The organism is Streptomyces millisiae (assembly GCF_031845425.1).
Classification (GTDB): domain Bacteria; phylum Actinomycetota; class Actinomycetes; order Streptomycetales; family Streptomycetaceae; genus Streptomyces; species Streptomyces millisiae.
The window spans coordinates 1-52,620 of record NZ_JAVREM010000044.1 but is presented as its reverse complement, the minus strand read 5'-3'; the positions used below and the strand labels follow the sequence as shown (position 1 = coordinate 52,620).

At 74.8% G+C, this 52,620-nt stretch carries 46 protein-coding genes and 1 pseudogene; 25 read left to right on the top strand and 22 right to left on the bottom strand.

What is annotated here, in order from left to right; all coding sequences use genetic code 11:
- A partial coding sequence (locus RNC47_RS25380) for a hypothetical protein (protein ID WP_311601899.1) occupies window positions 1–1,378 on the bottom strand: 1,378 nt, incomplete at its 3' end.
- A gap of 29 nt (window positions 1,379–1,407) precedes the next feature.
- Entirely contained in the window at window positions 1,408–1,602 is a 195-nt protein-coding gene (locus RNC47_RS25375) for a hypothetical protein (RefSeq protein WP_311601898.1), read from the bottom strand.
- Window positions 1,603–1,814: 212 nt separating this feature from the next.
- Here RNC47_RS25375 and RNC47_RS25370 point away from each other — a divergent pair, with 212 nt between their 5' ends.
- The 3 genes from RNC47_RS25370 to RNC47_RS25360 all read left to right on the top strand — a co-directional run bounded on the left by RNC47_RS25370 (window position 1,815) and on the right by RNC47_RS25360 (window position 4,862).
- Complete coding sequence (locus RNC47_RS25370; RefSeq protein WP_311601897.1) at window positions 1,815–3,053, top strand: MurT ligase domain-containing protein; 1,239 nt, start codon at window positions 1,815–1,817, stop codon at window positions 3,051–3,053.
- A 51-nt stretch (window positions 3,054–3,104) separates the two neighbouring features.
- The gene (locus RNC47_RS25365; protein WP_311601896.1) at window positions 3,105–3,833 is read left to right on the top strand and encodes a type 1 glutamine amidotransferase; all 729 of its coding nucleotides are present in this window, start codon (window positions 3,105–3,107) and stop codon (window positions 3,831–3,833) included.
- Window positions 3,834–3,914: 81 nt separating this feature from the next.
- Window positions 3,915–4,862 carry a cytochrome c oxidase assembly protein gene (locus tag RNC47_RS25360; protein ID WP_311601895.1) on the top strand — a complete coding sequence of 316 codons (948 nt, stop codon included), beginning with the start codon at window positions 3,915–3,917 and terminating at the stop codon, window positions 4,860–4,862.
- 19 nt (window positions 4,863–4,881) lie between these two features.
- Here RNC47_RS25360 and RNC47_RS25355 read toward each other — a convergent pair whose 3' ends face one another.
- A complete protein-coding gene (locus tag RNC47_RS25355; RefSeq protein ID WP_311601894.1) occupies window positions 4,882–6,036 on the bottom strand; it encodes a dienelactone hydrolase family protein in 1,155 nt (384 codons plus the stop codon).
- A 118-nt stretch (window positions 6,037–6,154) separates the two neighbouring features.
- On the opposite strand from RNC47_RS25355, the gene RNC47_RS25350 reads away from it, so the two are divergent.
- Entirely contained in the window at window positions 6,155–8,275 is a 2,121-nt protein-coding gene (locus RNC47_RS25350) for a SpoIIE family protein phosphatase (RefSeq protein ID WP_311601893.1), read from the top strand.
- A 39-nt stretch (window positions 8,276–8,314) separates the two neighbouring features.
- Here the strand turns inward: RNC47_RS25350 and RNC47_RS25345 are convergent, their stop codons facing one another.
- Both RNC47_RS25345 and RNC47_RS25340 read right to left on the bottom strand, forming a co-directional pair.
- Window positions 8,315–9,067, bottom strand: coding sequence for an ABC transporter ATP-binding protein (locus RNC47_RS25345; RefSeq protein WP_311601892.1), 753 nt, complete (start codon window positions 9,065–9,067; stop codon window positions 8,315–8,317).
- Complete coding sequence (locus RNC47_RS25340) at window positions 9,054–11,603, bottom strand: ABC transporter permease (RefSeq protein ID WP_311601891.1); 2,550 nt, start codon at window positions 11,601–11,603, stop codon at window positions 9,054–9,056. Before RNC47_RS25340 ends, RNC47_RS25345 begins: the two co-directional genes overlap by 14 nt.
- A 159-nt stretch (window positions 11,604–11,762) precedes the next feature.
- Between RNC47_RS25340 and RNC47_RS25335 the strand changes: the two genes are divergently transcribed.
- The 5 genes from RNC47_RS25335 to sigJ all read left to right on the top strand — a co-directional run bounded on the left by RNC47_RS25335 (window position 11,763) and on the right by sigJ (window position 19,014).
- A complete protein-coding gene (locus RNC47_RS25335; RefSeq protein ID WP_311601889.1) occupies window positions 11,763–14,741 on the top strand; it encodes an ATP-binding protein in 2,979 nt (992 codons plus the stop codon).
- 77 nt (window positions 14,742–14,818) lie between these two features.
- Entirely contained in the window at window positions 14,819–16,303 is a 1,485-nt protein-coding gene (locus RNC47_RS25330; protein WP_311601888.1) for a bifunctional phosphatase PAP2/diacylglycerol kinase family protein, read from the top strand.
- A gap of 82 nt (window positions 16,304–16,385) precedes the next feature.
- Window positions 16,386–16,742, top strand: a complete 357-nt coding sequence (locus tag RNC47_RS25325) for a DUF427 domain-containing protein (protein ID WP_311601887.1) — start codon at window positions 16,386–16,388, stop codon at window positions 16,740–16,742.
- Between the two features lie 188 nt (window positions 16,743–16,930).
- Window positions 16,931–18,118, top strand: a complete 1,188-nt coding sequence (locus RNC47_RS25320; protein WP_311601886.1) for an NAD(P)/FAD-dependent oxidoreductase — start codon at window positions 16,931–16,933, stop codon at window positions 18,116–18,118.
- Window positions 18,115–19,014, top strand: a complete 900-nt coding sequence (gene sigJ / locus RNC47_RS25315; protein ID WP_311601885.1) for an RNA polymerase sigma factor SigJ — start codon at window positions 18,115–18,117, stop codon at window positions 19,012–19,014. Before RNC47_RS25320 ends, sigJ begins: the two co-directional genes overlap by 4 nt.
- Window positions 19,015–19,038: 24 nt before the next feature.
- Here sigJ and RNC47_RS25310 read toward each other — a convergent pair whose 3' ends face one another.
- Complete coding sequence (locus RNC47_RS25310; RefSeq protein ID WP_311601884.1) at window positions 19,039–19,929, bottom strand: LysR family transcriptional regulator; 891 nt, start codon at window positions 19,927–19,929, stop codon at window positions 19,039–19,041.
- Between the two features lie 121 nt (window positions 19,930–20,050).
- On the opposite strand from RNC47_RS25310, the gene RNC47_RS25305 reads away from it, so the two are divergent.
- Both RNC47_RS25305 and RNC47_RS25300 read left to right on the top strand, forming a co-directional pair.
- Window positions 20,051–20,440 (top strand): VOC family protein, encoded by a 390-nt coding sequence (locus RNC47_RS25305; RefSeq protein ID WP_311601882.1) that lies wholly within the window; start codon window positions 20,051–20,053, stop codon window positions 20,438–20,440.
- Between the two features lie 11 nt (window positions 20,441–20,451).
- A complete protein-coding gene (locus RNC47_RS25300) occupies window positions 20,452–20,667 on the top strand; it encodes a DUF4287 domain-containing protein (RefSeq protein ID WP_311601881.1) in 216 nt (71 codons plus the stop codon).
- On the opposite strand, the gene RNC47_RS25295 is transcribed toward RNC47_RS25300, so the two are convergent.
- On the bottom strand, window positions 20,664–21,029 hold the full coding sequence (locus RNC47_RS25295; protein ID WP_311601880.1) for an arsenate reductase family protein: 366 nt from the start codon (window positions 21,027–21,029) through the stop codon (window positions 20,664–20,666). The two genes, RNC47_RS25300 and RNC47_RS25295, sit on opposite strands and share 4 nt — an antisense overlap.
- Before the next feature lie 206 nt (window positions 21,030–21,235).
- The gene (locus tag RNC47_RS25290) at window positions 21,236–22,207 is read right to left on the bottom strand and encodes a TIGR03557 family F420-dependent LLM class oxidoreductase (RefSeq protein WP_311601879.1); all 972 of its coding nucleotides are present in this window, start codon (window positions 22,205–22,207) and stop codon (window positions 21,236–21,238) included.
- Window positions 22,208–22,503: 296 nt separating this feature from the next.
- Between RNC47_RS25290 and RNC47_RS25285 the strand changes: the two genes are divergently transcribed.
- On the top strand, window positions 22,504–22,839 hold the full coding sequence (locus tag RNC47_RS25285) for a YnfA family protein (RefSeq protein ID WP_311601903.1): 336 nt from the start codon (window positions 22,504–22,506) through the stop codon (window positions 22,837–22,839).
- 33 nt (window positions 22,840–22,872) lie between these two features.
- Here RNC47_RS25285 and RNC47_RS25280 read toward each other — a convergent pair whose 3' ends face one another.
- From RNC47_RS25280 to RNC47_RS25260, 5 genes are all read right to left on the bottom strand, one after another.
- Window positions 22,873–23,340 carry a hypothetical protein gene (locus RNC47_RS25280; protein WP_311601878.1) on the bottom strand — a complete coding sequence of 156 codons (468 nt, stop codon included), beginning with the start codon at window positions 23,338–23,340 and terminating at the stop codon, window positions 22,873–22,875.
- 49 nt (window positions 23,341–23,389) lie between these two features.
- Window positions 23,390–24,661 (bottom strand): MFS transporter, encoded by a 1,272-nt coding sequence (locus RNC47_RS25275; RefSeq protein WP_394814869.1) that lies wholly within the window; start codon window positions 24,659–24,661, stop codon window positions 23,390–23,392.
- A gap of 80 nt (window positions 24,662–24,741) precedes the next feature.
- Window positions 24,742–25,986: a serine hydrolase domain-containing protein gene (locus RNC47_RS25270; RefSeq protein WP_311601877.1), complete on the bottom strand. Its 1,245-nt coding sequence runs from the start codon at window positions 25,984–25,986 to the stop codon at window positions 24,742–24,744.
- A 196-nt stretch (window positions 25,987–26,182) separates the two neighbouring features.
- The gene (locus tag RNC47_RS25265) at window positions 26,183–29,335 is read right to left on the bottom strand and encodes an amidohydrolase family protein (RefSeq protein ID WP_311601901.1); all 3,153 of its coding nucleotides are present in this window, start codon (window positions 29,333–29,335) and stop codon (window positions 26,183–26,185) included.
- A 111-nt stretch (window positions 29,336–29,446) separates the two neighbouring features.
- On the bottom strand, window positions 29,447–30,073 hold the full coding sequence (locus RNC47_RS25260; RefSeq protein ID WP_311601875.1) for a TetR/AcrR family transcriptional regulator: 627 nt from the start codon (window positions 30,071–30,073) through the stop codon (window positions 29,447–29,449).
- A gap of 41 nt (window positions 30,074–30,114) precedes the next feature.
- Here RNC47_RS25260 and RNC47_RS25255 point away from each other — a divergent pair, with 41 nt between their 5' ends.
- Complete coding sequence (locus tag RNC47_RS25255) at window positions 30,115–30,831, top strand: 2-oxoglutarate/malate transporter (protein ID WP_311601874.1); 717 nt, start codon at window positions 30,115–30,117, stop codon at window positions 30,829–30,831.
- On the opposite strand, the gene RNC47_RS25250 is transcribed toward RNC47_RS25255, so the two are convergent.
- The 3 genes from RNC47_RS25250 to RNC47_RS37660 form a co-directional block, all read right to left on the bottom strand.
- A complete protein-coding gene (locus RNC47_RS25250; protein ID WP_311601873.1) occupies window positions 30,820–31,002 on the bottom strand; it encodes a hypothetical protein in 183 nt (60 codons plus the stop codon). The genes RNC47_RS25255 and RNC47_RS25250 overlap by 12 nt on opposite strands.
- A 17-nt stretch (window positions 31,003–31,019) precedes the next feature.
- Window positions 31,020–31,577 carry a dihydrofolate reductase family protein gene (locus tag RNC47_RS25245; protein WP_311601872.1) on the bottom strand — a complete coding sequence of 186 codons (558 nt, stop codon included), beginning with the start codon at window positions 31,575–31,577 and terminating at the stop codon, window positions 31,020–31,022.
- 211 nt (window positions 31,578–31,788) lie between these two features.
- Window positions 31,789–32,166 (bottom strand): protein kinase domain-containing protein, encoded by a 378-nt coding sequence (locus tag RNC47_RS37660; protein ID WP_394814871.1) that lies wholly within the window; start codon window positions 32,164–32,166, stop codon window positions 31,789–31,791.
- Between the two features lie 308 nt (window positions 32,167–32,474).
- Between RNC47_RS37660 and RNC47_RS25235 the strand changes: the two genes are divergently transcribed.
- Window positions 32,475–33,704 (top strand): serine hydrolase domain-containing protein, encoded by a 1,230-nt coding sequence (locus tag RNC47_RS25235; protein WP_311601871.1) that lies wholly within the window; start codon window positions 32,475–32,477, stop codon window positions 33,702–33,704.
- A gap of 40 nt (window positions 33,705–33,744) precedes the next feature.
- On the opposite strand, the gene RNC47_RS25230 is transcribed toward RNC47_RS25235, so the two are convergent.
- Window positions 33,745–34,764: a YeiH family protein gene (locus RNC47_RS25230; protein ID WP_311601870.1), complete on the bottom strand. Its 1,020-nt coding sequence runs from the start codon at window positions 34,762–34,764 to the stop codon at window positions 33,745–33,747.
- A 96-nt stretch (window positions 34,765–34,860) separates the two neighbouring features.
- On the opposite strand from RNC47_RS25230, the gene RNC47_RS25225 reads away from it, so the two are divergent.
- Window positions 34,861–35,781, top strand: coding sequence for a LysR family transcriptional regulator (locus tag RNC47_RS25225; RefSeq protein WP_311601869.1), 921 nt, complete (start codon window positions 34,861–34,863; stop codon window positions 35,779–35,781).
- A gap of 148 nt (window positions 35,782–35,929) precedes the next feature.
- Here the strand turns inward: RNC47_RS25225 and RNC47_RS25220 are convergent, their stop codons facing one another.
- Window positions 35,930–36,823, bottom strand: coding sequence for a glycoside hydrolase family 19 protein (locus tag RNC47_RS25220; protein WP_394814870.1), 894 nt, complete (start codon window positions 36,821–36,823; stop codon window positions 35,930–35,932).
- Between the two features lie 166 nt (window positions 36,824–36,989).
- Window positions 36,990–37,976, bottom strand: a complete 987-nt coding sequence (locus RNC47_RS25215) for a DMT family transporter (RefSeq protein ID WP_311601868.1) — start codon at window positions 37,974–37,976, stop codon at window positions 36,990–36,992.
- Between the two features lie 132 nt (window positions 37,977–38,108).
- Between RNC47_RS25215 and RNC47_RS25210 the strand changes: the two genes are divergently transcribed.
- The 3 genes from RNC47_RS25210 to RNC47_RS25200 all read left to right on the top strand — a co-directional run bounded on the left by RNC47_RS25210 (window position 38,109) and on the right by RNC47_RS25200 (window position 41,113).
- Window positions 38,109–38,561 carry an Lrp/AsnC family transcriptional regulator gene (locus RNC47_RS25210; protein ID WP_311601867.1) on the top strand — a complete coding sequence of 151 codons (453 nt, stop codon included), beginning with the start codon at window positions 38,109–38,111 and terminating at the stop codon, window positions 38,559–38,561.
- Window positions 38,562–38,585: 24 nt separating this feature from the next.
- Entirely contained in the window at window positions 38,586–38,861 is a 276-nt protein-coding gene (locus RNC47_RS25205; protein WP_311601866.1) for a hypothetical protein, read from the top strand.
- A 482-nt stretch (window positions 38,862–39,343) separates the two neighbouring features.
- Window positions 39,344–41,113, top strand: coding sequence for an ankyrin repeat domain-containing protein (locus RNC47_RS25200; protein WP_311601865.1), 1,770 nt, complete (start codon window positions 39,344–39,346; stop codon window positions 41,111–41,113).
- An 88-nt stretch (window positions 41,114–41,201) separates the two neighbouring features.
- Here the strand turns inward: RNC47_RS25200 and RNC47_RS25195 are convergent, their stop codons facing one another.
- On the bottom strand, window positions 41,202–42,164 hold the full coding sequence (locus RNC47_RS25195; RefSeq protein WP_311601864.1) for a phosphotransferase family protein: 963 nt from the start codon (window positions 42,162–42,164) through the stop codon (window positions 41,202–41,204).
- Window positions 42,165–42,234: 70 nt separating this feature from the next.
- Window positions 42,235–43,599, bottom strand: coding sequence for a tetratricopeptide repeat protein (locus RNC47_RS25190; RefSeq protein WP_311601863.1), 1,365 nt, complete (start codon window positions 43,597–43,599; stop codon window positions 42,235–42,237).
- 449 nt (window positions 43,600–44,048) lie between these two features.
- Between RNC47_RS25190 and RNC47_RS25185 the strand changes: the two genes are divergently transcribed.
- Genes RNC47_RS25185 through RNC47_RS25155 form a run of 7 tightly spaced genes read left to right on the top strand, consistent with a single transcriptional unit; the run spans window position 44,049 to window position 51,548 of the window.
- Entirely contained in the window at window positions 44,049–45,083 is a 1,035-nt protein-coding gene (locus tag RNC47_RS25185; RefSeq protein WP_311601862.1) for an acyltransferase domain-containing protein, read from the top strand.
- Entirely contained in the window at window positions 45,083–46,963 is a 1,881-nt protein-coding gene (locus tag RNC47_RS25180; RefSeq protein ID WP_311601861.1) for an acyl-CoA dehydrogenase family protein, read from the top strand. Before RNC47_RS25185 ends, RNC47_RS25180 begins: the two co-directional genes overlap by 1 nt.
- Window positions 46,960–48,009 (top strand): 3-oxoacyl-ACP synthase III family protein, encoded by a 1,050-nt coding sequence (locus RNC47_RS25175; protein ID WP_311601860.1) that lies wholly within the window; start codon window positions 46,960–46,962, stop codon window positions 48,007–48,009. The genes RNC47_RS25180 and RNC47_RS25175 overlap by 4 nt, the downstream gene beginning before the upstream one ends.
- A gap of 25 nt (window positions 48,010–48,034) precedes the next feature.
- Entirely contained in the window at window positions 48,035–48,895 is an 861-nt protein-coding gene (locus RNC47_RS25170) for an SDR family NAD(P)-dependent oxidoreductase (protein WP_311601859.1), read from the top strand.
- 6 nt (window positions 48,896–48,901) lie between these two features.
- Complete coding sequence (locus RNC47_RS25165) at window positions 48,902–50,014, top strand: beta-ketoacyl-ACP synthase III (RefSeq protein ID WP_311601858.1); 1,113 nt, start codon at window positions 48,902–48,904, stop codon at window positions 50,012–50,014.
- Window positions 49,990–50,259, top strand: a complete 270-nt coding sequence (locus RNC47_RS25160; protein WP_311601857.1) for an acyl carrier protein — start codon at window positions 49,990–49,992, stop codon at window positions 50,257–50,259. The genes RNC47_RS25165 and RNC47_RS25160 overlap by 25 nt, the downstream gene beginning before the upstream one ends.
- Complete coding sequence (locus tag RNC47_RS25155) at window positions 50,256–51,548, top strand: beta-ketoacyl-[acyl-carrier-protein] synthase family protein (protein ID WP_311601856.1); 1,293 nt, start codon at window positions 50,256–50,258, stop codon at window positions 51,546–51,548. Before RNC47_RS25160 ends, RNC47_RS25155 begins: the two co-directional genes overlap by 4 nt.
- Before the next feature lie 28 nt (window positions 51,549–51,576).
- Here the strand turns inward: RNC47_RS25155 and RNC47_RS25150 are convergent.
- A pseudogene (locus RNC47_RS25150) lies at window positions 51,577–52,488 on the bottom strand (MFS transporter); the annotation flags it as partial.
- Window positions 52,489–52,620: the final 132 nt, after the last annotated feature.

Sequence of the window (52,620 nt, the reverse complement as noted above, 5' to 3'; positions counted from 1 at the left end):
GCATCGGCGGCAACAGCGCCGACACCGCCCGCCGCCACGGCTCGTCCGCCGCCAGGTCGTACGGATCCGGCGTCACCGGCACCTGCAACCTGACCACCGGGCCCGCGCCCAACCGCGCGAAGCCACGCCCCGGCGGCACCCACCCCACCGGCGAGCCGCACGGCGGCGCCCCCAGCACCGCCGCCGCCTGGTCCGCCGCCACCGCGCCCAACACCACCCGCGCCCGGGTGCACGCGAACACCGCGCCACCCAGCGCGCCGAGACCCTCCAGATGCTCCCCGAGCACCACCGTCACCCCCACCGCCCGGCCGTACCGCAACGGCACCTCCAACAGCGCCGAGGGGTCGGGGCCGCCAGCCAGCCGCGCCAGATGACCGAGCAGCGCCGGCCGGTCGACCACCACCCACAGCGCCCCACCCACCGCCGCCGACCGCCCCCGCCCCGCCGCCGACAGCCGCCGCTCCGTCTCCCGCGCCACCCACCGGAGCGCGTCGACCCCGCCACCGGGGCCCGACTCCACCCCCGCCACCCCGACCCGCCCCGCGAAACACCCGAACTCCGCCCCGCCGCCGCCGTCCACCAGCAGCACCTCGTCGCGCTCGAGCGCCTGCAACACCACGGAACGCAGCAAGGACGTCACCCCGGACCCGGGCGCCCCCGCCACCAACAGATGCGGCTCACCGGCGCGCGGCCCCGTCCGCCACACCACCGGCGGCGCCGCCACCAACTCCGCGTACTCGGCGCCCCCGCGCACCGGCACCCGGCGGTCCACCACCGCCTCGTCCGTGAAGCCGAGCACCGTCTCGCCGGCGCCCACCACGAACCGCTGGGCCCCGATCCCCGCCGGCAGCGGGGGCAGCGCCACCACCTCCAGCTCGTTGCGCTCCTCGTCCCACCGGAAGTGGTACTCGCGGTCCCGCCCCGCCTTGCCGACCAGCACCCCCTCCACCCGCTCCCGCGCCGCCGGATCCCCGTCGGGGAAGAACGCCGGGTACGCCAGCCGCAGCATCTCCAGCCGGCCGTCCGCGCCGAAGCCGGACGCGAGGAAGCAGCCCCGCCACGACCCGCCGGGCGCGTAGAGCCCGGGCCCCGCGGGGTCGGGCGCGGTTCCGAAGTACGGCACCAGCGCCTCGTAGATCAAGGTGAGCCGGGCCCCGGCCGCCGCCCGCTCCGCCTCGGCGCGCTCCCCGTCCCGCACCCCGAGCACCACGACCGCCGCCAGCAGCCCGCCGCCCGCCAGCCAGGCGCCGTAGGGCAGCAACGGCACCACCAGCGCGCCCGCCACCACCACCAGACCCACCGGGGCCCGCCGCTCCCGGGGGACCCGGGCCCACCGCTCGCGCGCCGCCGTCACCAGCCGCCGCAGACCGCGCGTCACCACCCGCAGCGGGCGACTCGACCCGCCCACTACAGCGTGATCCCGCCCAGCAGGTTGGCGATGCTGGCGCCGCCCGCCGCGATGCTGGGCGCCACCGCCGTCCCCGACAGGTAGAAGCCGAACAGCGCGCACACCACCGCGTGCGAGACCTTCAACCCGTCCTTGCGGGAGAAGAGGAAGACGATGACTCCCAGCAGGACGACACCCGAGATGGAAAGGATCATGAGCACTCCACACGCGACCGAGCGGCCTTCACGGTAAGCACTCTAAGGATCACAAAGGGTGATCATTGCTCGACAGGCGCATAAGGGTGAAAGTGTCGGATGTCCGTCCGCGCCCCCCTCAACGACCCGGTCACGAGGGGCGATGCGGTGCGGGACCGCTCGCGGACCTCGGTAGGCTTGCCTTCGGTCGAGGGCAAGAAGGAGCAAGGACGATGGCAGAGAGTGCGCAGCCGTTGTCGCCGCGGGCCAGGCTGGCCGTGACGGCGGGAAAGGCGGCGGCGGCGGTGTCGCGGGCCGCGGGCCGCGGCAGCGGATCGGTGATCGGCGGCAAGGTCGCCCTCAGAGTGGATCCGGATCTGCTGGGCCGGCTCGCCGGCCATCTCGACGTGGTGCTGGTCTCGGCGACCAACGGCAAGACCACCACGACCCGGCTCATCGCCGAGGCCCTGCGCGCCGCAGGTGAGGTCGTCTCCAACGCGCTGGGCGCCAACATGCCGGCCGGCATCACCTCCGCCCTGTCGGCCGGCGCCCACGCCAGGTTCGGCGTCATCGAGGTCGACGAGAAGTACCTCGCGGGCGTCGCCAGGGACGTGTCACCCAAGGCCATCGCCCTGCTGAACCTCTCGCGCGACCAGCTGGACCGCGCGGCCGAGACCCGAATGCTCGCCGAGCGCTGGCGGGAGGGCCTCCAGGGCCTCAAGACCACCGTGATCGCCAACGCCGACGACCCCCTGGTCGTCTGGGCCGCCTCGTCGTCCGGCCAGGTCGTCTGGGTCGCGGCCGGCCAGGAGTGGAAGGACGACGCCTGGTCGTGCCCCGCCTGCGGCGGTGTGCTCCAGCACCACGGCGACGACTGGCGCTGCGGCGAGTGCGGCTTCGGCCGCCCCACCCCCACCTGGGTCCTCTCCGGGGACCACGTGCTCGACCCCAACGGCTCCGCCTGGCCCATCCAGCTCCAGCTGCCGGGCCGGGCCAACAAGGCCAACGCCACCAGCGCCGCCGCCGTCGCCGCCACCTTCGGCGTCGCCCCGCAGGTCGCCCTGCAGCGCATGCAGGCCGTCACCGCGGTCGCCGGCCGCTACGACGTCGTCTCCTTCCAGGGGCGTGACATCCGGCTGCTGCTCGCCAAGAACCCGGCCGGCTGGCTCGAGACGTTCTCGCTGATCGACCCGCCGCCCGCCCCGGTGGTCCTCTCGGTCAACGCCCGCAGCGCGGACGGCACCGACACCTCCTGGCTGTGGGACGTCGACTACACCCGGCTCGCCGGCCACCCCGTCGTCGTCATCGGCGACCGGCGCCTGGACCTCGCCGTCCGCCTCGAGGTCGCCGCTGTCGACTTCCGGGTCTGCGAGACCTTCCAGGAGGCGCTCCAGCAGCTCCCGCCGGGGCGCGTCGAGGCCATCGCCAACTACACGGCCTTCCAGGACCTGCGCCGCATCGTCGGCAACTGACCCACCAGCAACCCCGTACAGCCACCTCATCAGGCAGAAGGAACGGCACGCATGAGCTCATCGACCCTGCGGGTGGTCTGGGTCTACCCCGACCTGCTCAGCACCTACGGCGACCAGGGCAACGTCCTGGTGGTCGAGCGCCGGGCCAGGCAGCGCGGACTCGCCGTGGAGCGCCTCGACGTCCGCTCCGACCAGCAGATCCCCACCTCCGGCGACATCTACCTCATCGGCGGCGGCGAGGACCGCCCCCAGCGCCTCGCCGCCGAGCGGCTGCGCCGGGACGGAGGCCTCCACCGCGCCGCGGAGAACGGCGCCATCATCTTCTCCGTCTGCGCCGGCTACCAGATCCTCGGCCACGAGTTCATCAACGACCTCGGCCAGCGTGAGCCCGGCCTCGGCCTCCTCGACGTGGTCAGCACCCGCGGCGAGGGCGAGCGCTGCGTCGGGGACGTCCTCGCCGACATCGACGACGGGCTCGGCCTGCCCCAGCTCACCGGCTTCGAGAACCACCAGGGCATCACCCACCTCGGCCCCGGCGTCCGCCCCTTCGCCCGCGTCCGCGTCGGCAAGGGCAACGGCACGGGGGACGGCACCGAGGGCGCCTGGCGCGACACGGTGTTCGGCACCTACATGCACGGCCCGGTCCTCGCCCGCAACCCCGGGATCGCCGACCTGCTGCTGCGGCTCACCCTGGACGTCCGCGCCCTGCCCCCGGTCGACGACCGCTGGTACGAGGCGCTGCGCGCGGAGCGCATCGCCGCCGCCACCCAGGCGGCCTGACGGACACCCTGGCCGTCGCCCCGGCCAGGGCGTTCCCTATCGTTGTCTCGCGGGGGCGCTGCGAGCGGGAGTACACCGGAGATGGAACACGACGGCCACGGATCGGGCATGGACCTGCCGCCGTTCACGCTCTCACGAGCGCTGGAACTCGGCGGCGACCCGGTCTTCCTCATCGGCTGCCTGGCCGCCCTCGCCCTCTACGGCTGGGGCGTGCTGCGGCTCGCGCGCCGGGGCGACCGCTGGTCGCACGGCCGCACCGTCTCCTTCGCGCTCGGCGTCGTCTCCATCGCCGCCGTCACCTGCACCGGGCTCAACGACTACGGCATGGTGCTGTTCAGCGCCCACATGCTCCAGCACATGGTCATCAGCATGGTCTCCCCGATCCTGCTGCTGCTCGGCGCCCCCGTCACACTGCTGCTGCGCGCCCTGCCCACGGCGGGCCGCGGCCGCCGCGGCCCCCGCGAGATCCTGGTCCGGCTCCTGCACAGCCGCTATGTGAGCGTGGTGACCAGCCCGCTGTTCACCATCACGCTCTTCGTCGCCAGCCTCTACGGCCTCTACTTCACGCCGCTGTTCGACTTCCTGATGGGCTCGCGCGTCGGCCACCTGGCGATGATGCTGCACTTCCTCGCCGTCGGCCTGGTCTTCTTCTGGCCCATCATGGGCGTCGACCCGGGGCCGCACCGGCCGAGCCACCTGATGCGGATGCTGGAGCTCTTCGCCACCATGCCGTTCCACGCCTTCTTCGGCATCGCGCTGATGATGGGCTCCGAGCCCATGGTGGACACCTTCGCCGACCCGCCGGCCTCGCTGGGCGTCGACGCGGTCGCCGACCAGTCGGGCGCCGGCGGCATGGCCTGGGCCTTCAGCGAGATCCCCACCGTCGTGGTGCTCGTCGCCCTGGTCATCCAGTGGTACCTGTCGGAGGAGCGCCGGGCCCGCCGGCAGGACCGCACCGCCGACCGCGACGGCGACCGCGAGCTCGAGGCGTACAACGCCTACCTGGCCTCGCTCCGCTCCCGCGCCTGAACGCGCGCCTCGGTCCGGCTCACCCCTGGCCTCCCGACGCGCCGCCCAGCGTCCGCTCAAGAAAGTCGAACGCGGCCTCCTGCGCCGGCACGTCGAAGCGGTGCGGCCCGTCGGCGAAGCGGAACGCGTAGCCCTCCGGCTGCCCGGACCGCTCGTACAACTCCCGCAGCCTGCGGTGCGCCGCCCGCATGCCCTCGGGCGCGAACAGCGCGTCCCCGCGCAGGTACTGGACCTGCAGCGGGTCCGGGGCCCGACAGGCCGCGACATCGGGCCAGTCGGCCACCCGCCCGAGGCCGGGCGGGAAGAGCGTCCAGCTGTGCGGCGCCACGTGCCGGTCCAACATCTCGGCGAAGCCGCTCATCATGCCCACCACCACGGTGGCGGCGACCTCGTCGTGGACCGCCCGCAGCAGCACCGCCCGCGCCCCGCCGCCGGAGAACCCCACGCAGCCGACGCGCCCGGCGTCGACGTCCGGGCGCGACGTCAGGTAGCGCAGCGCCGCGCCGTCCTCGTGCAGGACGGTGCCGGCCACGCTGGTGCCGAGGAGCGCGCAGTACTTCGCCACCGTGTGCTCGTGGCCCCTGGCCACCACGTCGTACCGCTCCGGCAGGCTCGGCTTCCGCCCCGACCCGTCCGCCGAGGCCGACCACGCGGCGACCTCGCGGCGCGCCTCGTCCGACTCCAGGTCCAGTTCGAACCTGCGGCTGCCCCACATGAACACGTCGTGCGCCAGCACCACGAACCCGCGCCGGGCCAGCGCGTTGGCCCAGGCGCGACCGCCGTAGTAGGTGTCGCGCAGGGCCGCCAGCTCCCGGGGCGGCCCGGCCGGTCCGTCCGCGATCTTCTCCCTGCCGTGGTACTTCACGCCCGCGTGCTCGTGCAGCGCGACCACCCCGGGCAACGGCCCGACCGTGTCGGGACGCAGCACGAACGCCTCGGTGCGCGGCCCGTACCCCACCGACCAGGAGACGACCTCGCCGCGCAGCCCGTCCGCCCGCCAGGACCGCTCCACCCGCACTTCGCGCGGCGGCTCGCTCCGCCCTCCGTCGAGCACCCGCCGCACCGCGTCCCGCGTGGCCGGCCCGGGGGGCGCCGCGGGGAACAGCCCGTCCGCCAGCCGAGCCCGTTTCGCCCAGTCGCTGTACGACCCGAGATGCGTGTACCGCCTGTTCACCCGAGCCTCTCCCCGCCTTCCCGCCGCGTCGGCCAGGTGCCCACCTAACCGGAGCCACCGGGGGAACCGCCAGACGTTCGACGGCCGGCGTGATCGTGATCAACCGTATTATCCAGTTATGGGTGAATATGGGGAGGTGGGCTCGGGACTACTCGACGCCGCCGTCTCCCGCGGGGCGCGGGAGACCGGCGCCTCGGTCGTGCTGGTGTACGTGCTGCCGCCGGACGGCACCGCGCTGCGGCTCGCGGTGCTGTCCGGGGTCTCCCCGCGGATCGCGGCCCCCTGGGTCCGGGTGCCGCTGTCCGCCCCCATCCCGGTGGCGGACGCCGTCCGGGAGCGCCGCCTGGTGTGGCTGGGGAACCGGGAGGAGATGGCCCGCCGCTACCCGCGCCCGGCCCTGGTGCTGCCCTACGACTTCGCCCTGGCCGCGGCACCGGTCACCGACGGCTCGACGGTCTGGGGCGGCCTCGTGCTGCTGTGGCCGGGCTCCCACCCGCCCCGCCTGACCGCCGGGGAGCGCGGCGCCGTGCTCGACTGCTGCCACCACCTCGCGGAACTCCTGCGACAGTCCGCCGCCCTCGGCCGCCCCTTCACGCCGGAGCCGCGGCCCCGGCTGGTGGCCAGGCCCCGCCCGACCGGCGCGGTCCCGGGGCCCGACCAGGCCACCGCCGCGGTGGAACTCATCGAGCGGCTGCCGGGCGGCGTCTGCGCGCTCGACCTGGACGGCCGGTTCACCTATGTCAGCGGGATGGCCGCCGAACTCCTCGGCCGCAGCGCCCAGCGCCTGCTCGGCACGCTGCCCTGGGAGGCCCTGCCGTGGTTGGACGACCCCGCCTTCGAGGAGCGCCACCGGGCCGCGCTGATCAGCGGTCAACCCACCCGGGTCACGCTGCTGCGCCCACCGGACACCTGGCTGTCCTTCGGGTTCCACCCCGACCCCACGGGCATCACCGTCCGCGTCACCCCGGCCGTTCCCGACCCGGCCGTCCGGGCCGAGTGGCGCCGGCGGCCCACGCCGCCCGCCGGGACGAGCGAGGCCACCGCCCTCTACAACCTGATGCACCTGGCGGCCACCCTGACCGAGGCCGTCGACGTGCGGGACGTCGTCGACCAGGCCGACGACCAGATCATGTCGGCCTTCGGGGCCCAGGCCATCGTCCTGATGACCGTGGAGGAGGGCAGGCTGCGGATCACCGGCTACCACGGATACCCCGCCGAGCTCATGGCCCGCTTCGACAACGTCCCGCTCACCTCGGGGACCCCGGCCGTCCGCACCCTCACCAGCGGGGTCCCCCACTTCTACTCGACCTTCGCCGAGCTCAAGCGCGACTACCGCGGGGCGGTCCACCAGGACGACAAGGCGGCCTGGGCCTTCCTGCCCCTGGTCACCTCCGACCACGTCATCGGCTCGCTCCTGCTGGCCTACGACAGCCCGCGGGTGTTCCCCCCGCAGGAACGCGCCGTCCTCTCCTCCGCGGCGGGCCTCGTCGCCCAGGCCCTGGACCGCGCCCGCCTCTACGACGCCAGGAACCGGCTCGCCCTGCGCCTGCAGTCGGCGCTGCTGCCCCCCACCCTGCCCCACGTACCCGGCCTCGACGTCGCCGCCCGCTACGTCCCGGCCCTCCGTGGCATGGGCATCGGCGGCGACTTCTACGACCTGATCCGGCTGGACGGGGCCGTGGCCGCGACCATCGGCGACGTGCAGGGCCACGACGTGGACGCCGCCGCCATCATGGGACAGGTCCGCACCGCCGTGCACGCCACCGCCGGGGCCCCGCCCGGCGAGGTGCTGGCCCGCACCAACCGGCTGCTCACCGACCTCGACGCCGGCCTGTTCACCAGCTGTCTCTACGCCCAGCTCGACCTCGGCCGGCACCGCGTCCAACTGGCCACCGCCGGCCACCTCCCGCCCCTGCTGCGCCACCCGGACGGCCGCACCGAGACGCTCGACGTGCCGCCGGGACTCCTGCTCGGCATCGACGCCCACGCCGAGTACCCGACCGTGGAACTCCCGCTCGCGCCCGGCACCGTGCTCGCCCTGTTCACCGACGGGCTGGTCGAGGCCCCCGGCGTCGACCTCGACGACGCCACGCTCGCCCTGGCCGGCCAGCTCGCCCAGGACGGGGACCACACCATGGAGTCGCTGGCCGACCGCCTCGTCAGCCACGCCGAGCGGTCCGCGCCGCGTGGCGACGACATCGCCCTGCTCCTCATCAGAGCCGGGCGGCCACCCCACTGACCCGGACCGCCCGGGCGCCACCCTTCCCGGGGCTCGGTCTCACCGCGGCTCCAACCGGTGCACGCGGTCGGCGATCCGCTCGGCCGAGGCGGCGTCCATGACGTCCACGACCGACCCGTCGGCCAGGAACAGCACCCGGTCGGCGTGGGCCGCGGCGACGGGGTCGTGGGTGACCATGACCACCGTCTGCCCCATGGCGTCGACGACCTCCCGCAGCAGGCCGAGCACCGCCTGACGGGCCGCCAGGTCGAGGGCGCCCGTCGGCTCGTCGGCGAACACCACGTCGGGCCGGGTGACGAGGGCCCGGGCCAGGGCGACGCGTTGCCGCTGGCCGCCGGAGAGCTCGGCGGGGCGGTGGCGGAGGCGGTCGGTGAGGCCGGTGCGTTCGACGATGTCGCGCAGCCAGGCGCGGTCGGGGCGGCGGCCGGCCAGCCGGAGCGGCAGCAGGATGTTCTCCCGCGCGGTCAGCGAGGGCACCAGATTGAAGGACTGGAAGACGAAACCGATCCGTTCGCGGCGCAGCAGCGTCAGGCGGCGTTCGCGCAGCGCCGTGAGCTCCGTGTCGCCGAGATGGACCGTTCCCGAGCTCGGTCGGTCGAGCCCCGAGGCGCACCGCAGGAAGGTGCTCTTGCCGGAGCCCGAGGGCCCCATCACGGCCGTGAAGGAGCCGACGGGCAGGGTGAGGGAGACCCCACGCAGGGCGTGGACGGTGCCGTCGCCCCGGCCGTAGCGTCTCGTCACGTTCACGAGTCGCGCGGCGGCCGGCCGGTCGGTGAGATCAGACGGTGGCATCGTGCGGGGTGTCCTTTCGGCGGGTACGGGTGGTGCCGGGCTGCGTGCGCCAGGCCGGCAGCAGCGCGGAGGCCAGGGTCAGGGCGAAGGCGCCGAGGGCCACGGCGAGCGCGTAGCCGGGCGGCCCCTCGACGCGGACGGCGCCGGTGAGCGCCAGGCTGGAGCCGGCGAGCGCGACCGCGGCCACCGCGCCGCCGAGGAGCAGCCCGCAGGCGGCGACGAGGGCGCTCTCCCACGCGGTCAGCGCGAGCACGTCGCGACGGGTGGCGCCGGCGAGCCGGAGGGTGGCGAACTCCGCGGAGCGGGCCAGGGTCGCCATCACCTGGGTGTTCGCCAGGGCCAGAGCGGTGAAGGCGGCGGTGAGCACGCCGAAGAGGTAGGCCGGCCAGGTCTCGGTCACGGCGTCCTCGGCGCCGGCGCGCTCCACCGCGGTCCGGTCGGCCGCGGTGGCGGTGGGCCATCGCCGGGTCAACTCATCCAGCCCGGCCCGCAGCCGTTCGGTGTCCGCGTCGGGCGCCGCCACCAGGTAGACGGCGTCGAGCAGCGGGTCGGGGGAGTGGTCGAGCACCAAAGCGGCGGGCACCAGCAGGTCGGCGAAGCCGAGCGAGTGGTCGTAGCGGGCGCCGATCGTCAGCTCCCGCTCGGTGCCGTCCGGGAACCGGAGCCGCATCAGGTCGCCGACCCGCCAGCCGTACTCGCCGGCCTGCTCGTCGCTGACCGCCACGGCGTCACCGGCGGCCACGCCACGCAGCTCCCCCTCGCGCAGCCGGAGGTCGAGCACCTCGCCCACCCGCTCGTCCACCCCGAGCGCCGGGATCGGCACGCTCTCCGCCTCGTCGTTGTGGACGGCGGCCCGCAGCCAGGCCGTGGTGGTGGCGGAGGCGGTCGCGACCCCGGGGAGCCGGGCGGCCTCGCCGGCCAGGGCGGGCGGCAGGCCCACGGCGCCCTCCGGCAGGAGGACGTGCGAGGCGACCAGCCGCTCGCCGGCCCACTCCGCGGCCACGGACTGCTGTGTTGTCTGCATGAACAGGGCGGCCACCGTGAAGCCGGTCATCAGCACGATCGGCACCGTGGCGGCGGCGACCCGGCGGACCCCGGTGACGCTGTTGGCCAGCGCGAGGCGGCCGGTCCTTCGGGCCAGGAGCCGGATCACGAGACCGAGCGGCGGGATCAGCGGGCGGGTCAGCACGGGCGCGAGGAGCGCGGTGGCGACGAGCAGGGTCAGCACGCCGCCGAAGGCGAGTCCCGAGCCGGCCAGCCCGCCGACCGCCACCCCGAACAGGACGAAGAGCCCGGTGAAGGCCAGGAACGCCAGGCCGAGGAGGGCCCGGGAGACGGGGAGCAGCCGGGTGGGCGCCGCCGCCTCGGTGAGCGCCTCGGCCGGGCGCACCCGCGCGGCCCGGTGCGCGGCGGCCAGCGCCGCCAGCTGGGTGACGAGCACCCCGCAGCCGGCCGCGACTACCAGCGGCCAGGGGCCCACCACGACGTCCAGCCCCTCGGGAGCGACGCCGATCCTGACGAGTCCGCGGGCGAGCGGCTCGGCCAGCGCGGCACCCGCCGGGACCGCGAGGGCACCGCCGAACACGGCGACGAGCAGCGTCTCCCAGGCGAGCATCCGGCGGATCTGGCCCGGGGTGGCGCCCACGACGCGCAGCAGCGCGAACTCGCGGTGCCGCTGGGCGGTGGCGAACGCGAAGCCGCTCGCCATCACGAACAGGGCCACGAACACGGCCAGCGAGCCCATGCTGACGACGAACACGATGGTGTCGAGCAGCCGCAGGTCGCCCTCGGAGACCTCGGTGGCCCGGCTGTCGGTGAGCACCTCGATCCGTGGACCCGCGTCGACGGCCTCCCGGATCCGGTCGGCGAGCCGCGCGGGGTCGGTGCCCGGCGCCGGGAACACCGCGACGGCGTTGACCAGGTCGCCGGGCGGGGCGAGGCGCCGTGCCGTGGCGTCCGAGAAGAAGAGGGCGCCCTGTTCCTCGGTCAGCCCCGGCTCGGCGGAGGCGACCCCGCTGACCCGGTACGTGCCACGGCCCTCCGACCCGGTGAGCACGGTGACCTCGTCCCCGGGGCGCAGCCCGCCCCGCCGGGCCGTCGCGGCGTCCAGCACGACGTCGCGCGCTTCCCGTGGCGCCTCGCCCTCGCTGAGCGTGAACGGGGTGACCTCGGCGCTCGACCACGCGTGCCCCAGCGAGCGGGCGCCCCGCGTCGGGCCCGCGGGGCGCCCGTCGGACCCGATCGGCTGGGCGTGGAAGGCGAGGTCCGGGACGGCGGCGGCCACTCCGTCGAGGGCGCCGATCCGCTCGACCAGGTCGGCGGGTACCAGCGGCCGGGGCACCGCGGCCGCCTCGGGATCGCCCAAGCCGGGCGGGTGGTCGCGCCCGTCGAGACCCAGCTCCGGGTTGCCCGCGACGACGACGGGCGCCGCGGCGAAACGGTTCGCCTCGTCGTGGTCGCGCAGCGCCGACTCCAGCAGCACCCCGGCCGCGGCGAGGAGCAGCAGGGCGAGCGCCACCGCAGCGAGCGACCCCACGAACAGGGATCGGCGGGTGCGCAGGGTACTCAGGGCAAACCGCAGCACGGTACGGGCCTCTCGGATGATCGTGCGAGTGGGACGCCGGCAGCCTGGCGCACCGGCCTGTCCGAACCCTGTCCACGCCCGGCGCGGCCGGCCCCCGAGCCGTGTGGTGCCATGACCGGCATGGAATTCCAACTGCTGGGCGACGTCGCGGTCCGGGACGGGTCCGGCCGCGCGCTCCCGGTCCCCGGGGTGCGCGTGCGGGCCCTGCTCGCCCTGTTACTGCTGCACGCCCCGTTCGCGGTCAGCGCCGGGCGCATCCTCGACGAGCTGTGGGCCGACGCCACCGCCAAGGACCCGGCCGCCGCCCTGCACACGGCCGTCGCCAAACTCCGCCGGGCGCTCCGCGCCACCCCGCCGGGACCGCTGCTCACCGGTCCCGCCGGATACCGCATCGACCTGTCCGGCCACTCCTTCGACGTCGCCGACTTCGAGGACGAACTGGCCCGCGCCAGGGCGCTCGACGACCCGGCCGCACGCGCGGCGGCGCTGCGCGGCGCGCTGGACCGCTGGCCGGGCAGCCCGCTGGCCGGCCTCCCCGACCTGCCCTTCGTCACCGCGGAGCGGTCCCGGCTCGCGGAGCTGCGGCTGGCCGCGCTCGAGGACGGCGCCGACAGCGAACTCGCCGCCGACCCCGGGCCGGAACACGCCGCCGCACTGGCCGGGGTGCTCCGGACGGCGGCCCGCCGCCACCCCGACCGGGAGCGGCTGCACGCCCTGCTCGTCCACGCGCTGCGCGCCTCGGGGCGGCAGGCCGAGGCGCTGGCGACCTACCGGGAGGTCCGCGCCGCGCTGCGTGACCGCCTGGGCATCGAGCCCGGCCCCGAACTCCGCGCCGCCCAACGGGCCGTGCTGGGCGACTCCGCCCGCCGCGCCCGGCCGGCCCCCCGCTCCTCCACGGCCTTCCTCGGCCGCCGCACCGAGCTGGCCCGACTGACGGCCGGCCTGACGGCCGCCCGGCTGACCACCGTGACCGGCACGCCGGGCGTCGGCAAGACCGCGCTCGCGCACGCCGCCGCCGACGCCGAACAACACCGGGGCGCCGCCGTGTTCCGGGTCGACCTGGTGCCCTGCCCACCGGGAGAGCTGCCCTGGACCGTCGCCGAGGCGCTGGGGATCGACCCCGGCGCCGCGCCGCCCCACCTGCTGTTCGAGCGACTGCTCCCGGCCCTCGGCCGCGGCTCCCGCCCCCTGCTGCTGCTCGACAACTGCGAACACCTGCGCGCCGAGGCCGCCGACCTGACGGCGCGCCTGCTGGCCGCCTGCCCGGAGCTGCGAGTGCTCGCGACCAGCCGGGAGCCGCTCGGCGTCCCAGGGGAGGCCCGCTTCGAGTTGTCGCCGATGACCGCGGCCGACGCCGTCCGGCTCTTCCACGACCGCCTCGGCCGGCTCTCCCCGTCGGCGGCCAGGGCCGCCGCGACTCCCGACGTCGACGCCGTGTGCGCCGCCGTGGACCGCGTCCCCCTCGGCATCGAGCTGGTGGCGCCCAAGGCCACCACCTCCCCGCTCCCGGAGATCGCCCGCCGGCTGCGCGCGCACGGCGCCGTCCCCGGGGCGCTGCGCGCCGCCATCGAGCTCGGCTACCGCCGGCTGACCGACCCCGAGCGGGCCGTGCTCCGCGCGGTGTCGGTCTTCACCGCCCCCTTCCCGACCGAGGCCGCGGAGGCCGTGACGGGACTCCCCGACACGCCGGCGGCGCTGGCCCGGCTGGCCGAGACGTCCCTGCTGCTGTTCGACCCGGCCACGGCCCGCTACCGGATGCTGCTCCCGCTGCGCCACTTCGCCCGCGCCGAACTTGCCCGCCACGACGAGGAGCCGGCCGTCCGGCACCGGCACGCCCGGTGGGTCGCCGCACTCGCCGACCACACCGCCGACCTGATGCGCGGCCCCACCAGCCGCGCCGCGTTCGCGACGCTGCGCTCGGTGTTCGCCGAGGTGTCGGCCTGCCTGGACCGCCTCGCGGACGGCGACCCGGGGCAACGACGCCTGGCCGGCCGGATCACCACCCGGCTCGCGCTCTACTGGCTGCTGTCCGGCCGCCGCGCCGAGGGCCACCGGCGCCTCACCGACGCGCTCGCCGCCGCCGACCCCGACGCCCCGTGGTACCCGGAGGCGCTGGCCTGGTGCGGCTGGCTCGGCGTCAACCTGCACGCCGCGGACGCCGACGCCGACCTGTTGCGGCGCGCGGTGACCGCCGCCGTCGAGCGCACCGATCCGGCGGCGACCACCCTGGTCGGCGCGCTGGCGCTGACCGCGCACGTCCGGCAGGACCGGCTCGCCGAGGCCCGCGAGACGGCCGACCGCACCGCCACCGCCCTGGACGAGCGGCGGCACCGCTGGGAGACCGGGATCTGGCACCTGTTCCACGGCGAGCTCCAGGTCGCCGAGGGCAGCCCCCGAGCCGCGCTCGACTCCGCCACCCTGGCCGGCGACCTGCTCGCCGACATCGACCCGCACTCGACGGCGACCGCCGACCTCGTCGCCGGCATGGCCCACGAACGCCTTGGGGAGCGGGCCGCCGCCGTGCGCCGCTGGCAGCGGGCGCGCCGCGAACTCGCCGGGCTCGGCGCGGACCACGAGGCGTCCTACGCCACCGCGGTACTGGCCTGCGCCGCCGTCGGGGACGCCCGCTGGGCCGACGCGGCGGCGCTCGCCGACGAACTGGCGGGCTACGCGCGCACCAGCGGCGAGCACTTCCTCCTCGGCAAGACGGCCACGGTCCGCGCCCTGCTGGCGCGCCGGGCGCACCGCGACCACGACCTCGCGGAGCGGCTGCACCGCACCGCGATCGAGCACTACGAGGCCGACAACCGGCCGGAGTGCGTCGCGCACGAGCTGGCGCTGCTCGGCGCGGTGGCCGCCGAACGCGGCGAACCGGTCGTCGCCCGGGTGCGGTGGGAACGGGCCCTCAGAACCGCCGACCGGTCGGGCCGCGCGCACGCCCGCGTCCTCCCGCTGCGCGGCCTGGCCGCCCTGCCGGACCAGCCGGCCGCCGCCCACGACCTGGCCCGGGCGCTGCGGGAGGCACCGCCCCCGCGCATGACCGAGTGCCCCGTCCACCTGACGGTCGCCGACGACGCGGCGCCGCTCTGACCGTGCGGATAGCCCGGGACCTGGCGGGTAGGCGCCCCGCCGGCGGGCCGGGCGCCCGCGGAGGAGGAGACGTTGGCATGGGATGGGTGAACCGCCTCGACCGGCGCGTGTTCGAACGGGTCGCCGCCGCACACCCGCCGGGCGTCCAGGCCGTGTTGCCGCGGCTCAGCCGCGCCGCCGACCACAGCCGGCTGTGGCTGGCCACCGCGGCGGTCATGGCCGCCACCGGCGACCGGACCGCCCGGCGCGCGGCGGTACGCGGCGTCGGCGCCCTGGCGCTCGCCTCCCTCGCCACCAACACGGTCATCAAGTACGTCAGCAGCCGAGAGCGCCCGCTGATCGACGCCGTACCACTGGCCAGGCGGCTGAAGCGGCAGCCACGGTCCACGTCCTTCCCGTCGGGGCACTCCGCGTCGGCGGCGGCGTTCGCCACCGGGGTCGCCATGGAGTCGCGGCGCCACGGCCTGCTCGTGGCGCCGGTCGCCGCGGCCGTCGCCGCCTCCCGGGTCTACGTCGGCGTCCACTACCCCGCCGACGTGCTGGCCGGCTGCCTGCTCGGCTCGGGGGCGGCGCTGGCGACGAGCCGCTGGCTGCCGCGCCGGCCCCCGGCCGGCGTGTCCCACCACCGGCGGGCGTCGGCGCCCGCGCTGCCCGGCGGCGCGGGGCTGGTCGTCGTGGTCAACGCGGGCGCCGGCTCCGGCTCCTCGACCGAGGGAGACCGGATACGGAAGCTGCTCCCCGGGGCCGAGGTGGTCGAGCCGGGACCCGACGAGGACCTGACCGCGGTGCTCGCCGCCGCGGCCGACCGGGCGCGCGCCCTGGGCGTCTGCGGCGGCGACGGCACCGTCAACGCGGCGGCCGCCCAGGCGGCGGAGCGCGGCCTGCCGCTCGCCGTCTTCCCCGGCGGCACGCTCAACCACTTCGCGCTCGACACCGGCATCAACGGGTTCTCCCAGACCGCCGACGCGGTCACGACCGGCGAGGCCGTCGGCGTCGACGTCGCCCGCATCCGCCCCGCCCCCGGCGCGGCGGGCGCCGACCGGTACTTCCTCAACACCTTCAGCCTCGGCATCTACCCCGAACTCGTCCGCGCCCGCGAGGAGTTGCGCGAGCGCACCCAGCTCGGGGCGTGGAGCAGGTGGCCGTCCGCCGCCGTCTCCCTGGTCCGCGTGCTCGCCACGGCCGAACCCTTCGAGATCGCGCTCAACGGCCGCCCCCAACGCCTCTGGCTGCTCTTCACCGGCAACGGCCTGTACTCGCCCGAGGGCTTCGCGCCCTCCCACCGCACCCAGCTCGACGACGGGCTGCTCGACGTGCGGACGGTCGCCGCCGACAAGCCACTGGCCAGGACCCGCCTGGCGCTCACCGCCCTCACCGGGACGCTCGCCTACTCGCGGGTCCACACCGCGGTCCGGCTGCCCCGCCTCCGGCTGACCGAACTACCCGACGGCGGCACGATCGCCTACGACGGGGAGACCGCCGCCGCGCCGCGGGACCTGGTGCTCGACAAGCACCCCGAACCCCTCGCCGTCTACCGGCCGCTGTCCACCGACGCACTCTGAACGACCGGCGCACGCGCCCACCTGGTGGCATCCTCGACCACGAGACGGCGCCCGCCGGGCGCCCGGGACGGAGGAGCCACCGATGCCCACCACACGGCACACGGTCACCGTGGAGCACGGCGACCAACGAGTCCGCGTCACGATCGGCGACCGGGTCGTCGCCGACACCCGACGCCCCGTGCTGCTCCACGAGACGGGCCTGCCGGTCCGCTACTACGTGCCGCGCGACGACGTCGACATGACGCTCCTCGAACCGACCCCGACCCACACCACGTGCCCCTACAAGGGCACCGCCTCCTACTGGTCCTTCCACGGCGAGAACGGCCCACTGGCCGACGTCGCCTGGGAGTACCCCGACCCCCTGCCCGCCGTCGCCCTCATCCGCGACCACCTGTCCTTCTACGACTCCCACGCGGACATCCAGGTCCTGCCGGACTGACCTCGGGCTCCTCGCCGAACGCCCACGGCATGCCGTGCACCGCGTGGCCTCTCCCGGCCGACCGGCCGACCGCATCCGGTTTTCCGACAGTGACGTGGCCCACATCCGCCGCCGACCGTGTCACATCCGAGGCGCCCCCCGGTGTCTGAAGGGCGGACGGGAACACCGAGGGAAACGAAGGAGTGGACATGACCGGGAGCACCGACGTCGTCGTCATCGGCGGTGGGTACGCCGGCGTGATGGCGGCCAACCATCTGCGCGTCCGCGACGACGTGCGCGTCACGCTGATCAACCCGCGGCCGTCGTTCGTCGAGCGGATCCGGCTCCACCAGCTCGTCACCGGATCCGACGACGCCGTCGTCGAGTACGCGTCGTTGCTCGGGGCGGGCGTCCGGCTGCTCGTCGACGAGGCCACGGCCATCGATCCGGCGCGGCGCCGGGTGGCGCTGGCCTCGGGCGACACCGTCGGCTACGACTACCTCGTGTACGCCGTCGGCAGCCGTGGCGCGGCGCCGGTCGTGCCGGGCGTCGCCGAGTTCGCCCACTCGGTCACCGAGTTCGAGGACGCCGAGCGGCTGCGCGCCGTGGTCGACGCGGCGCCGCGCACCGCACCGCTGACCGTGGTCGGCGGGGGACCGACCGGCATCGAGACGGCCGCCGAGCTCGCCGAGGTCGGCCGCCAGGTCACCCTGGTGTGCGGTGAGGTGCTCGGCCCCTACCTGAGCCCCGCCGGCCGCCGCTCGGTCGCCGGGCGGCTGGCCAGGCTGGGCGTGACGGTGCTCGACGGGCCGGGCACCAGGGCCACGGCCGTGCGCCGGGACGCGATCGTGCTCGCCGAAGGGCGCGAGCTGCCCAGCGCCGTCACCGTCTGGACGGCCGGGTTCGGCGTGCCCGACCTGGCCGCCCGCAGCGGGCTGAGCACCGACGCGACGGGCCGGTTGCTCACCGACGAGACGCTGACCAGCGTCGACGACGCCCGCATCGTGGCCGCGGGCGACGCCGCCGCCCCTTCGGGCGTGCCGCCGCGCATGAGCTGCCAGGCCGCCATCCCGCTCGGTGCCCAGGCCGCCAACACGGTGCTGAGCCGGATCGCCGGCACCGAGCCCAGGGAGATCAGCCTGGGGTTCGCCGGCCAGTGCGTGAGCCTGGGCCGCCGGGCGGCGACCATCCAACTGGCGCGCACCGACGACAGCGCGCGCCCGATGTTCATCGGCGGCCGGGCGGCCGCCGCGATCAAGGAGGCCGTCTGCCGGTCGACCGTCTGGGGGCTGGCACGCGAGGCCCGCAAGCCGGGCTCCTACGTCTGGCTCAAGGGCGCCGGACGGCGGCGGGTCCTCGCGAAGGCCGGGGCCAGGGCCGGAGCGGGCGTCCAATGACCGGCGCGCCGGGCGACGAGCACGCCGAGCGGTTCACCCTGCTGCGGCCGCTGCTGTTCACCATCGCCTACGAACTCCTCGGATCCGCGAGCGAGGCCGACGACGTGCTGCAGGACAGCTACCTGCGGTGGGCGAGGGTGGACCTCGACACCGTGCGGGACACCCGGTCGTACCTGGCGCGGCTCGTCACCCGGCAGGCGCTCAACGCGCTGCGCGCCGGCGCCCGCCGGCGCGAGGAGTACGCCGGGCCGTGGCTGCCCGAACCCCTGCTGCTCGACGAGCACGACCCGTCGGCCGACGTCGTGCTCGCCGAGTCGGTCAGCACGGCGATGCTGGTGGTGCTCGAAACGCTGAGCCCCGAGGAGCGGGCCGTGTTCGTGCTGCGCGAGGTGTTCGGGTTCGGGTACGACGAGATCGGCTCCGCCGTAGGGAAGGCCACGGCGACGGTGCGGCAGGTCGCGCACCGGGCCCGGGCACACGTCCAGTCCCGCCGCAGGCGGTTCGAGCCGGTCGACGAGGCGGTGTCGACGCGGATCACCACCGAGTTCCTCGCCGCCGCGGCCAGCGGCGACGTGGGGCGGCTGATGGCGAGGCTGGCGCCGGACGTGGTGTGGACCGCCGACAGCGACGGCAAGGTCGTGGCGGCCCGTCGACCGGTGCGGGGCGCCGAGAAGGTCGCCAGATTGATGATCGGACTGCTGCGGAGCGCGGGCCCGAGCGGCCGCGCCGAACCGGCCAGCTACAACGGGGGCCCCGCGATGGTCCTCTACCTGGGCGAGCACCTGGAGAGCGTCGCCACCCTCGACGTCGCCGACGGCAAGATCACCCACTTCTACGTCATGCGCAACCCCGACAAGCTGGCGAACGTGTGGACGCCGAGGGCGGTCGGCCGCTGACGCGACCCCCGCCCCGCGCGGGGGTCACGACAGGGGATTGGCGTCCTCGGCCGCCCGGACGAACGCCAGGACGCGGGCGGTCGTGTTCGCCTCCAGCCAGACGGGGCCCCGGCGGATGGGCGGGGCGTCGTGGATGGGCACGTAGGCGAGGTCGGGCCGCCGGGAGTACTCCCGGGTGAGCTCGCCGACCGGGAGCACGCCCCGGCCGAGCGCCACCAGGGACAGCATCTCCGAGTAGGTGTTCCCCACGGGCCCCCTGCGGACCGGCCGGCCCGAGGGGGTGTGGTCCGGGGTGCGGTCACGCTTGAACGCCGCGGACGTGACCGCCGGGTACTGCACGACCGGGTGATCGGCCAGCACCTCCAGGGAGACGGAGTCCGCGCCGGCGAGGACATGGTCGACCGGCACCGCCAGCAGCCGCCGCTCCCGCACCAGCGTGGGGCCGTTGGCCATGCCGTCGAACGGGAACGAGGCGATGAGGACGTCGATCGAGCCGTCCAGCAGGCCCGCCCGCGTGCCGGACAGGTGCGCCTCGCTGACCAGCACCTCACAGTCGGGGTGACGCTCGGAGAACAGACTCACCGCCCGCATCAGCACCGTGGACGTGGCGTCGCCGACGTAGGCGACCCGCAGCCGCCCGGTCACGCCGCGCCCGGCCCGGACGGCCCGGCGCAGCGCCTCCTCCATGCCGGCGACGTGCGGGCGGAGGTCGTCGGCGAGCCGACGGCCGACCGGGGTGAGCCGCACGACCCGGCTGGTGCGCTCGAACAGCCGGGCGCCCACCCGCCGCTCCAGCTTCCTGATCACGTGGCTGACCCGCCCGGTCGTGACCCCGAGACGCTCGGCGGTGCGACCGAAGTGCAACTCCTCGGCGAGCGTCAGGAAGGACTCGATCTCGTGCCGCTCCAGCACCACCCACCCCCACATCGTTTACCGGGATTCAACGATAGTGGAGCGATCGTCGCTTGGTCGGCCGCGCCCGCCGGGGCATCGTGGAGCACACCGAACCCCGAACCAGGACAGGGAGCGACCAGCCATGCGCGTCACCGGACTCGACCACCTCGTGCTCAACACCGACGACCCGGAACGGGCCCTGGACTTCTACTGCGGCACCCTCGGCCTCGAACCCGTCCGCGTCGACCGATGGCGCGCGGGCGAGGTCCCGTTCCCGTCCGTCCGCGTCTCCCCGGGCACCATCATCGACCTCGTCAGCCGACCCCGGGGCGAGGTCAACGTCGACCACTTCTGTCTCGTCGTCGAGCCGCTCGACTGGCAGGAGGTCATCGACTCCGGGCGCTTCGACGTCGTCGAGGGGCCGGTCGACCGCTACGGCGCCCGTGGTGACGGGGTCTCCCTCTACGTCCGGGACCCCGACGGCAACACCGTCGAACTGCGCTGGTACCCCGAGGACGCCGCGCGGGCCTGAGGAGGACCACCATGACCGAACCCACCACCACCCGCCCCAAGGGCCCGGCCAGCTACTTCCCCGCCATCGAGAAGAAGTACGGCCACCCCGTCGACCACTGGCTGCGGCTCATCCGCGCCTCCCCGCTCACCCGGCACTCGGAACTGGTCGCCTGGCTGAAGACCGAACACGGCCTCGGCCACGGGCACGCCAACGCCCTCGTCGCCCACACCCGCGCGATCGGCTAGTCCGGCGGGGGAAGCATGGACCGCACGGCCTCCGGCGACCGGCCCACCACCGCCGTCCCGTCGTCCGCGGTGATGATCGGGCGCTGGATGAGGGCCGGGTGGTCGGCCAATGCCCGGATCCAACGGTCGCGCCGCGCGGCGTCCCGCTCCCAGGCGTCCATGCCGAGACGGGCCGCCTCCGGCTCACCGAGCCGGGTGATGTCCCAGGGCTCCAGGCCAAGACGCTCCAGCACCCCCGCCAACTCCGCCACGGTCGGCGGCTGTTCCAGATAACGCCGCACCGTGTACCGCGCGCCCTCCGCGTCCAGCAGGGAGAGAGCGGAACGGCACTTGGAGCAGGCCGGGTTGATCCAGATTTCCACGCGTCGCCTTCTTCCGGTACGCCGGGCCCGAGTCGCTCGCCGCGGCGCAGCCCACGGCCGAGTGGGAGAGCCCGGGCCACGAGGCCCCAGACTATTCCACGCCCGTCACACCTGGTCGAGGTGCGTCCTGTGCGCCACAGCCGCGGCGGGCCGCGTCGCGCAGCGGTGGGCCGAGGCGGCGGCAGGCGGCCTCCCGGCCGCGCCGCTCAGCCGCGCGGTGTCAGCGCGCGCAGCCGCCCGTCGAGTTCACCGCGGTAGAAGTCGAGGAAGCCGTCCGGGTCGGGCCCGGCGTTCTGCATCACCAGCCGGTCGAAGCCCGCGTCGACGAACGGCTGGGCCACCGCCACGAACCGCTCCGGATCGGTGCCGCACGCGAACTGGCCGAGGATGTCCTCCTCCCGCACCGTGGCCGAGGCGGCCTCGAAGTTCACCGGATTGGGCAGCTCGCTCATCACCTTCCAACCGGTCACCGCCCACCGGCTGGTCTCCAACGCCGCACGCACCGCCGTCCGCTCGTCCGGCGCCCACGACATGGGCACCTCGGCATAGCGTGGCCCGCCGCCGCCCGCCTCCGTGTAGTGGCGGACCAGGTCCTCCCTGGGCTCGGTCGCGAACAGCCCGTCCCCGAGCTCGGCGGCGAGCCGGGCGGCGTCCGCGCCGCCCGCGGCCACCGCGATCGGCGGCGGACTCGACGGCAGGTCGAACACCCGGGCGTCCTCCAGCCGCAGGTGCCGGCCGTCGTACGAGCGGTACCCGCCCTGCCACAGCAGCCGGATGATCTCCAACGCCTCCCGCAGCATCTCGTGCCGGACGCGGACCGAGTCGGGGAACCCCCGGCCCACGACGTGCTCGTTCAGCCGCTCCCCGGAACCGATGCCGAGCGTGAACCTGCCGTCCGAGAGCAGCGCCAGGGTCGCCGCGGCCTGCGCGATGATCGCCGGGTGGTAGCGGATGGTGGGGCAGGTCACCCCGGTCGCGAGCCCGATGCGCTCGGTGCGGGCCGCGATCGACCCCAACACCGCCCAGGCGAACGGTGAGTGCCCCTGGTCGTCCAGCCAGGGATGGAAGTGGTCGCTGATCTCCACGAAGTCGAACCCAGCCCGCTCGGCCAGCACCGCCTGCCGCACGAGCTCGGCCGGACCGTACCCCTCCGCCGCCAGCTTGTACCCGATCTGCATCTGACTCCTCGCTCCCCGGTGGGCGTCGCGTCCGGTCGCGCCTGCCCACCCCGGCACGCTGCCAGTCGTCCGGAGACCGCCCCGACCGACAGGCCGCCCGGCCGCCGCTCCTCCTCCGGATGGCCGACCGGGGCGCCCGGCACCCGCTTGACCCGCGAGTCGACCCGACGGTTACGGTCGACCCCATGAGCGCCGACCTCCCACGCCGCGCTCGAAGCTGGTCGAACCGTTCACCCCGGCGGCCGAAGCACCCCGTCCCCGTCCCCGTCACCCCGCAGCAGAAGGACCCCGTCGCCGTGCTCGTCGCCCGCTCCGTCGCCCTGTTCGTCGTCGCCGCGCTGTTCGAGATCGGCGGTGCCTGGCTGGTCTGGCAGGGGCTGCGCGAACACCGGGGCTGGATCTGGGTCGGCGCCGGCGTCATCGCCCTGGGCCTGTACGGGGTGGTCGCCACCTTCCAGAGTGACGACAACTTCGGCCGCATCCTCGCCGCCTACGGCGGCGTCTTCGTCGCCGGCTCCATCGCCTGGGGCGTGATCGCCGACGGCTACCGGCCCGACCGCTTCGACCTGATCGGCGCTGCGGTCTGCCTGGCCGGCATGGCCGTCATCATGTACGCGCCCCGCGGCAACTGAACCGCCCCGGCCCGGCCCCGCCGGGCCCCGAGATCAACGACCGCGATCCGCCGCGGCGACCGCGCCGTAGGTCACGAGCCCGTACAGCAGGTGCGGCACCGCGTCCGACGCCCAGTCCCTCGCCGACCAGCTCGTCGGATCAGTCACCCCCAGCCGCGCCATCGGCAGGTCGGTGGCGGCCATCGCCAGGGCACCGGTGAGCACCCCGCCGAGCCACCACGGCAGCTCGACGCCCGCGCGGCGGAGCAGGGCGACGGCCGCCCCGGTGCCGCAGCCGACGGCGATGCCCGACAGCGCGCCGAGGCCGGAGAGCCGGTTCTCCCGCCCGCCGTCCGAACCCGGGACCGGCCGCCCGATCTCCCGACTGAGCCTGTCGACCACCTGCGCGGGGGCCTCGCTCGCCGGCCTGCCCCGCCACGCCATGTCGGCATAGGTCACCGCGTTCAACACCGTCGTCCCGGCGGCGCCGGCCGCACCACCGCGCACAATGCTCTGGAACATGTCGGCGCGAGTTCCCGCATCCGGCCGTCCGAACCGTGCCGCCCCCGGTTCACCGGCGCGTCGCGGGGCGCCCGCCGACCCGGGCCGGGCCGGACGCCGGGTCCGGCGGGGCGTGACCAGCCACCTCAACGGGGACGACGGGCCCGGTACGGGCCGCCACCACCATCACGGCGAGGCCCAGCGCCACGACCGCGGCGCCCACGTACAGCGGCGCCGTGTAGCCCAGCCCCGCGCTGATCGCGAGACCGCCGAGCCAGGCGCCCAGGGCGTTGCCCACGTTGGAGGCCGACACGTTGGCGCTGGCGGCCAGCGGCGCGCCGCCGGCGGCGTCCGTGACCCGGGTGATCATGCCGGGGACGCCGGCGAACCCGAAGACGCCCATCAGGAAGATCAGCACCACCGAGGCGATCCGCCCCTCGGCCAGCAGCCCGAACACCGCGAGCGTGGCGGCGAGCCCCGCCAGGGACGCGATCAGCGTGCGGTCGCGGTCGCGGTCGGCCCCCCGGCCCCCGACGACGTTGCCGATCACCAGGCCGCTGCCGTAGACGACGAGCAGCCAGGCGACGTCGGCGCCGGAGAAGCCGGTGACCTCGGTGAGCGTGTACGCGAGGTAGCTGAACGCCCCGAACATGCCGCCGTAGCCGAGGGCGGTGGCGGTCAGGGTCAGCCACACCCGCGAGGAGCGGAAGGCACGCAGCTGGGGTCGCACCCCGGCCGTCCCGTGCGTCTCGGCCACGGCGCCCGCCCAGGCCGGCACCCACGCGGCGACGGCGGCCACGGCCAGCACGCCGATCCCGGTGATGGCCCAGAACGTGGCACGCCAGCCCCAGCGTTCGCCGACCAGGGCGCCGAACGGCACGCCCAGCACGTTGGCGACCGTCAGCCCGGCGAACATCACGGCGACGGCGCGCGAGGCCCGCTCCGGCGGGACGAGGCGGCGGGCGACGAGCGAGCCGATGCCGAAGAAGGAACCGTGGCACAGGGCGGCCACCACACGGCCGAGCAGCGCCACGGCGTAGGTGGGCGCGACGGCGGACAGCAGGTTGCCGAGGACGAACAACGTCACCAGGCCGACGAGGACGGTCTTGCGGTGGAGGCGGGTGGTGGCGGCGGTCAGCAGGATCGCGCCGACCGCGACGCTCAGGGCGTATCCCGAGATGAGCCACCCGGCCGCGGCCTCGGAGACCTCCAGGTCCCGGCTCACCTGGGGTAGCAGTCCCGCGATCACGAACTCGGTCAGGCCGATCCCGAAACTGCCGAGCCCGAGCGCGACCAACCCCGCAGGCGTCCGCCACGAACTCCCCCGCTGGCTGATGTTCACGTAAACATGATGGGCGCGGGGCCCCGAACGGGACAAGGAGTCACCTCGGTGAAACCGGATGCGGCCGACGACGCCGGCCGTCAGGGCGCCCCGTCCACCGCCCCCAGCCGGGCGCCGGCCGGCGGGGTCCCCGCCGGGCCGCACAGGGCCAGCTCCAGGTGGTTGACCAACGCCTCGTCGGCGGGGTGCGGCTCCAGCCCGCCCTGCTCGTCGAGCGACTGGTAACCCGCCAGGTTGAGCCCGACGGCCGCCTGTCGTTCGCCGTCCTCGCTGGTGAAGGCGAAGGTCACGGCGCCCCAGACCCGGCCGTCGTGCCCCCAGAACCGCCCGCAGGACAGCTCCACCGGGTACACCCCGAGACCGTAGGACTCCCGGTGGCCGCCGTCGGCCGGCACCGTCCGCGTCAGCTCCGCCAACTCCGCCGGCCCCAGCAACTCACCTCGGAACAGGGCGGCGTAGAAGCGGTTGAGGTCCTCCATCGTGGACACGGCGGCGCCCGCGACCCCGGCCCACGACATGTCGTAGACGCTGTAGTCCCGCGGCGGGTCGATGTCCCCGTACCGGGCCTCGTACATCCGGGAGTGCGGCCCGGCGAGGAACGGCGAGCGCGGGAACGCCGTGTCCCGCAGCCCGGCCGGGCGGATCACCCGCTCCGTGAGGTAGTCCTCCGCCGCCATGCCCGTCACCTCCTCGAGCAGCAGGCCGGCCAGGACGTAGTTGGTGTTGGAGTAGGAGAACCGCTCGCCGGGCACCCCGGTGCGCGGCGCGTCGAGGCCGAGGCGCACCAGCTCACCGGGCGCGATCCGGCGGAACCGGTGCTCGTCGAGGCTCTCGGCCGCCTCACCCGGGCCACCGGCCAGCGACGGGAACGCCGCGGGCACGTAGTCCCCGATGCCGCTGGTGTGGTTGAGGAGCATCCGCACGGTGACGGCCCGGCCCTGATCCGCCGGCAGCAGACCGGGCAGATGATCCGCCACCGGGTCATCGAGGCCGATCCGCCCCAGGCCGACCTGCTGCAACACCCCCACGGCGGTGAACGTCTTGGTGACGCTGCCGACCCGATGCGCCATCCCGGGGCGCACGGGCCGCCCGGTGCGCACGTCGGCGACCCCGGCCGCTCCCGCCCACCGGCGCGCGCCGTCCCGCACGGCCGAGTAGACGCCGGGGATTCCCGCGTCCCGCACCGCCCCGAGCGTCCGCTCGAGACCGGCGTCCGACGACGCCCCGCCCGCCGGCGTCGGGAACGCCCCCGACGCCGGTGCCACCGCCCCCAGCGTCAACCCCGCACCGCACACCCCGGCCACGACCACCCGAAGAACCCGCACCCACGCCTCCCGACGCCTCTACCGACCAGACCACGACCATCCTCGGCGCCCGGCCCTGGCCGGTGCCTCCGCCGCCGGTCGGAACCCGGAGGCGGCGGCTGCGCCGTTGGGCGTACATCGCACGGCGCTCCCGGGACGTGGCGCCGCCGGCCCGGTCGGACTCGGCGGCGGCCACGACCGGTCCGCGGGCGACGGCTCACCAGCCGCCGTCGTCGCAGCACCCCTCCCGGCGCATCAGCCTGCCCACCTCCCGCCAGTCCTCCGCCAGGGCCGCCCCGGTGCGTGGACCCGGCGCGTCCGCGAAGGCCGCGACGAGCGCCGCCTGTTCGACGGGCACCCCGCCGCGCAGCACGGCGACCGTGCGCACGAGCGACGAGAAGTCGGTGAACGGGTCGCCGTCCACCACCGTGAGGTCGGCGAGCCGCCCCTCGGTCACCGTGCCGAGGTCGTCCTCGACACCGAAGGCCCGGGCCGGCAGCACGGTCGCGGTACGCAGCGTCTCGGCCACGCCGAGGCCGGCCCGGTGCAGGGCGCGCAGCGCGAGATGGAGATGGAGGCCGACCGGCACCAGCGGCTGGTCGGTGCCGAGGGCCACCACCCCGCCACCGGCCAGCACCGTCCGGTAGACGTCGGTCTCCCGCTCCAGCGTCGACAGCTCGGCCGCGCTGGGCGGTTGGGCGGCCCGGGCGAGCACGGCGGCGGTGTCCCAGGGCGGCATCAGCGTGGTGACCCGCGGGTCGTCCGCCAGCCCCGGCTCGGCGCCGAGCAGCGGCAGCGCGGTGAACGGGGTGGCCACCAGGCGGAAGTCGGTGGCCGTGTAGATCTCGGTGACGTCCTGGTAGGCGCGGCCGGTCGCCGAGGTGGCGTGACCGTACTCCAGGCGCTGGGTGGCCTGGAGATGGGTCGTCAGGTCCTGGCCGAGCTGCACGCCGGGGGAGCACAGGTGGCTGCCGGCGCGCACGCCGAGCCGGTCGTGGGCGAACTCCGCCGCCTCCGCCATCAACCAACCGGGGGCGCGCACATAGGTCTTGACGAAGTCCCAGTCCAGGGCGCGTGCCCGGGCCAGCGTGCGGCGCAGCCCCTCCCGGGTGCCGTGGGCCCTGCCCATGCTGTAGGCCACCCGCGATCCGTCCAGCAGTTCGCCGGTGGCCAGCAGCCGGGGGCCGGTCAGCTCGCCGGCGGCCAGCGCCTCCCGGAGGCGGGCCTGCTCGTAGGCGAAGCCGCCGAGGGAGACGGTGGTCGTGATGCCGTAGGCGAGTTGAAGCGCGGTCTGCCGACCGCCGTAGGTGCTCTGCCAGGGATGGATGTGGGAGTCCCACAGGCCGGGCAGCACCGTGTGCCCCGACGCGTCGTGGCGGCGGGCGGTGGACCGGCCGGGGCGGTGCGGTTCGACGGCGGTGATCCGCCCGTCCCTGACCACCACGTCGACGTCCTCGCGGACCCGGTCGTCGGTACCGTCCCACAGCCGTCCCGCGTGCACGACGACGTCCCTGGCCCGGGGCCGCCGGTAGCCCAACCGCACCTCGACCGTGCGGGACGCGCCGCTGGCGACGTCGACGGTGCGCAGCCGGCCCGCGGAGAGGTGGAGCACGGTGCGGGAGTCGCCGGACCACGAGGGGTGGTCGGCGGGTTCGTCGTCCGCCGTCAACCGTCTGGGTTCCCCGTCGGGGGTGCCGTCCGGCCGCACCGGCAGGAGCCACAGCGCGGATTCGACGACGACCGCGAGGTGGCGGCCGTCCGGGGACCAGACGGGCCCCGAGTCGTAGCGGTCGGAGAGCGAGGCGTGCGGGCGGAAGGGGTGGAGGGCGGCCGCGCCGGTCTCCGTGTCCACGACGCGGATGAGGTTGTAGCCCTCGCGGAAGCGCCCGTTGAGCCGGTTGCGGTCGCAGAGCGCGATGCGCCGACCGTCGGGCGACCAGCTGGGCCGGCCCGGCAGTCCGCCACCGCCCAGCGGCGGCATGAGCACCCGTTCCGTGCCGTCGGCGAGCCGGCGCACGACGAGGTTGCCCGCCATGTCGAGGCAGGCGAGCCGGTCGCCGTCCGGGGAGAGCGCGGGGAAGACCCGGCCGCCGTCGGCGAGCACGGTCTCGGCGCCCGAGTCGAGGTCGCGCCGGCGAACGGCGAGGAGCCCGTCGCGGTCGTCGACGTAGACCAGCCCCCGGCCGTCGGGGGTCCAGGCGGGCGCCAGCAGGTAGCGGGTGGGGTCGGCCCGGACGATCCGGCGTGGCGTGCCGCCGGTGATCGGCACCGTCCACAGGGAGTTGAGCGCGACGAACGCCACCTGCCGCCCGTCGGGCGACAGCGCCGGCAGGTGCAGCCCGCGCGCCCGGCGTTCGCCGTCGCCGGCGAGGTCGTAGGACTTGACGCGGTAGCGGGGCGGTCGCAGGTGTTGCGTGGCGCTGAACGGGATGGTCTCGGCAGCCCCGGCCGCCGCGGGGTCGACCAGCTGGAACCGGCCGCCGACGTTGACCAGCAGCGTGCCCTGGGCGGTCCAGCGGACCGGTACGGGGAGCACCTCGCCGTCGGTCCCGACGGGTTCGCCGTCGACGACCAGGGTGCAGGAGGCGGCGGGCGCCGGGGTGGTGCGCAGATAGGCGAGGCGCCCGTCGGAGGCCAGCGCGGGCGTCATGACCTGCGCGTCGGCCGGCCCGTCGTCGGTGTGTTCCGGGGTGACGGGGCCGTCCCCTTCGGCGGGCACCGAGGCGACGAGCCGTGCCTGGAGGGTGCCGGCGGCGGTGATCCCGGCGCGGACGAAGAACACCCGGCCGCCGTCCGGCGACCAGGTGGGGTCGAAGTCCTCCCAGGCGCCCTCCTGCCCGGGACCCTCCTGGCCTGGGCGGCCCGTGAGCCGGGTGAGTTCGCCGGAGCGCACGTCCAGGACCCAGACGCGGTACGGGCTTCCGGTCACCGGGTCGCCGCCGCGTTCCGAGGCGAAGGCGATCCGGGTGCCGTCGGGCGACCAGGCGGGGGCGCGGTCGTCCCACGGCCCGTCGGTGAGCTGCCTCAGATCGGAGCCGTCGGGGGTGAGCGTCCAGATGTGGAACCCGCCGCCCCGGTAGGCGCAGACGGCGACCCGCCGGCCGTCGGGCGAGAACTGCGGGCGGTTGGGCTCGAGGTCGGGCGGGGTGAGGGCGACGGCCTCGCCGCCCGCGCGGGGAACGGCCCACAGCACGTTCTGCACCTCCGCGACCAGCCGGTCGCCGGCCGGCGAGAGGGTGGCGGAGCCGTTGGTGGCGGCGGTGAGGGTGAGGTCGACGCCGCCCGTCGTCGCGGGGGCGGCCGCGGCGGCGACGGCGGGGGAGAGGGGTACGGCAACGGCCGCGCCCGCGGCGGCCGTTGCCCGGAGCATCGTGCGGCGGGTCACGCCGCTTACGGAATCGGTCACGAGGTTCACGGTGTCCAACGAAGCGCCCGGCGAATCAGCGCCGCCGGGCCAGCCTGGCCGCCCACCGCCGACCGCTCAGGACAGCAACTCTCGGACCAGCACCTCCCCCCACCACCCCTCGACCCGCTCCGGCGACCAGCCGCGCTCGGCCGTGAGCGTCGCGTAGACGTCGATCGTGCACAGCGCCGCGTAGATGTCGACGGCCGACGGCACGTCGAGTCCCGCCCGCAGCACGCCCGTCGGCCACGAGGAGAACACGCGCTCCCTCGTCTCGTGCCCGCGGGCGCGGCCGTCCCGGTAGACCGCGGCCAGCTCGGGCTCGGTTCGCCCCGCCTCGCGGACCAGCGTGATGATGTCCCCGGCCCGTTCGAAGAGCCGCCGGTCGTAGCCCGCCATCGCCGCGAGCTGCGCCGCGGGTTCGATGCCCGGCGCCTCGAGTTCGGCGAGCAGCCGCGAGGGATCGGCCGCCAGGTCCGCCGCGTCCGCCAGGGCCCGGGCCAGTCCCGGCTTGTTCCCGTAGGCGGCGTACACCGTCGGCACCGAGACCCCGGCCTCGCGCGCCACGTCCCGCACGGTGGTCTCCGCCCAGCCCCGCGAGACGAAGAGCCGACGCGCCGCGTCCGCGATCTCGCTCCTGGTCCGCAGCGCCTGCTCCGTCCGGCGCAGCGACTCGTAGCGGCGCCTGCCTTGTTCCTCCACCATGGCCGTCTCCCCAATGGTTTTACGCTGCTTATAATCAATATATGAGCCGTCACATAGCGGAGGTCTCGGCCTCCCCCACGGGCTTCCACCGGATCAGCGGCCTGGCCGCCGTCGGCTTCGCCCTCATGATCGTCCTCGCCAACCTGATCGTCGTGCCGGCGGGCCAGCCGACCACCGGGACCGGCATCGCGGAGGTGAGCGAGTTCTTCGCGGCCGAGCGTGACCTCGTCGGCCTCAGCGCCGCGCTCACCCCCGCCGCCTGGGTGCTGGCCACCCTGTTCGGCGCCGGGTCCTTCGCCGTGCTGTGGCCGGCCGAGCGCCGACGAGGCGAGGCGTGGTCGCTGCTCGGCATGGCCGGACTGCTGCTGCAGAACGCCACCTTCGCCGCCGTCGTCGCCTGCCGACTCGCCCTCGCCACGGCCACCACCCCCACCGACGGGGCCTCCCCCTGGCTCTGGGCGCTGCACGACGCGCTGTTCACGCTCAACGGCACGTTCCTGGCGCTCGCCCTGGTCGGCCTGTCCGTGGCGGGCCTGCGCGCCGGTCTCCTGCGACCGTGGCAGCACACCCTGGGACTCGGCGCGGCCGCGCTGCTGTTCACCTCCGCGACCCTCGCCTGGCTGGTCGTCGACCACGCCGGACCGCTCGGCCTGCTCGGCCTGGCGGGCTGGCTGATGTGGGTGGTGTGGCTCATCGGCTACGGCATCACCCTCTACCGGCTCGCCCCGGCGGCGGGTGAGACCCCGTCAACGGCGTAGACCAAGTCGGTGGGCGCCGCAGACGTCCCCCGGGACGACCAGCTGCGGGCCCTCGCCGTCCAGCAGCAGCGCTCCAAGGCCGGTCATCCGCAGCACACCGGGCGACCGCACCGCACCGCAGAGCCTGATCACGTCCTCCTCGACCAGCCCGGAGATCACCGTCGCGGCCACCGTGTGGTGTGTGCGGCTCAGCGGGTCCGGTAGCGCGCGTAGATCAGCCCGCTGTCGAAGGAACGCTCCTCCACCAGCTTGAGATCGAGGCGCACGCCGTCGGGGAAGAACCGCTTGCCGCCGCCGACCACGCTCGTGGTGATGAACAGGTGGTACTCGTCCACCAGGCCGGCCGCGATCGCCTGCGCCGCGAGGTTCGGGCCGTCGACGGTGAGGTCGTGATCGGCCTCGGCCTTGAGCCTGCGCACCGCGTCCGGGTCGAAGGTCCGCTCGATCCTGGTCTTCTCGCTGGACACCGAGTCGAGCGTCGTGGAGTACACGACCTTCTCCGCGGCCCGCCAGTCGCGGGCGTACTGCAGGATGTGCGGCGGCAGGTCGGGCTTGGTGTGCGCGGTCTCCCAGTAGACCATCGTCTCGTACATCCGTCGGCCGTAGAGGTACGTGCCGACGGGCCGGAAGAGGTCGTTGACGAAGGTGTGCACCTCCGGGTCCTCGGCCCCGGTGCCGAGGTCGCCCTCCGCCGCCTCGGCGTAGCCGTCGAGCGAGGTGATCATCGAGTAGATGAGCTGTGCCATGTGTCTCCTCCGGATACGAGCGCGTCTCTCCGCCAGCGGTTCCGCAGGCTGTGACCTCCGCTCGACCCGGAACTCATCGATCGGCGGGGGCGAGGGCGTAGCGGGTGCCGCCGCGCCACACGTGGTCCGGAGTCGACCCGGCTGGGTGGGCTGAAGGACGCCCGGCGGCGGCCGTTCGTGGCGTCGATGGCGCGGAGGCTGCCTGATTCGGTCAGGACGTGGGCGGTTGTGCCGATGGCGGTGACGGTGTCGCGCAGGAGTTCCGCGTCGGGACGGTAGGTCCAGGCGGGAGAGCCGTCGGCGGCGAAGGCCGGGTCGCCGAACTCGGAGCTGTCCGCCTCGGCGGTGAACGCCCAATGCTCGCCGAGGTCGCCGAGTGCCAGGCCGTACAGATGCCGAAGTCGATGACGCGGGGGCCGGCGGCGGACAGCAGGACGGTGGCGGGCTTCAGATCGCGGTGGACGATCCCGGCGCCGTGGCTGGACGCGAGCGCTTCCGCGAGGCCCGCGCCCAGCCGCCCCAGGAGTTCGTACGGTCCGATCCGTGACGGATCGTCAGCCGTCAGGTCCCGCCACGCCGGCGCCGTCACCACGTGCGCCCCCCGATGTCACCCTGGCGTTCGAAGTCCATGAGCATCATGGCGCAGGCCCACGGACGCGGACGCCGCCCGACGGCCCGTTGTTCCGCGGCTGTTACTCCTCACCGAACAGGGACACGCGCCTACAACGGGATCGGGCGCTGGCGACCATGCACGCCACGTCGTCCTCGACGACGACGCCCGGGCTCGGCTTTCCCCGACCGGCCGCGGCCGGCGCGGCCGCCCTCGGGTTAACCCCACCTGGGCAGGGGAGTTGACCTGATGGCCGCCAGGGGCCCGGATCGGCGAGGCTCGCTGGCATGATCGATGACAGCGACGACACGGGTACGGCCACCGCTGCGGCCGACGGGCGTCGGCTCCGCCCCAGGCGTCGCGTGGCCGCCATGGCGATCGCCCTCGGGTGCGCCACGCTGGCCACGCTCGTCACGGGCCCTGCGGCACTGGCCAGTCATGGCGGCGCGGCCACGCCTCTGCAACACGACGCGGCGGCGGTCCACCAGGCCGGCCCCGTCGGTGTGACGGCCGTGCTGGAGACCCCGGACGGGACCGTGACCGCGCACAGCGGCACCGCCGACCAGCGCACGGGCGCGCCCGCGCGCCCCCAGGCACACGTCCGCGCCGGCAGCACCACGAAGCCGTTCATCGCCACGGTCGTGCTGCAGCTCGTCGGCGAGGGGGAGCTCTCGCTGGAGGACACGGTGGAGGAGTGGCTGCCCGGCGTGGTGACCGGCGACGAGATCGACGGCAGCCGCATCACCGTCCGTCAGCTCCTCCAGCACACCAGCGGACTGCCCGATTACCTCGGCCGCCCCGACGTGCTGCCGGCCTTCCACTCCGCCGCCGGCTTCCACGAGAACCAGCTGCGGCACTACACCGACGAAGAGCTCGTGGCCGGGGCGCTGCGGTCCTCCGCGGAGTTCGCGCCGGGCGCCGACTGGTCGTACTCCAACACCAACTACATCCTCGCCGGCATGATCATCGAGCGCGTCACCGGCCGTTCCTGGGAGCGGGAGGTGCAGGACCGCGTCATCGAGCCGCTGAACCTCACCGGCACCGAACTGCGGGGCGACGACCCGACCCTGCCGCCGCCGTTCCTGCGCGGCTACCACACCTTCCCCGAGGACGGCCGCCGCGCCGACACCACGGTGTTCAACACGACGGGCGCGAGCGCCAGCGGCGCGCTGATCTCCACCCCGCGCGACATCGACCGTTTCCTGTCCGCGCTCATCGGGGGCGAGCTGTTGCGGCCGGCGGAACTCGCCGAGATGCAGCGGGTGCGCGACCTCCCCGGCCGGACGGACGTGAGCTACGGCCTGGGCCTGTTCCGCCGCGAGCTGACCTGCGGCGGCTTCTTCTGGGGCCACGGTGGCACCGCCCTCGGCTACAACAACGAGAACGGCGTCACGGCGGACGGCAGCCGCGCGGTGACCGTCGCCACCAACAGCTTCGACATGGTCGACGAGGCCACACAGGATCGCACGGACGACGCCATGCTCACCCTCGTCGACAACGCCCTGTGCGCGCGCTGAACACCGGGCCGGCCCGGGGCCCGGCGACCTCCCGATGCCGTCAGACGCCGACGGCGGCCAGCGCGCCGTAGCCGACGACCGCGACGAGCAGCGTGGACACCGCGCCCAGGGCGAGACCTCGCCGACCGGCGCGGAGCAGCGCGTCGATCCGGACGCCGCTGCCGAGACCGAACAGCGCGGCGGCGAAGAGCAGTGTGGTGACGACCTCGGCGGCGGACAGCGCGGTGGCCGGCAGGAGGCCGCTGCCGCGCACCAGCATCATCGCCAGGAAGCCGAGGACGAACAGCGGGACGATCGGCGGGCGCCTCCCCGTGGCGGCCCCGCCGCGTCGGCGCTGGACGATGCTGACACCGGCGACCATCGGGGCGAGCAGGACGACCCTGGTCAGCTTGATGACGACGGCGACGGCGACCGCCCCGGCGCCCGCCGGTGACGCGGCCGCGACGACCTGCGCGACCTCATGGACGGAGAGTCCCGCCCAGGCGCCGAGGTGCTCAGGACCCATGCCCAGAGCCTGGCCGACGAACGGCACGAGCACGATGGCGGCGCTTCCGTAGAGCGTCACGAGGGTGACGGCGGTCGCCACGTCCTCCCTGTCGCTCTCGGTGACGCTGTCCATCGCCGCGATCGCCGACGCCCCGCAGACGGAGAAACCGGTCGCCACCATCAGCGCGAGCCCTCGCGACACCCGGATCAGCCGGCCGAACAGGAGGGTTCCGAAGAAGGTCACGAGCACGGTGACCACGACCGCGAGCACCCTGCCCGCGCCGAGCCCGAAGACCTCGCCGAGCCCGAGCTGGAGGCCGAGCAGCACGACGCCCAGCCGCAGGAACCTCCTCGTCGCCCAGCCCAGACCTTCCCGGGCCCGCGCCGGAAGACGGCCCCCGACGGCGACCCCCAGCACCACCGCGAAGGTGAGCGCGCTCACCGCGGGCACCAGCGCGTTGAGGCAGAACGCGGCGGTCGTGCCGATGGCGACCACGAGCAGCCCCGGGGCCAGCGAACGAACGGCCCCCGCGACGTCCGGGAAACGCCCGACGAAGTGTCCAGGTGCGGTCATGACCTGATCGTCATCGCGCCGCGTGGAGTGCGGTACCGGTCAACTCGGTGGGAGGTCATTCCCCGAGGGCATGACTGAGAGCCATACCCTGAGGTCATGAGCCAGCTGCCGGATCTGGAATCGCTGCGCCTGCTGGTCCTCGTCGGAGACGTGGGGAGCCTGAGCGGGGCGGCGGCTCGGCTCGGATTGGCGCAGCCGTCGGCAAGCAAGCGGCTGTCCACCCTGGAACGCCGGCTCGGCCTGGTGCTGGTGGAACGCACGCGCCGCGGATCGCGGCTCACCGACGCGGGGCGTGCCGTCGCGGGGTGGGCGCAGCAGGTGCTCCAGGAACTGGACGGGCTGCTCACCGGCGCGGAGGCGCTGCGCGCCAAGCGGGACGCCGAGCTGCGGGTCGCGGCCAGCATGACCGTGGCCGAGTACCTGGTCCCGGGCTGGCTCGGCGAACTACGCCGCATCCGGCCCGAGTTGTACGTGGCCCTCCAGGTCACCAACAGCGAGCAGGTCCCCGAACTGCTGCGCGGCGGGGCGGTGGACCTCGGGTTCGTCGAGTCACCGCGCGCCCCGGCCGGACTGCGCGCCCGACGGGTCGCCCACGACCGCCTCCTCGTGGTCGTCGCACCGGCCCACCCCTGGGCGCGCCGCCGCGCCCCGCTGAGCGTCGCCGAACTGGCCGCCGCGCCACTGGTCCTCCGGGAGCGCGGCTCCGGCACCCGCGAGACCCTCGACCAGGCGTTGCGCCGAGCGGGGGCCGCGGAACCCCGGCCCCTGCTGGAACTGGGCTCGGCGACGGCCGTGCGCAACGCCGTGATCGCCGGGACCGGCCCGGCGGTGATCAGCGAACTCGCCGTGCGCACCGACCTCGCCGACCGCCGCCTGGTGGCGGTCGAGGTCGAGGACATCGAACTTCACCGCGTGCTGCGCGCCGTATGGGCACCGGAACGCCCCCTGGCCGGCCCCGCGGTCGAACTCCTGGCGGTGACCCGACGACACAGGCCGGATCTCCCCACCGGGCGGTGAGTCCGGCGCACTCGACCGACCGACTCCGGAGCCCAGCCGCTCGCGGTGATGTGCTCCACGGCGCGCGCCACGGTGGGGCCGCCGTCGCGGCCAGGGCCGGTGCCCCCGCGCTCGGCGGTCAGGACGGCGCGAGCGCGGGGACCGCTGATCAGCAGTACAGGTTGCCGCCCGGCGTGGTTCCGAGGATCTGGCTGAAGTTCTGGAACGTGGTCACCCGGCTCTGCACCTGGGCCGGGTTGCCGCCGTTGCACTCGATGCTGCCGTTGATGCTGCGGATCGACTCACCGAAGCCGGCGCCGCTGACGATGGCCTGGTGGCCGCTCATGGTGCCGGCGCCGGACTGGGTGTTCCAGAACCACAGCGCGGTGCGCCAGGCGACGGCGGAGTCGTTCTGCACCAGCCACGGGTTGCCCAGCAGATCGATGCCGAGGGCGTCCCCGGCGGCCTTGTAGTTGAAGTTCCAGCTCAGCTGGATGGGGCCCCTGCCGTAGTAGGCGGCCTGCCCGGCGGGGCATCCGTAGGGCTGGCTCCAGTCGCAGTAGTGCGGGTAGTTGGCGGTGTTCTGCTCCACGATGTGGACCAGTCCGCCGGTCTCGTGGCTGACGTTGGCCAGGAACGCGGCGGCCTCGCGTCGCTGCACCTCCAGGCTGCCGGTGTTGGCGAACCCGGGGTACGAGCTGAGCGCGGCGACCAGGCCGCCATAGGTGTAGAAGGAGTTCCGGTTCGGGAACATCTGGTTGAACTGGGCCTCGCTCACCACGAAGCCGCTCGGGGTGCCGCCCCCGTCGCAGCTGTACGGTTCCCAGTACCAGGTGCTGATCAGCGGGTCGTAGCCCGGGTTGTCGTGCTCCGCGATGTAGTAACCACCGTTGTAGCGGACGATGCTGCCGGCCGGGTACCAGGTGCCGGCCCGCCAGTCGGTCGCCGTGGCGCAGGAGGCGGCGAGGGGGGACGGCGCCGCGCTCGCCGCCGGCGCCATGACGCCGGCGAGCCCGGTGGCGAGCAGAACGGTCACCAGTAAGGTCACGATGCGTTGTCTCAGCACGCGTTCTCTCCTCAGGAGTGCGGCGGCTCACCGCTCGGGACAGCGGGGAGCGGCCGCGTCGTGGGGGTGATGCGCACACTGAAGCGCGCCACGAGGGCACCGTCAAGGTCTAGACCAGACAAGCGTCAAGTCCATACCGAACGCGCCGGCGTTCCGTCCCGGTCTACGGTCCTCCGTCGGTCCCGCCGCACGCGGTGGGTGCGGCGGTCGCCGGGCTGTTCGGCACGCGACCGGCCTTCTCCGAGCCCGGCTCCGCCGCCGCTCCCTGCCCCCGCTCGACCATGCCCAGCGCCACCCCGACGATGATGACGACGCCGCCCACCGCCTGGGCCGGCCGGATCGACTCACCGTTGACCACGACCGCGCCGATGACGCCGAAGACCGGAACCAGGTTGAGAATGTTCACGGCGACGCTCGACGCCATCTGGCGCAGGCCGTAGTTGTAGAGCAGGAAGCCGCCGACCGAGCAGGCCACGGCCAGGTAGACCAGCAGCGAGGAGGCGGTCACGCCCGGCACCCGCCACTCGTCGGCCTCCAGCAGGGAGGCGAGCAGGAAGCCGGCCGCGCCGGCCAGGGTCTGGTGGTAGGTGACGCTCACGGCGTCCTGGCCGGCGCTGGCGCGCTTGCCGAGCACGTTGTAGCCGGCCCAGGCCAGCCCGCCGAGCAGCAGCAGGACGTCCCCGAGCCAGCGCGAACCGCCGCCGACCTCGGCTCCGTTGCGTACGACGAGGAAGGCGCCGACGGTCGCCAGCAGCACGCCCGCCACCCGCGACAGCGGGATCCGCGCGCGGTGGACGAACAGCTCCACCAGCATCGTCATCAGCGGGTAGGTGGCCACGATCAGCGACGCGTCGGAGGCCGTGGACAGATCGACGCCGACGTTCTCCAGGACGAAGTACACGGTGATGCCGAGGAACCCGCTCAGGTGGAGCAGCCGCCGCTGCCGCGCGTCCGGCCGGGCCGGGCGACGTCGGCCCAGCCGCACCAGTACACCCAGGAGCAACGCCGCGAGCGTGAACCTGACGGCACCGATGGTGAGCGGGCCGACGTCCTCCAACACCCGCTTGGTCACCGCGTACGAACTGCTCCAGAACAGCGCGGCCGCCACGACCGCGCACACCGCCCACACCGTGGGCCCTCGATCCCGCACCCGAGGTCGCTCCTCTCCCCAGCCCGCCTCGACCGAACGAACGTCAGCGAAGCAGGGTGGAGGCTAACAAGAGCACCGCCAGCGATGCGTAGAATCCGAATTAACTTCGGAATCCGGCGGGGTGAGGCAAGCGTGGACGAACTAGATTCGGCGTTGGTGCGGATGCTTCAGGAAGACGGTCGGCGAACCAACCGGGACATGGCCCAGGCCCTCGGGATCGCCCCGTCCACCTGTCTGGAGCGGATCAGGGCGTTGCGCCAAAGCGGCGTCCTCACGGGATTCCACGCGGAGGCCGACCTCGCCGCGATCGGCCGTGGGCTCCAGGCCGTGATCGCCGTGCGGGTCCGCCCGCCGACGCGCGCGGTGATCGAGGCCTTCCAGGCGTTCCTGGAGCGGATGCCCGAGGTGATCTCGATCTTCGTCCTGACCGGCAACGACGACTTCCTGGTGCACGTCGCCGTCCGTGACACCGACCACCTGCACGCGGTGGTCCTGGACAAGCTGACGAAGCGTCCGGAACTCGCCGACGTACGGACATCGGTGGTCTACAACCACCTGCGGAAGAAGGTCATCGGCCCGGCCTGACGCCTGACCCGTGCTGTTCCGACCGTGGCGGCGCCCGCTTTGACGCCGGCGCTTCTGCTCACCACGCCCGCCTTCGCCACCGGCACGACCGGTTCCGCAGATGCGGGCGTGACGGCCTCGACGGACGGCTCGGCCACGCCGGCCGACGAGACCGAGGACCGGGTCGCCGTCTTCCGTATCCTCGCCGACCCCACCATCAGCGACGCGCTCCGTACGGCGGCGGAGCAGGCCCTCGACAACGCCACCCCGGAGTCGTTGCGGTACCTCCTGGAGCACGGCCGGTACGAGGTCGACGCCTGAAAGACGGGACCGACGTCCCTCGCGAGAACCGCGGTGCCCAGGGCACGTCTGACGGTGCGAGCGCCGAGCGGCACCGCGGCCGCGGGTTGCCTGGTCATGGTTGTCGGGGCCGTGCTCGGATTCGCGGTGTGGCTGTATGCGCCTCCTCCCGGGTATCGATGGGCCTTCGAGGGGGAGGGGCCGCGGGAGCCGTACTACGTGGATCTGCCGCTGCTGGTGTGCGGCCTTCCGCTGCTGGCCCTGTGCGTCTGGCTCGTGGCTCGCGCCGCGGTGGTTCGGGCCGGCTCGGACGGTGGGCTCCTGCCCTGCCCCCGGCCAACCAGCCCTCGGGCCCGCCGGCTCCCGACACCTCCGCCGCGAGGCCGTTGGTGGTGTGCCCGCCGTGGCGCGTCCGGGGACCCGCGCCTGCGGTGCGCCGCCCCCGGCGTTGACCTGCTCGTCGGCCTCGGAGCGGTGTCAGTGGGGCGTGCCATGCTCGGGACGTGGGATTCTTCGATGATCTTGTGCTGCCGGAGGAACCGGCCACCGAGCGGGCCGTGTTGGCGCGGCTGGCCGTCGCGGGAGAGGACGAGGGGCGGTACGCGCCTCCCGTCGACCGGTTCGCTCCGGCGTCGGTGTCGCAGCTCGACGTGGTCGGCGCTGGTGCGGAGAGCCGGGTGGTGCTGACGGGCTGGTCACTGTGGCCGCGGTCCCTCACCCTGCACCTGGCCGTCTTCCGCAAGGCACTGAGGGAAGGCAGCGACCCGCGGCGCCAGTCCGGGCTCCGGGTGGGACTGCGGTTCTCCGATGGCCGCCGGGTGACCTCGCTGGACGGCACGATCACGCGGCACGTCACCGTCACCGGGCCGCGAGGCCCGAGCGTGGCCGCGACGCCGCAGGCGATCGGGCTGATCCCGCTCGACCCGGGCCCGCAGCACTCCCGCAGGTCCCTCTTCAAGACCGACGTCGACCTCTATCTCGCGGAGCTCCCGCCGCCCGGGGAGACGCAGCTGGTGGTGGAGTGGCCGGACGAGGGGATAGCCGAGACCCACACGCCGGTCGACGGCGCGGCGCTGCGTGCCGCGGCACGTCGATCGATCGAGGTCTGGCCGGACCTCGAACCGCTTGAGGCGACGCCGCGGGCGGGCCTGCTCGCGACCCTGACACTGGGCGGCCCGCCGACCCTGCTGGCTCCGCCGCTGACCCGGGCACAGCGCGAGTGGCTGCGGCGGGAGGAGGAGGCTCGGCAGCGGTACCTGCCGCGGGCCGACTGGGAGCGCGTCCGCTACCGCGACTGGTCCGACACCGCGCTGATCCGTGCCCGGCTGGACGCGGGCGCTCCACCCGGGGCCGGTATCGGCCACCTCGGCGCCACCACCCCGCTGCACCGCGCGGCGGAGTGGGGCTCGCAGGAGGGCGTGCGGCTGCTCCTGGCGCACGGCGCGGCCGTCGACGCGCGCGACGCGCACGGGCACACCCCGCTGTGGTACGCCGCCTGCAGCCTGGACGAAGGCCGTGTCCGTGCGCTGCTCGACGCCGGGGCGGACGCGTGGACGCCGCAGTCGGACGTCTGGTCGCCGGGGCGCCTGCTGGCCACCACAGCCCTCGCCCCGCTCGTCACACACCTGCCCGGGGCACGGGAGCTGCCCGCGGAGGACGTCGCGGCCCTGCGGCGGGCGGACGCCCTCATCGCGGCCTTCGGCACCGAACCTCTGTGGACGGACGGGCTCGGCGTCGCGTTCGTGCGGGGCCTGAGCGAGGACGAACTGATCCGGCGGCTCGGCGCCGACCCCGACCGGTGCCCGATGGTGGATCCCGAGGACGCGCCCTTCGACCCGATGGACTACGACGAGTCCCTGCGGTACGTGGCGGTGAGAGCCGTGACCGGGGCCCCGGGCGGCTGTGTGGTGAGGCAGGAGGGATACCTGCCGAGCCGGGACGCCGTGCTGGAGGCGATCTCCACCGGGACCTCCGCCTACGGGGTGTACTTCAACCCCAAGGGTGGAAGGTTCGGCACCCTGGCGCGCGACGGCGAATCCGTCGCCCGCGACGAGATAGGTGGCGGGCCCCACAGGTCGGACCCGAGCGCCTACTGGCACTTCCGTTTCTGGCAGCCCCAAGGCGCGGGCCAAGGCACGTTTCCCTACGGCGCCGACATCCTGGCCTACGCCTGTGCCGCGGCCGGCCTGAGTATCGACGACGGCCGCCACGCGGTCGATCGCCGCGCCCCGGCCCGCTGGGTGGAACTGCCCCCGGAGCTTCGGCGACGATAACGCCCGGCACGGAGGCGAACCCTCACCCGGCGCCGCCAAAGGCCGCTTCCGCGCCACCGAAAGCCGCCACCGTGCCGGGTCGCCTCGCTCAGCCCAACGTGTCCATCACGGCAGTGACATACGCATCCAGCCGCTCCTCCACGACTCGCGTCGTCAGGTCGGTCCTGCCCGCCTCCCGCCATGCCCGCGCTATCGGCCGCACTTCCTCCGAGGCCGCCAGCCCGTCCCTGACCTGCCAGTACAGCCGCTCGCCCGCGGCCGCGGCCAGCACCCCGCCGGCCTCCTCATAGGCCGCGGGGAACCGGAGCCCCCACGCCGGGCCGTGCAGCAGCGCGAGATTGACGGAGCAGTGCGCCACGTCGAGATCCGCCGGGCCCCAGGAGGTCGCCGCCCAGTCGACGACGCCGGTGATCCGGGCATCTGCCGGCCTCGCGGACGGCACGTCGAACAGTACGTTGCCGGGGTGGAAGTCCCGGTGCAGGAACCGCCCTTCGTAGCGCGGCACCGGCTTGCGGATCACGTCGATCGCCGCGGCCCAGGCCGCCGCGTCGGCGCCCTCCGGAACGACGACGGTGTCGGCGGTCGTCAACGTCACGTACTTCCCTGGCCGTTCGGCGGGGCGCAACGCGTGGATCGCCACGAGCTGGCGGGCCAGCAGCGGGACACGCGCCTCCAACCCCGCGTCGTCCAGGACCATCTTGCCCGCCACATGGGTCATCAGGAGCGACGGGTACTCACAGTGCGCGGCGGTCGGATCGACCGCCACCAGTCCGGGCGCCGACACGCCGGTCCCCGGCAGCAGGGCGAGGGCGCCGGCCTCCCTGTGCAGCGCGTCCTCGGCGCGCTCCACGTGGAACGGGTCGACGAAGCTCCGCAGCACCAGTTCACGGGTACCTCCGTCCCGCCCGCCGATGGTCAACCGCCGCATTTCGGCAGTGGCGCCGCCGTGCAGCACCTCGGTCCCGACGATCCGCTCGCCGACGTCCAGCTGCCGGCTCACCCAGGCCAACGTCAACGGTCGGACAGCCGCCGCCTCACCGTGAATGGTCACCGGGTCACCTCATCATCCGCGCGGCGGCACGCGCGAGGGCTTTACCGGAGGCCCGCCGGGCCGGCCACCGTCACCGGGCACCACCGGGGCCGGTCGCCTCGGTGATGCGGGCGCGTAACTCCCGTGCCCCGGCGTGGCGGCGGTAGGGGGCGAGGGCACGGCCGACGGCGGTCAGCGCCGTCGTCGCACGATGAGACGCGGTGAACTCGTAATGGCCCAGGGCCTGCCGGCACTCGTCGAGCGCGGTCTCGAGCTCACCGAGGGCCAACAGCGTCCTGCTCAGGTGCGTGTGGGTGAGGACACGGGCGATGCGGTGGTTCGGCGGTCGTGCCGCCAGGGACTCCCGGAAGGCGGAGACGGCCTCGGCACGGTCGCCGAGCGCCAGCAGGACCTCCCCGCGCCGGTGGAGGAACGCGGCCAACGGATACCGCCTGAAGGGATCGGCGTCGCCCTGGTCGGCCGCCTCCAGGTGCCGTTCGGCGGCCAGCAGGTCGTCGAGCGCCGCCCGCCGTTCGCCGTCCACGGCCCGCACCGTCGCGCGCCCCGCGTACAGGCGGGCGAGCACGGCGGGCGGCACGGTGGGGCCCGCGCCCTCCAGCGCGCTCCGCGCCCACTGCCGCGCGTGCGGCACGTCGTCCAGCCGCAGCGCCAGCATCGACATGGCCCGCAGCGTGAGGGGGAAGACGTTCCGCTCTCCTGCCCGATGCGCCTGTTCCAGCGCGGACCAGTAGCAGTGGTACCCGAAGTTCGGCAGCCCCGCGTCGACCGCCATCCAGCCGAGCAGGTGCGTCAGGCGCGCGCTTCCGCCCAACAGCGAGAAGTCCTGCGCGTCCTGGTGGGAGGCGGCCAGGAGCCGGTAACGCACGTCGTCGGCGAGGTAGGCGCCCAGGGCGGAGCGCGCGTGAGCGCCGCCGTACTTCTCGGTCAGGTCCGTGAAGATGACGACCACGTCCGTGAGGCGCGGATCGTCCACGGGCCGCCCGCTTCCCCCGGTGGCGCCCCCTGGGCCGGTCGCCGGCGTGACCGGCGCCGGCCAGTCGGGCAGCCGGACGTCGGTGGCCGTGAACATCTGTCGGTTGAGGGCCAGCCGGCTCGCGGGGTCCGCGTCGGCGCGGCACAGCGCCGACAGGCGCTGGATGAAGTCGCCCGTGGTCAGCACGGTCTCGTGGGCGGGGCTCGCCACCGGGGTGAGCCCCGTCTCGCCGACGTGCACGACGCGCCCGATACGCCGGCCGAACGCCTGCGCCACGAGGCCGGGCACCGGGGGCCGCGGTCTCGACCCGTCCAGCCAGTGGGCGATCGCCGTCCGGTCGTAGCGCAGCCGCAGTCCGTACCTGACGCCGAGGGCGTTGACGGCGCGCGCCAGTTCGCCGGCCGTCCAGTCGGCCTCCGTGAGCAACGCGGCGAGGGAGCGATTCGGCTGGCGCCGGCCCATGGCAGCCTCCTGGTCCACCGCTCGGCCCTGGGACCGTGGCGTTCAACGCGTTCACGCCCTGACAGCCGAAAGCTCTTTAACCAGCGCCTTGCCCATGGTTGGTTGGAGGCATGCCCGGGGCGAGGGGAAGGGTCCGCCCCCCGTGCCGACGGCACATGCCGACCGCGGGCGCCGGGGCCGCGGAGCACCGCGGGGCGCGTGTGCCGGACGAGGCCGGTCGCCGACGTCCGCGACGCCCGGCAGCGAGATGGTCGGCCGCGCCCGGGAGCCGGCCGTCGCCAGCGTGACCGCGGGGACCGGCGACGTCACGCCAGGGCGGAGCCCGCCATCACCACGCCCCGAATTCGACACCGCTCCGCACGGCCCGTCCTCCCGCCCGTCACGAATGCCCCGGGAGAGGCCGCCCCAACGGGAGCGAGGCCCCCTTTCACCAACGCCAGGAGGGACGAATGTCACGCGCACCCGACCGAGGCGCGCCCAGTGCGCCGCCACCCGCCGTCGTGCACATGTTTCCCGGTCAGGGGGACTTCTCCGTCGCGCCCTTGGTGCGCGCCGTCCGCGCCCATCCCGTGGTGCGGGCGGCCGCCGCCGAGGTGTTCGCGCGGATCGACGAGGTGAGCGACGGATACGGGATCCCCGCGCTGGGACCGGCCCTGCTGGGGGACCGCCCGCCGAGCGGCCGGGAACTCGCCGCCGGGCCCGTGGGCACCCCGCAGGTCGCCCTGTTCGGCGCCTCCCTGACCGTCCATCGCGCGCTGTGCGCCGCCGGCGCGGCCCCCGAGCGGATGGTGGCCGTGAGCTTCGGCGAGATCGCCGCACTGACCGCGGCCGGCGTGTGGAGCCCGGCCGACGGCACGCACATCGCGTGCCGGCTCTCCCGCTACCTGCTCCACTGCGTTGGCGGCATGACGCTGCTGGCCGCGGGCGAGAGCGAGGCGAGACGGCTGATCGACACCGCCGGCAGCCGGCGAACCGTCGTGGCCTGCGTCAACGACCCGGACACCACCGTCCTCAGCGGCCCTTCCCTGGAACTACGCCAGGTGGAACGGTGCGCCGCCGACCGCGGAGTGGACGCCGCTCCGCTCCGCCTCTCCTTCACCTCCCACCACCCGTCCCTGACGGCCCAGGCCGAGGGGTTCACGGCGGCGATCCGCACCCTGACACCCCGGCCGGCCCACACCATGGTCCACTCGGCCGTCCACGGCGGCCCCTACGGCAAGACCGACGACCTCCACCAGGCGCTCGCCGACTGCCTGACCCGGCCCGCACGACTGCCCCAGGTGCTCGCCCAGGCCACGGACGCCGGCCCCGCGCTGCTGCTCGAAGCCGGCATCGGCGAGACGCTCACCCGCAGCGCCCGACGTGTCCTGTCCCAACGTGCCGGAGTCAGGGCCCACAGCCCGCTCGCCGACCCCGACTTCCCGTGGGACCGCCCGCGACGCCTGCCGCTGACCGACGCCCCACGCCAGGGAGCGAACACCTGATGCCGACCAGCACCCGTCACCCGACCACGTTGCCCGAGCCGCTCATCGATCCGCTGCGCGGCCACCGGGCGCGGCGCCTCACGGACGCCCTCCGCCCCACCGCCACCGCGCCCGACGCGGCACCCGACGGGACGAGCCGTAACCATCTGGCACACGGCCGGCTGGCCCGGCTGGCCGAGGTGCTGCCACCAGCCCACGACCTGCTGCGCGACGGTGAGTGGATGGCCGCGCTCAGCGCCTCCACCGCCGTGCTGGATCCCACCCTGTACATGACGGTGGTCAACCACTACGTCCTCTGCCTGGGCTCCGTCGTCGCCTCGACCGAACCGGGGCAGATCGGCGGCGACCTGGCGGAGACGGTGACCGCCCTGGAAAGCGGCCACCGCAAGGGTGTCTTCCTGGTGACCGAGGTCGGCGACGCCAACAGCCACCTGGCGATCCGCACCACCGCCGAGTTCGACCGGCGGCACGGAGTGTTCGTCCTGCGCACACCGGACGCCGGCGCCGCCAAGCTGTCGAGCGTTGGCGTCCCCGGGCGGCCGCAGTCGGCCGTGGTGTGTGCCCGGCTGATGGTCGACGGAACCTTCCACGGCGTCCATCCCTTCCTGGTCGACCTCTGCGACGAGCGGCGGACCGCCCCGGGCGTCACCGTGTCCGGCGCCCTCGAACTGGACGCCCTGCCACTGGAGTACGCGCTGGTGCGGTTCGACGGGGCACGCCTCCCCGCCGACCGCTGGCTGGGTGGCACGGCCCGGATCGACGCGGACGGCGTCCTCCGCGACCAGGAGCCCGGCGGCCCGGAGGCAGCTCTCCACCGCACGCTCGGAGTCGGCCGCCTGCTCTGGGCGACGGTGCCGACGGCGGCCGCGGCGACGGCCAGAACCGCCGCCGTGGCGGCGCTGCGTCACTCCCGGCACCGCCGCTCGCACAGCCGACTCGCCCCGGGAGTCCCGGTGCTGGACTACAGCACCCAGCAGCGGGCGCTGCTGGGCGCGTTGGCCGAGGCGTTCGCCCTGACCTGCGTCGCGCACACCGCGCTGGCCGCCTGGCGGCGCTCGGAGGACCTCAGGACGGACACCCCCGTCGCGGCTCCCGGGGCCGCCCGCGCGGCGGACACCGCGTTCACGCCCTGGGCCGCGGTCGACCGCCGGCTGTCGGCGCTCAAGGCACTGGCGACGGAGAGCGCGGCCCGGGTCACGGCCGAGTGCCGGCGGCGTTGCGGGGTGGCCGGCTACCTCGGCGTCAACCGTGTCAGCGGCTACGCCGGCCTCATGGAGTCGTTCAGGACAGCCGGCGGCGACAACCGGCTCATCTTCCTGGACGTCGGCCAGGCCGTGGCGGGGGAGGCCGACCCCGCCGCCGCGCACGACGACACCCGGGCCGCCGGCCCCGACCACCCCGCCTGGTGGCTGGAGACCGTGACCGAGCTGGAACGGCGGCTGGCGAACGGGCTCCGGGCGGTGCTCGACGCGTCCCGGCGGGACGGCCAGGACGGTCTCGACCTGTGGAACCCACTGCTGGAACGCGTCCGCCGGCTGGGCGAGGTCCACGCCCTGCGGCTGGCGGCACGATCGGTGACCGACATCGCCGCCCCCGCCGCGGAAAGCGACCCGCTACGCCGGCTGGCCGCGTTCCACGGCACGACGCAGGCGCTGCGACTGGCCGGCCCGCTCCAGTGGACCGGGGTGCTCTCCCCGGCGGAGGCGGCCGCCCTGGAGACGACGGCGGTCGACCAGTGCGCCCGACTCCGGCCACGGCTGGACGAGCTGACGGCGCTCCTCGCGCCGCCGAACGAACTCGCGCCCACCCCCCTGGCCGCCGAGGACTACGCGACCGCCCTCCGGGACACCCTCGACCGACGCGATGGAGGACACTCATGACCCAGGACCTCGAACCGGCTCCGACCCCGCCCCGCGTCGGCGTGCTCGGCATGGGCACCCACCTGCCCGCCCGGCGGCGAACCAACGACGAGGTCGCCCGCGCCGCGCGCGTGAGTCCCGACTGGATCACGCAACGCACCGGGGTGCGCAACCGGCACACGGCCGGACCCGAGGAAGCGGCCTCCGACCTGGCGGCCGCCGCCGTGCGCTCGGCCGTGGCGGCCGCGGGACTCGACATCGACCGGCTGGACCTCCTGATCCTGGCCACCTCGACCCCCGACGAACTCGGCCCGGCGACGGCCTGCCGCGTGCAGGCCCTCACCAAGGCGCGCAACGCCGTCGCCCTCGACGTCAGCGCCGCCTGCTCGGGCTGGCTGTTCGCCACCCGGGTCGCGCACGACTGGCTGCGCTCGGACAACGCCGCCCGGCACGCGGTCGTCGTGGGCGTCGAGGCGTACTCGAAGTTCCTCGACCCCACCGACCGGGGCACCGCCGTGCTGTTCGCCGACGGGGCCGCCGCCGCCGTGCTCGGCCCCGTCCCCGCCACCGAGGGCTTCGCCGACTTCCACCTCGGCTCGGACGGAGAACTCGCCGACCACGTGCTGATCCCCGCGGGCGGCAGCCGGGCCCCCGCCAGCCTCGACACGGTCACCGACGGCGGCCACACGATCCACATGGACGGCCGCGCCGTCCGGGACTTCATCGCCGAGATGTTCCCCGCCGTGCTCTCCGACAGCCTGGCCCGCAACCGGCTGCGCATGGCGGACATCGACGCCTTCGTCACCCACCAGCCCAACCCGAGGCTGCTGCGCTCGGCCGGCACCGCGGCGGGCATCCCACCCGACCGCCTGCCGATCGTCGCGGACGAGGTGGGCAACATCGGCGCCGCCTCGACCCCGTACACCCTGGCCGCGGCGGCCGTGGAGACCCCGCTGCGCCGCGGCGACCGGATCCTCCTCGCCACCTTCGGCGCCGGCATGACATGGGGCAGCGCCCTCCTCACCTGGAGCGGCGCCCCCGTCATCCGTACCGGCCCCACCACGTGAACCACACCCGACGAGAGGAGCAGACGTGAACAGCAGCACCACCCTCACCGCCGCCGACGCCTTCCGGCTCGACGGGGCCCGCGCCCTGGTGACCGGCGCGTCGCGCGGCATCGGACGTGCCGTCGCCCTCGCCCTCGCCGACGCCGGCGCGGACCTGGCGCTGTCCGCCCGCGGCGCGGACGCCCTGCGGCACACCGCTGGCGAGGTCGAGCGGCGGGGACGAACCGCCGTCCCGGTACCCGGAGACCTCGCGGAGCCCACCAGGGCCGGTGCCGTCGTCGACGAGGCGGCCGCGGCACTCGGCGGACTCGACGTGGTGGTCCACAACGCCGGCGTCCTGCCGAGCCAACCCGACGGCACACCACTGCTGGCCCCGCTGCACGGCGCCAGCCAGCAGGACTGGGACAGCGTGGTGACCGTCAACCTCAACGCCTCCGCCGCGCTCTGCCGCCACGCCCACCGGCACCTGGCCGCCTCCACGCGGGCCAGCGTGGTGCTGATGTCCTCCGTCGCCGGCGCCATGGGCGCCCCCCTGATGGAGGCCTACGCGGCGACCAAGGCGGCCCAGATCTCCCTGGCCCGCAGCCTGGCCGTCGGCTGGGCCCGCGAGGGTATCCGCGTCAACGCGCTGTGCCCGGGGTGGACCCGCACCGACATGACGGCGTTCGCGCACCAGACCGGCCCGCTCTCCGACTGGCTGATGGCGCACGTGCCGCTGGGCCGCTGGGCCGAGCCGGAGGAGGTCGCGTGGGCCGCGCTCTACCTCGCCTCGCCCGCGGCCGCCTACCTGACGGGCCAGGCACTGCTGCTGGACGGCGGAGTGTCGGTGCCCGACGGCGGTCTCGCCGGCGTCCCCAAGCCCGCCTCCCCCTTCGCCGAGGGGTGAGCGCGGGTGCCGACCACCCCGACCGGCCGGCTCCCCGGCACCGCCACCGTGTGCGGCATCGGCGCCTCCCTGCCCCCCGACGTGCTGAGCAACGACGACGTGGCTCGCGAGGGGGCGCTGGACGTCACCGACGAGTGGATCCGCGCCCGCACCGGCATCGCGCGCCGCCACCGGGCCGGCACCGGCGTCGCCACCGGCGACCTCGCCACCGCGGCCGGGCGGGCCGCGATCGAGTCGGCCGCCGGAACACCCCCCGACCTGGTGCTCGTGGCCACCACGACCCCGGACCGCCGCTGCCCCGCCACCGCCCCCGAGGTGGCCCACCGCCTCGGCCTGGGCACCGTCCCCGCCTTCGACCTGGCCGCCGTCTGCTCGGGCTTCGTGTACGCCCTCACCGTCGCCACCGGCCTGGTCAGGGCCGGGACGTGCGCCCGCCCCCTCGTCATCGGCGCCGAGACCTACTCGACCATCGTCGACCCCCGGGACCGGAACACCGCCATCCTCTTCGGTGACGGCGCCGGAGCGGTGCTGCTTCGCGGCGGAGAACCCACGGAACCGGGCGCGGTGCTCGCCACCGACCTGGGCGCCGACGGCTCGGGCGGTGACCTGATCTCCATCGCCGCCGGCGGTTCCCGCGCGCCGGCCACCACGGCGTCGGCGGCGCGCGACCACCGGTACCTGCGGATGCGTGGCCGCGAGGTCTACGCCCTCGCGGTGCGCCAGATGACACGGTCGTCACACGCCGTACTGCGCCAGGCCGGCTGGCCCGCCTCGTCGGTCGGCGCGTTCATCGGCCACCAGGCCAACCAACGCATCCTGGACGCGGTCGGAGAACGGCTCGGCATCGCGCCGCGCCACCGGTTCGGCAACATCCAGGACGTGGGCAACACAGCGGCGGCCTCCGTACCGCTGGCGCTGGCCGACACCGCCGCCCGTGGCCTCGTGCGCCCGGGCACCCGCACCCTGCTGACGGCCTTCGGCGGCGGATTGACCTGGGGAACCGTCGCCCTCGGCTGGCCGGCGGCAATCCCACGCACCGCACCCCCCAGCCCGCTCGCCGCCCGACCCGAACCACACCAGCGAAAGGAACCCTCATGGAGCCCGTCCACGACCACGTGACCACCGTCCTCACGGACAAGTTCGAGGTCGCCCCAGGCGACGTCCGCCCGGACGCGACGCTCACCGAACTGGGCCTCGACTCCCTCGGCGTCACCGAACTCGCCGTCACACTCCAGGAGCACTGGGGCGTCGAGGTGCCGGAGGACGCCTTCACCGGCGATTCGACGCTGCGGGACGTCGTCACACGGACGCGTGACCTGCTGGACGAAGCCGGGCGGCCCACGGCCCGGGACGGCGCGGAATGAGCCACCCCCACGCCGCCGGCGGGGGAGTGGCGGTCAGCGGCGTCGGCCTGGTGACGCCGGCCGGGGTCGGCGCCGAGGAGACCTGGCGCCGCGTCTGCTCAGGACTGCCCACCGCCGCCGAGGACCCCACGCTGGCCGGAGCGCCGATCACCGTCTCCTGCCGGGTCCACGGCTTCGATCCGCGGCGACACGTCGGCGGCACGCGCCCCTCGCGAAACGACCGCTTCACGCAGTTCGCCGTCGCGGCCGCCCGGGAGGCGATCCGGGACGCCGCACTCGACCCGCGGACGTGGGACGGCGCGCGGGTCGCCGTGGTCCTCGCCTCGGCGGCCGGCGGCGTCGCCACCTACGAGGAGCAGCACCGCAAGCTCCTGACCACCGGCCACCACACGGTCTCCCCCCTCACCCTGCCCTCGTTCCTGCCGAACATGGCCGCCGGCCAGCTCGCGATCGAGCTGGGCGCGCACGGCCCCGCCCTCCACACGGCCACCGCGTGCGCGTCCGGGGCGAGCGCGATCATCACGGCCGCCGGCCTCCTGGAGCGTGGCGCCTGCGACATCGTCGTGGCGGGCGGCAGCGACGCCATGGTCACCCCGCTGTGCGTGACCGGCTTCGCCCAGGCGGGGGCCCTGTCCCGGCGCTCGGACGATCCCGCGGGCGCCTCCCGCCCGTTCGACGCCGAACGAGACGGTTTCGTCCTCGCGGAGGGAGCCGGCGTGCTGGTGCTCGAACGGGCCGTCGACGCCGCCGCCCGCCGAGTGGCCGCCCGCGCGCTGCTCGTGGGTCACGGCTCGTCGACCGACGCCCACCACGCCGCCGCCCCGCGCCCGGACGGTCGCTGGCTGCGAGACGCCATCCAGCAGGCACTCGCCGGCGCTGGCGCCGCCCCGGCGGACGTGGACCACGTCAACGCGCACGGCACCGGCACCCGGCTCAACGACCGCACCGAGGCGGCCGTCCTGCGCGACCTCTTCCCCGCCGGCCCGTCGGTGACCTCGGCCAAGGGCGTCACCGGCCACACCATGGGCGCGGCCGGCGCCATCGAGGCCGCCCTCACCGTTCTGACCGTGCAGCGAGGCATCGTTCCCCCCACCGCCAACTTCCACCGGCCCGACGCCGACACCGCGGACGTCGACGTCGTCGACGACGTCGCGCGCCACCAACGAGTCGAGCTGGCGCTCAGCAACTCCTGCGGCTTCGGAGGCCACAACGCGGTGCTGGCCTTCGCCCCGGGACCCCGAGCCGGCGACGGACCCGCCCGCCCGAAGCCGTCACCCGACGGGCCGTGAGGGGGTGAACTCCGTTCCTCGGGTCGCGTCAGCGGGCGCGGCGTTCGGCGATCGCCGTGACCGCCAGGGCGACGGCGGTCAGCAGGGACAACAGTGCCCAGGCGAGGGTGAAGCCGCCGGTGAGGTCCACCAGGAGGCCGAGCAGGGGCGGCACCGCGATGATCGCGATCTGGTTGAGGGACATGGCCAGCCCCAGGGCGAAGCCGGTCATGCCGGGTGGGGCGGATTCGGTGACGTAGGCGACCCACGGGCCGTACCAGCCGAAGCCGAAGAACCCGAGCCAGACGAAGACGCCGGAGGCGACGACGGGCTCCCGCCCGGCCGGCGTCATCAGCGCGGCAAGACCGGCGATCACGGCGACCATGCAGACCAGGACGACGACATAGCGCCCGGCCAGGGTGCGGTCGCTCCACGCCGCCAGGCAGATCCGGCCGGCGACGCCCGCCCCCTGGGAGGCCACCAGGACCAGGGCCGCCTGGCCCGCGCCGACCGATGACGTCTCGTGCAGGTGGAGGACCGTCAGGACGCTCACCCCGTACTGCACCGAGATCAGGCTGGTCCCCGACAACGCGATCTCGACCGTGGACGGTTCACGGAGCATACGCAGCCGGGCACGGAGCTGTGCCGCGAGTGGCTCCGACGGCTTCCTGCCCTCCGGAACGGACGGTGCGGGCGGACGGCGGTAGCAGCTCATGAACAGCACGGCGCCCAGCAGTGCCACCAGGCCGCCGGTCAGCAGCGTCGCCCGCCAGCCCGACTCCCGCGCGACGAACGGGAGGACGGCCGAGGCCAGCGCGGCCCCGAGCGGCAGCCCGGCCTGCCGGACGCCCATCGCGAAGCCCCGCTGGGACCCGTCGAACCAGGACGCCACCGACTTGCTCCCACCCGGCTGAACGGTGCTGTATCCCGCGCCGACCACCAGCAGGGCGACCAGCAGGGTCGCATTGAAGTTGCCCCGGTTTGATGGACAACCTTTCGCTTTGGGACACTGGGTCCCGCAAGGAGGAGTTCATCGTGCCAAGGACGCGTCCGGCTTACCCGCCGGAGTTCCGTCGCCAGATAGTCGAGCTGG

What these genes read in the sequence shown, in the direction of transcription:
- RNC47_RS25370 (WP_311601897.1), top strand. Translation starts at nt 1,815, where the DNA reads ATGGCAGAGAGTGCGCAGCCGTTGTCGCCGCGGGCCAGGCTGGCCGTG.
- sigJ (WP_311601885.1), top strand. Translation starts at nt 18,115, where the DNA reads ATGACCGGCGCGCCGGGCGACGAGCACGCCGAGCGGTTCACCCTGCTG.
- RNC47_RS25330 (WP_311601888.1), top strand. Translation starts at nt 14,819, where the DNA reads ATGGGATGGGTGAACCGCCTCGACCGGCGCGTGTTCGAACGGGTCGCC.
- RNC47_RS25260 (WP_311601875.1), bottom strand. Translation starts at nt 30,073, where the DNA reads ATGGTGGAGGAACAAGGCAGGCGCCGCTACGAGTCGCTGCGCCGGACG.
- RNC47_RS25350 (WP_311601893.1), top strand. Translation starts at nt 6,155, where the DNA reads ATGGGTGAATATGGGGAGGTGGGCTCGGGACTACTCGACGCCGCCGTC.
- RNC47_RS25365 (WP_311601896.1), top strand. Translation starts at nt 3,105, where the DNA reads ATGAGCTCATCGACCCTGCGGGTGGTCTGGGTCTACCCCGACCTGCTC.
- RNC47_RS25185 (WP_311601862.1), top strand. Translation starts at nt 44,049, where the DNA reads ATGTCACGCGCACCCGACCGAGGCGCGCCCAGTGCGCCGCCACCCGCC.
- RNC47_RS25345 (WP_311601892.1), bottom strand. Translation starts at nt 9,067, where the DNA reads ATGCCACCGTCTGATCTCACCGACCGGCCGGCCGCCGCGCGACTCGTG.
- RNC47_RS25305 (WP_311601882.1), top strand. Translation starts at nt 20,051, where the DNA reads ATGCGCGTCACCGGACTCGACCACCTCGTGCTCAACACCGACGACCCG.
- RNC47_RS25265 (WP_311601901.1), bottom strand. Translation starts at nt 29,335, where the DNA reads ATGCTCCGGGCAACGGCCGCCGCGGGCGCGGCCGTTGCCGTACCCCTC.
- RNC47_RS25235 (WP_311601871.1), top strand. Translation starts at nt 32,475, where the DNA reads ATGATCGATGACAGCGACGACACGGGTACGGCCACCGCTGCGGCCGAC.
- RNC47_RS25360 (WP_311601895.1), top strand. Translation starts at nt 3,915, where the DNA reads ATGGAACACGACGGCCACGGATCGGGCATGGACCTGCCGCCGTTCACG.
- RNC47_RS25280 (WP_311601878.1), bottom strand. Translation starts at nt 23,340, where the DNA reads ATGTTCCAGAGCATTGTGCGCGGTGGTGCGGCCGGCGCCGCCGGGACG.
- RNC47_RS25300 (WP_311601881.1), top strand. Translation starts at nt 20,452, where the DNA reads ATGACCGAACCCACCACCACCCGCCCCAAGGGCCCGGCCAGCTACTTC.
- RNC47_RS25255 (WP_311601874.1), top strand. Translation starts at nt 30,115, where the DNA reads ATGAGCCGTCACATAGCGGAGGTCTCGGCCTCCCCCACGGGCTTCCAC.
- RNC47_RS25160 (WP_311601857.1), top strand. Translation starts at nt 49,990, where the DNA reads ATGGAGCCCGTCCACGACCACGTGACCACCGTCCTCACGGACAAGTTC.
- RNC47_RS25375 (WP_311601898.1), bottom strand. Translation starts at nt 1,602, where the DNA reads ATGATCCTTTCCATCTCGGGTGTCGTCCTGCTGGGAGTCATCGTCTTC.
- RNC47_RS25155 (WP_311601856.1), top strand. Translation starts at nt 50,256, where the DNA reads ATGAGCCACCCCCACGCCGCCGGCGGGGGAGTGGCGGTCAGCGGCGTC.
- RNC47_RS25190 (WP_311601863.1), bottom strand. Translation starts at nt 43,599, where the DNA reads ATGGGCCGGCGCCAGCCGAATCGCTCCCTCGCCGCGTTGCTCACGGAG.
- RNC47_RS25245 (WP_311601872.1), bottom strand. Translation starts at nt 31,577, where the DNA reads ATGGCACAGCTCATCTACTCGATGATCACCTCGCTCGACGGCTACGCC.
- RNC47_RS25320 (WP_311601886.1), top strand. Translation starts at nt 16,931, where the DNA reads ATGACCGGGAGCACCGACGTCGTCGTCATCGGCGGTGGGTACGCCGGC.
- RNC47_RS25225 (WP_311601869.1), top strand. Translation starts at nt 34,861, where the DNA reads ATGAGCCAGCTGCCGGATCTGGAATCGCTGCGCCTGCTGGTCCTCGTC.
- RNC47_RS25180 (WP_311601861.1), top strand. Translation starts at nt 45,083, where the DNA reads ATGCCGACCAGCACCCGTCACCCGACCACGTTGCCCGAGCCGCTCATC.
- RNC47_RS25335 (WP_311601889.1), top strand. Translation starts at nt 11,763, where the DNA reads ATGACCGGCATGGAATTCCAACTGCTGGGCGACGTCGCGGTCCGGGAC.
- RNC47_RS25230 (WP_311601870.1), bottom strand. Translation starts at nt 34,764, where the DNA reads ATGACCGCACCTGGACACTTCGTCGGGCGTTTCCCGGACGTCGCGGGG.
- RNC47_RS25325 (WP_311601887.1), top strand. Translation starts at nt 16,386, where the DNA reads ATGCCCACCACACGGCACACGGTCACCGTGGAGCACGGCGACCAACGA.
- RNC47_RS25290 (WP_311601879.1), bottom strand. Translation starts at nt 22,207, where the DNA reads ATGCAGATCGGGTACAAGCTGGCGGCGGAGGGGTACGGTCCGGCCGAG.
- RNC47_RS25175 (WP_311601860.1), top strand. Translation starts at nt 46,960, where the DNA reads ATGACCCAGGACCTCGAACCGGCTCCGACCCCGCCCCGCGTCGGCGTG.